Origin of the sequence: Reinekea blandensis MED297, assembly GCF_000153185.1 — a bacterium.
GTDB lineage: Bacteria > Pseudomonadota > Gammaproteobacteria > Pseudomonadales > Natronospirillaceae > Reinekea > Reinekea blandensis.
In genome coordinates this window covers 938,350-995,530 of sequence record NZ_CH724149.1, presented here as the reverse complement: position 1 = coordinate 995,530, position 57,181 = coordinate 938,350, and the positions used below count along the sequence as shown (strand labels likewise).

General features: G+C 52.0%; 56 protein-coding genes, 4 tRNA genes and 1 pseudogene (1 of these 61 cut by a window edge). 17 read left to right on the top strand and 44 right to left on the bottom strand.

From position 1 onward, the window contains the following. Together MED297_RS04640 and MED297_RS04635 are read left to right on the top strand one after the other, a co-directional pair. Positions 1–874, top strand: partial view of a phosphoserine transaminase gene (locus MED297_RS04640; RefSeq protein WP_008042770.1) — the 3' portion only. It extends 245 nt beyond the left edge of the window; only the last 874 of its 1,119 coding nucleotides appear in the window; the start codon falls outside the window, past its left edge; it ends in the stop codon at positions 872–874. A 289-nt stretch (positions 875–1,163) separates the two neighbouring features. Continuing rightward, complete coding sequence (locus tag MED297_RS04635; RefSeq protein ID WP_083779333.1) at positions 1,164–3,164, top strand: methyl-accepting chemotaxis protein; 2,001 nt, start codon at positions 1,164–1,166, stop codon at positions 3,162–3,164. Between the two features lie 45 nt (positions 3,165–3,209). Here the strand turns inward: MED297_RS04635 and MED297_RS04630 are convergent, their stop codons facing one another. From MED297_RS04630 to grxD, 4 genes are all read right to left on the bottom strand, one after another. Next, complete coding sequence (locus tag MED297_RS04630; RefSeq protein WP_050762862.1) at positions 3,210–3,767, bottom strand: YqgE/AlgH family protein; 558 nt, start codon at positions 3,765–3,767, stop codon at positions 3,210–3,212. 2 nt (positions 3,768–3,769) lie between these two features. Beyond that, complete coding sequence (locus tag MED297_RS04625; RefSeq protein WP_008042765.1) at positions 3,770–4,951, bottom strand: MFS transporter; 1,182 nt, start codon at positions 4,949–4,951, stop codon at positions 3,770–3,772. Next, complete coding sequence (locus MED297_RS04620) at positions 4,948–5,718, bottom strand: HesA/MoeB/ThiF family protein (RefSeq protein WP_008042763.1); 771 nt, start codon at positions 5,716–5,718, stop codon at positions 4,948–4,950. The genes MED297_RS04625 and MED297_RS04620 overlap by 4 nt, the downstream gene beginning before the upstream one ends. 110 nt (positions 5,719–5,828) lie before the next feature. After that, positions 5,829–6,152, bottom strand: coding sequence for a Grx4 family monothiol glutaredoxin (grxD, locus tag MED297_RS04615; RefSeq protein WP_008042761.1), 324 nt, complete (start codon positions 6,150–6,152; stop codon positions 5,829–5,831). 197 nt (positions 6,153–6,349) lie between these two features. Between grxD and argF the strand changes: the two genes are divergently transcribed. Together argF and MED297_RS04605 are read left to right on the top strand one after the other, a co-directional pair. After that, positions 6,350–7,252, top strand: a complete 903-nt coding sequence (gene argF / locus MED297_RS04610) for an ornithine carbamoyltransferase (protein WP_008042760.1) — start codon at positions 6,350–6,352, stop codon at positions 7,250–7,252. A gap of 130 nt (positions 7,253–7,382) precedes the next feature. Next, entirely contained in the window at positions 7,383–8,003 is a 621-nt protein-coding gene (locus MED297_RS04605) for a lysoplasmalogenase (RefSeq protein WP_008042758.1), read from the top strand. Here the strand turns inward: MED297_RS04605 and MED297_RS04600 are convergent. Further along, on the bottom strand, positions 7,983–8,654 hold the full coding sequence (locus tag MED297_RS04600; protein WP_008042756.1) for a DNA-3-methyladenine glycosylase I: 672 nt from the start codon (positions 8,652–8,654) through the stop codon (positions 7,983–7,985). The genes MED297_RS04605 and MED297_RS04600 overlap by 21 nt on opposite strands. Continuing rightward, entirely contained in the window at positions 8,651–9,052 is a 402-nt protein-coding gene (gene msrB / locus MED297_RS04595; protein WP_008042754.1) for a peptide-methionine (R)-S-oxide reductase MsrB, read from the bottom strand. The genes MED297_RS04600 and msrB overlap by 4 nt, the downstream gene beginning before the upstream one ends. Positions 9,053–9,189: 137 nt before the next feature. Between msrB and MED297_RS04590 the strand changes: the two genes are divergently transcribed. Both MED297_RS04590 and MED297_RS04585 read left to right on the top strand, forming a co-directional pair. Beyond that, entirely contained in the window at positions 9,190–10,407 is a 1,218-nt protein-coding gene (locus MED297_RS04590) for a pyridoxal phosphate-dependent aminotransferase (RefSeq protein WP_008042752.1), read from the top strand. Positions 10,408–10,414: 7 nt separating this feature from the next. Further along, complete coding sequence (locus MED297_RS04585; RefSeq protein WP_008042750.1) at positions 10,415–10,831, top strand: hypothetical protein; 417 nt, start codon at positions 10,415–10,417, stop codon at positions 10,829–10,831. A 19-nt stretch (positions 10,832–10,850) separates the two neighbouring features. Here the strand turns inward: MED297_RS04585 and MED297_RS04580 are convergent, their stop codons facing one another. Further along, on the bottom strand, positions 10,851–11,846 hold the full coding sequence (locus tag MED297_RS04580; protein WP_040556447.1) for an NADP-dependent oxidoreductase: 996 nt from the start codon (positions 11,844–11,846) through the stop codon (positions 10,851–10,853). Positions 11,847–11,899: 53 nt separating this feature from the next. Between MED297_RS04580 and MED297_RS04575 the strand changes: the two genes are divergently transcribed. Beyond that, the gene (locus MED297_RS04575; RefSeq protein ID WP_008042745.1) at positions 11,900–12,367 is read left to right on the top strand and encodes a helix-turn-helix domain-containing protein; all 468 of its coding nucleotides are present in this window, start codon (positions 11,900–11,902) and stop codon (positions 12,365–12,367) included. On the opposite strand, the gene MED297_RS04570 is transcribed toward MED297_RS04575, so the two are convergent. The 3 genes and pseudogenes from MED297_RS04570 to MED297_RS04560 all read right to left on the bottom strand — a co-directional run. After that, positions 12,352–13,491 (bottom strand): 4-phosphoerythronate dehydrogenase, encoded by a 1,140-nt coding sequence (locus tag MED297_RS04570; protein WP_008042743.1) that lies wholly within the window; start codon positions 13,489–13,491, stop codon positions 12,352–12,354. The two genes, MED297_RS04575 and MED297_RS04570, sit on opposite strands and share 16 nt — an antisense overlap. Positions 13,492–13,497: 6 nt before the next feature. After that, entirely contained in the window at positions 13,498–15,102 is a 1,605-nt protein-coding gene (rhlB, locus tag MED297_RS04565) for an ATP-dependent RNA helicase RhlB (protein WP_008042742.1), read from the bottom strand. A gap of 280 nt (positions 15,103–15,382) precedes the next feature. After that, positions 15,383–16,264 (bottom strand): annotated as a pseudogene (locus MED297_RS04560) (NAD(P)-dependent oxidoreductase); the annotation flags it as partial. Positions 16,265–16,472: 208 nt separating this feature from the next. Between MED297_RS04560 and MED297_RS22695 the strand changes: the two are divergent. After that, complete coding sequence (locus MED297_RS22695) at positions 16,473–16,973, top strand: YkvA family protein (protein WP_008042740.1); 501 nt, start codon at positions 16,473–16,475, stop codon at positions 16,971–16,973. Here the strand turns inward: MED297_RS22695 and MED297_RS04550 are convergent. Continuing rightward, positions 16,922–17,422: an elongation factor P hydroxylase gene (locus MED297_RS04550; protein ID WP_008042739.1), complete on the bottom strand. Its 501-nt coding sequence runs from the start codon at positions 17,420–17,422 to the stop codon at positions 16,922–16,924. The two genes, MED297_RS22695 and MED297_RS04550, sit on opposite strands and share 52 nt — an antisense overlap. A 235-nt stretch (positions 17,423–17,657) precedes the next feature. Here MED297_RS04550 and MED297_RS04545 point away from each other — a divergent pair, with 235 nt between their 5' ends. Then, entirely contained in the window at positions 17,658–19,067 is a 1,410-nt protein-coding gene (locus MED297_RS04545; protein WP_008042738.1) for an MATE family efflux transporter, read from the top strand. Here the strand turns inward: MED297_RS04545 and tusA are convergent. The 4 genes from tusA to MED297_RS04525 all read right to left on the bottom strand — a co-directional run bounded on the left by tusA (position 19,058) and on the right by MED297_RS04525 (position 22,095). Beyond that, positions 19,058–19,297: a sulfurtransferase TusA gene (tusA, locus tag MED297_RS04540; RefSeq protein ID WP_008042737.1), complete on the bottom strand. Its 240-nt coding sequence runs from the start codon at positions 19,295–19,297 to the stop codon at positions 19,058–19,060. The two genes, MED297_RS04545 and tusA, sit on opposite strands and share 10 nt — an antisense overlap. Positions 19,298–19,302: 5 nt before the next feature. Beyond that, positions 19,303–20,379 (bottom strand): 23S rRNA (cytidine(2498)-2'-O)-methyltransferase RlmM, encoded by a 1,077-nt coding sequence (rlmM, locus tag MED297_RS04535; protein ID WP_008042736.1) that lies wholly within the window; start codon positions 20,377–20,379, stop codon positions 19,303–19,305. Further along, positions 20,376–21,410 carry a YheT family hydrolase gene (locus tag MED297_RS04530; RefSeq protein WP_008042735.1) on the bottom strand — a complete coding sequence of 345 codons (1,035 nt, stop codon included), beginning with the start codon at positions 21,408–21,410 and terminating at the stop codon, positions 20,376–20,378. The genes rlmM and MED297_RS04530 overlap by 4 nt, the downstream gene beginning before the upstream one ends. A 136-nt stretch (positions 21,411–21,546) precedes the next feature. Next, positions 21,547–22,095, bottom strand: coding sequence for a hypothetical protein (locus tag MED297_RS04525; protein WP_008042734.1), 549 nt, complete (start codon positions 22,093–22,095; stop codon positions 21,547–21,549). A gap of 227 nt (positions 22,096–22,322) precedes the next feature. Here MED297_RS04525 and MED297_RS04520 point away from each other — a divergent pair. Then, positions 22,323–22,398, top strand: a tRNA-Asn gene (locus MED297_RS04520). Positions 22,399–22,441: 43 nt separating this feature from the next. Next, positions 22,442–22,517, top strand: a tRNA-Asn gene (locus MED297_RS04515). A 159-nt stretch (positions 22,518–22,676) separates the two neighbouring features. Here the strand turns inward: MED297_RS04515 and MED297_RS04510 are convergent. The 3 genes from MED297_RS04510 to MED297_RS04500 form a co-directional block, all read right to left on the bottom strand. Next, positions 22,677–23,393 (bottom strand): BamJ family beta-barrel-assembly machinery protein, encoded by a 717-nt coding sequence (locus MED297_RS04510; RefSeq protein WP_008042733.1) that lies wholly within the window; start codon positions 23,391–23,393, stop codon positions 22,677–22,679. Between the two features lie 137 nt (positions 23,394–23,530). Then, positions 23,531–24,178, bottom strand: a complete 648-nt coding sequence (locus MED297_RS04505; RefSeq protein ID WP_050762861.1) for a vWA domain-containing protein — start codon at positions 24,176–24,178, stop codon at positions 23,531–23,533. Next, positions 24,175–25,626, bottom strand: a complete 1,452-nt coding sequence (locus MED297_RS04500) for a hypothetical protein (protein ID WP_008042724.1) — start codon at positions 25,624–25,626, stop codon at positions 24,175–24,177. Before MED297_RS04500 ends, MED297_RS04505 begins: the two co-directional genes overlap by 4 nt. 321 nt (positions 25,627–25,947) lie before the next feature. Between MED297_RS04500 and MED297_RS04495 the strand changes: the two genes are divergently transcribed. Next, positions 25,948–27,342, top strand: coding sequence for a hypothetical protein (locus tag MED297_RS04495; protein ID WP_008042723.1), 1,395 nt, complete (start codon positions 25,948–25,950; stop codon positions 27,340–27,342). Between the two features lie 5 nt (positions 27,343–27,347). On the opposite strand, the gene MED297_RS04490 is transcribed toward MED297_RS04495, so the two are convergent. Continuing rightward, entirely contained in the window at positions 27,348–28,778 is a 1,431-nt protein-coding gene (locus tag MED297_RS04490) for an NAD(P)H-hydrate dehydratase (protein WP_161599270.1), read from the bottom strand. Between the two features lie 421 nt (positions 28,779–29,199). Between MED297_RS04490 and MED297_RS04485 the strand changes: the two genes are divergently transcribed. Continuing rightward, entirely contained in the window at positions 29,200–29,853 is a 654-nt protein-coding gene (locus MED297_RS04485; protein WP_008042720.1) for a LuxR C-terminal-related transcriptional regulator, read from the top strand. Positions 29,854–30,034: 181 nt separating this feature from the next. Here the strand turns inward: MED297_RS04485 and MED297_RS04480 are convergent, their stop codons facing one another. Continuing rightward, the gene (locus MED297_RS04480; RefSeq protein ID WP_008042719.1) at positions 30,035–32,704 is read right to left on the bottom strand and encodes a hypothetical protein; all 2,670 of its coding nucleotides are present in this window, start codon (positions 32,702–32,704) and stop codon (positions 30,035–30,037) included. 161 nt (positions 32,705–32,865) lie between these two features. After that, positions 32,866–34,404, bottom strand: a complete 1,539-nt coding sequence (locus MED297_RS04475) for a patatin-like phospholipase family protein (protein ID WP_083779329.1) — start codon at positions 34,402–34,404, stop codon at positions 32,866–32,868. Positions 34,405–34,642: 238 nt separating this feature from the next. On the opposite strand from MED297_RS04475, the gene MED297_RS04470 reads away from it, so the two are divergent. After that, entirely contained in the window at positions 34,643–36,544 is a 1,902-nt protein-coding gene (locus MED297_RS04470; RefSeq protein ID WP_008042717.1) for a sensor histidine kinase, read from the top strand. A 197-nt stretch (positions 36,545–36,741) separates the two neighbouring features. Further along, the gene (locus tag MED297_RS04465) at positions 36,742–37,371 is read left to right on the top strand and encodes a TetR/AcrR family transcriptional regulator (protein ID WP_008042716.1); all 630 of its coding nucleotides are present in this window, start codon (positions 36,742–36,744) and stop codon (positions 37,369–37,371) included. 49 nt (positions 37,372–37,420) lie between these two features. Here the strand turns inward: MED297_RS04465 and MED297_RS04460 are convergent, their stop codons facing one another. The 5 genes from MED297_RS04460 to dapA all read right to left on the bottom strand — a co-directional run bounded on the left by MED297_RS04460 (position 37,421) and on the right by dapA (position 41,326). Then, complete coding sequence (locus MED297_RS04460; RefSeq protein WP_008042715.1) at positions 37,421–38,254, bottom strand: TIGR04219 family outer membrane beta-barrel protein; 834 nt, start codon at positions 38,252–38,254, stop codon at positions 37,421–37,423. A gap of 108 nt (positions 38,255–38,362) precedes the next feature. Next, a complete protein-coding gene (purC, locus tag MED297_RS04455; RefSeq protein ID WP_008042714.1) occupies positions 38,363–39,073 on the bottom strand; it encodes a phosphoribosylaminoimidazolesuccinocarboxamide synthase in 711 nt (236 codons plus the stop codon). A gap of 38 nt (positions 39,074–39,111) precedes the next feature. Then, on the bottom strand, positions 39,112–39,879 hold the full coding sequence (locus MED297_RS04450) for an MBL fold metallo-hydrolase (RefSeq protein ID WP_008042713.1): 768 nt from the start codon (positions 39,877–39,879) through the stop codon (positions 39,112–39,114). Positions 39,880–39,881: 2 nt separating this feature from the next. Then, positions 39,882–40,451: a hypothetical protein gene (locus MED297_RS04445; protein WP_008042712.1), complete on the bottom strand. Its 570-nt coding sequence runs from the start codon at positions 40,449–40,451 to the stop codon at positions 39,882–39,884. Continuing rightward, complete coding sequence (gene dapA, locus MED297_RS04440) at positions 40,451–41,326, bottom strand: 4-hydroxy-tetrahydrodipicolinate synthase (RefSeq protein ID WP_008042711.1); 876 nt, start codon at positions 41,324–41,326, stop codon at positions 40,451–40,453. Before dapA ends, MED297_RS04445 begins: the two co-directional genes overlap by 1 nt. 150 nt (positions 41,327–41,476) lie before the next feature. Between dapA and MED297_RS04435 the strand changes: the two genes are divergently transcribed. Beyond that, the gene (locus MED297_RS04435) at positions 41,477–41,965 is read left to right on the top strand and encodes a peroxiredoxin (RefSeq protein ID WP_008042710.1); all 489 of its coding nucleotides are present in this window, start codon (positions 41,477–41,479) and stop codon (positions 41,963–41,965) included. Positions 41,966–41,981: 16 nt separating this feature from the next. On the opposite strand, the gene MED297_RS04430 is transcribed toward MED297_RS04435, so the two are convergent. Together MED297_RS04430 and MED297_RS04425 are read right to left on the bottom strand one after the other, a co-directional pair. Continuing rightward, positions 41,982–43,088, bottom strand: coding sequence for an AI-2E family transporter (locus MED297_RS04430; RefSeq protein ID WP_008042709.1), 1,107 nt, complete (start codon positions 43,086–43,088; stop codon positions 41,982–41,984). Then, the gene (locus MED297_RS04425; RefSeq protein WP_040556446.1) at positions 43,085–43,312 is read right to left on the bottom strand and encodes a sulfurtransferase TusA family protein; all 228 of its coding nucleotides are present in this window, start codon (positions 43,310–43,312) and stop codon (positions 43,085–43,087) included. Before MED297_RS04425 ends, MED297_RS04430 begins: the two co-directional genes overlap by 4 nt. 93 nt (positions 43,313–43,405) lie before the next feature. On the opposite strand from MED297_RS04425, the gene MED297_RS21060 reads away from it, so the two are divergent. Beyond that, positions 43,406–44,692, top strand: a complete 1,287-nt coding sequence (locus MED297_RS21060; RefSeq protein WP_008042707.1) for a M48 family metallopeptidase — start codon at positions 43,406–43,408, stop codon at positions 44,690–44,692. Here the strand turns inward: MED297_RS21060 and nadA are convergent. The 16 genes from nadA to aspS form a co-directional block, all read right to left on the bottom strand. Beyond that, positions 44,674–45,726, bottom strand: a complete 1,053-nt coding sequence (gene nadA / locus MED297_RS04415; protein ID WP_008042706.1) for a quinolinate synthase NadA — start codon at positions 45,724–45,726, stop codon at positions 44,674–44,676. The two genes, MED297_RS21060 and nadA, sit on opposite strands and share 19 nt — an antisense overlap. Before the next feature lie 129 nt (positions 45,727–45,855). After that, positions 45,856–45,931, bottom strand: a tRNA-Lys gene (locus tag MED297_RS04410). Positions 45,932–45,961: 30 nt separating this feature from the next. Beyond that, a tRNA-Lys gene (locus tag MED297_RS04405) sits at positions 45,962–46,037 on the bottom strand. A 172-nt stretch (positions 46,038–46,209) separates the two neighbouring features. Beyond that, positions 46,210–46,893, bottom strand: coding sequence for a 7-cyano-7-deazaguanine synthase QueC (gene queC / locus MED297_RS04400; protein ID WP_008042705.1), 684 nt, complete (start codon positions 46,891–46,893; stop codon positions 46,210–46,212). Positions 46,894–46,897: 4 nt separating this feature from the next. Further along, on the bottom strand, positions 46,898–47,644 hold the full coding sequence (ybgF, locus tag MED297_RS04395; protein ID WP_008042704.1) for a tol-pal system protein YbgF: 747 nt from the start codon (positions 47,642–47,644) through the stop codon (positions 46,898–46,900). Between the two features lie 40 nt (positions 47,645–47,684). Continuing rightward, positions 47,685–48,251 (bottom strand): peptidoglycan-associated lipoprotein Pal, encoded by a 567-nt coding sequence (gene pal, locus MED297_RS04390; protein ID WP_008042703.1) that lies wholly within the window; start codon positions 48,249–48,251, stop codon positions 47,685–47,687. 89 nt (positions 48,252–48,340) lie between these two features. Further along, positions 48,341–49,645, bottom strand: a complete 1,305-nt coding sequence (gene tolB, locus MED297_RS04385) for a Tol-Pal system beta propeller repeat protein TolB (RefSeq protein WP_008042701.1) — start codon at positions 49,643–49,645, stop codon at positions 48,341–48,343. Beyond that, positions 49,642–50,511 (bottom strand): cell envelope integrity protein TolA, encoded by an 870-nt coding sequence (tolA, locus tag MED297_RS22025; RefSeq protein ID WP_008042700.1) that lies wholly within the window; start codon positions 50,509–50,511, stop codon positions 49,642–49,644. The genes tolB and tolA overlap by 4 nt, the downstream gene beginning before the upstream one ends. After that, entirely contained in the window at positions 50,498–50,932 is a 435-nt protein-coding gene (gene tolR, locus MED297_RS04375) for a protein TolR (RefSeq protein ID WP_008042699.1), read from the bottom strand. Before tolR ends, tolA begins: the two co-directional genes overlap by 14 nt. After that, complete coding sequence (tolQ, locus tag MED297_RS04370; protein ID WP_040556445.1) at positions 50,929–51,633, bottom strand: protein TolQ; 705 nt, start codon at positions 51,631–51,633, stop codon at positions 50,929–50,931. The genes tolR and tolQ overlap by 4 nt, the downstream gene beginning before the upstream one ends. Positions 51,634–51,761: 128 nt before the next feature. After that, complete coding sequence (ruvB, locus tag MED297_RS04365) at positions 51,762–52,778, bottom strand: Holliday junction branch migration DNA helicase RuvB (RefSeq protein ID WP_008042697.1); 1,017 nt, start codon at positions 52,776–52,778, stop codon at positions 51,762–51,764. A 12-nt stretch (positions 52,779–52,790) separates the two neighbouring features. After that, positions 52,791–53,396 carry a Holliday junction branch migration protein RuvA gene (gene ruvA / locus MED297_RS04360; protein WP_008042696.1) on the bottom strand — a complete coding sequence of 202 codons (606 nt, stop codon included), beginning with the start codon at positions 53,394–53,396 and terminating at the stop codon, positions 52,791–52,793. Further along, positions 53,393–54,037: a trimeric intracellular cation channel family protein gene (locus MED297_RS04355; protein ID WP_008042695.1), complete on the bottom strand. Its 645-nt coding sequence runs from the start codon at positions 54,035–54,037 to the stop codon at positions 53,393–53,395. Before MED297_RS04355 ends, ruvA begins: the two co-directional genes overlap by 4 nt. Continuing rightward, positions 54,037–54,558 carry a crossover junction endodeoxyribonuclease RuvC gene (gene ruvC, locus MED297_RS04350; protein WP_040556444.1) on the bottom strand — a complete coding sequence of 174 codons (522 nt, stop codon included), beginning with the start codon at positions 54,556–54,558 and terminating at the stop codon, positions 54,037–54,039. The genes MED297_RS04355 and ruvC overlap by 1 nt, the downstream gene beginning before the upstream one ends. A 6-nt stretch (positions 54,559–54,564) precedes the next feature. Further along, entirely contained in the window at positions 54,565–55,287 is a 723-nt protein-coding gene (locus MED297_RS04345) for a YebC/PmpR family DNA-binding transcriptional regulator (RefSeq protein ID WP_008042689.1), read from the bottom strand. Between the two features lie 100 nt (positions 55,288–55,387). Further along, positions 55,388–57,160 carry an aspartate--tRNA ligase gene (gene aspS / locus MED297_RS04340; protein WP_008042678.1) on the bottom strand — a complete coding sequence of 591 codons (1,773 nt, stop codon included), beginning with the start codon at positions 57,158–57,160 and terminating at the stop codon, positions 55,388–55,390. Between the last annotated feature and the right edge of the window lie 21 nt (positions 57,161–57,181).

Below are 57,181 nucleotides of genomic sequence, written 5' to 3'. Positions count from 1 at the left end.
CCTGCTCGGTGAACGCCCGGTGGATGTCTTTGGCTGGGAATCGTTCGGTCTGACCTGGGTTAAAGACATCACCAACCAACTTAAGCTGGATCAGGTGACGACTTACTCAGCTGACTATGGCGACCTGCCAGACCTGTCTCAGGCCAACCCGAACCACGATCTGGTGTTCACCTGGAATGGCACGACTTCGGGGGTTCGAGTGCCGAACGCGGATTGGATTGATGCCCAGCGGACCGGACTGACGATCTGCGATGCGACTTCAGCCGTGTTTGCGATGGAAATGCCCTGGGAGAAGCTGGATGTGGTCACCTTCTCCTGGCAAAAAGTACTGGGTGGCGAAGGCGCACACGGAATGTTGATACTGTCTCCCCGAGCGGTTGAACGACTGGAAAACTATACACCGCCCTGGCCGATGCCTAAGATTTTCCGCCTGACCAGTGGTGGCAAACTCGATGAAGGCATTTTTCAGGGGTCAACCATTAACACACCGTCAATGCTTTGCGTTGCTGACTATCTGGATGCTCTGGACTGGGTTGAAAGCTCAGGGGGTGTCGCACAGACGATTGCCAAATCCCAGACGAACCTGGCGGTGCTGGAACGGTTTGTCGAACAACATGACTGGATTCACTTTTTGGCGTCCCGTCCGGACACCCGCTCAAACACCAGTGTCTGCCTGACACTGGATCTCACACCGGCGCAGGTCAAACAAATGACCACCCTACTCAATGACGAAGGTATTGCCTACGATGTCGGTTCCTATCGCGATGCACCGGCCGGGCTGAGAATCTGGTGCGGCGCCACCGTGGAAAAACAAGATCTCGAAGCCCTGATGCCCTGGTTGAGCTGGGCTTATCAACAAGTACAGGAAGGCTAGCCGGAGCGACGCGTCGCAAAACGGGACATCCCTGACTCATCAGAGGGGGAGTCCCTCACGCCAACCTGAATCACTGCAAATCGCACCATAACAGAGCAATAGCTGACTTCACCCCGCAGCATCGCACCAAGCTGGAGTGTACGACTTGCCGCTAACAACCCGGACGGCTTTTTACCATGTAAAAGAGGCATTTTCGCGTGGTAGAACCTAAAGTTATGGGAAAGAGTTCCGTTAACATAACTATCCCTATTATCGGCCCGAAAGCCTGCCACAGTCCCTGAGGTGCAGTATGAGACTTTCATTAGTAAATCGCGTGATCCTCGGCTTTGCCGTCGTCACCTTCTTGTTGTTGACAATCGCTGCCAGCGGCTACATTTCCCAAATTCGTATGGCACAACAACTTGAGCTAACAGCCTCAACGCTTACAGGGTTACTGGACCGGGCCAATACCACCCTCATGCATCTGCAAGACGCCAATCGGCACATGATGCAACATGCAAACACCGAGAATGCTGAAGATCGAGAGCGCTTACGAACAGAGTTTGAGAGTTCAAAAACCGATTATCAGACGGAGGCGGCACAGTTAATCGCTGAGCTGCAAAACTTCCCTGCCATCCTTGAAAGCGTCAATCAAGCCGGTCCAATCGCCCGAACCTTACTGACCCGCGCCGAAGAACATCTGAACATTCAGGATGAGCGCATCCAGGCCCGCAATCGCTCATTCAACGAGCTGGATAACTTTGAAGGTGAGTTTATCTTTTTCCAGGACGACATTGCCTATCTCGTGGAAAGTGCTGAGGATGCCGGCCAGCAGCAGACTATCTGGGATCTCGACTTCATATTAGACCAGGCTGCCGGCGCCCAGATTTACCTGCAACGCATGCTCGCGGTCACCGAACCGGAAGCCATTGAAAGTGCTCGCCAGGAGCTTTTCGGGTATCTGACTCGAATCAACGAAAAAGTCACCAATATTGAACGGGACATGCCCAGCCTGATCAGCGACATTCAGGTCTACCAGGACGTTTTGACTCAAGCCATTGCCGCACCGGAGGGCACCTTTCAACAGCATCTGCGATATGTTGAACTGAACCGTCAGTCCAATGAACTGCTCTCTGAAGCCGCCAGCCTGATGGAACAACTCAGTCACCAACTCGGGAGCAGTGTCAGCCTGGTACGTCAAACATCCGCTTCCGCCCGAGCGGACGCCGAAAACACCTTTGAAAACTCACTGACGATCAACATCGCCCTGGCCCTGGCTTCCATTGTTATCGCGGTGTTTATTGCCTTAACGGTCACCCGCGCCATCAAGGTGCCACTGTCGGAAATCATGGCCGCGTTGGCGCGCCTGTCGGACGGCAACCTCAGCCAACCGATCCAATCGCGCTTTCATTCGGAAATGGGCATGGTTGCAAACAATGTCAATGTATTAAGGGAACAGTTAGGTCAGCTGATCGCGGAAATTCAGCAATCGGCGCAAACCATCAGCGATGTCGCCGAAGAAAGTTATCAGATGAGCGATCAGACCAACCGGGATGTCGCCCTGCAGCGCGAACAGACCGATTCGGTCGCCACCGCGGTCACCGAAATGGAAGCGGCCATTCAGGAAGTCGCCACCCACGCGGCTGACGCCAGTGACGAAGTCTCAAAAGTGAGCGATGAAGCTCAGCAGAGCATGGAAAACATGGGTAAGAATCTACGTTTCGTCAGCCGGCTTAAAGAATCACTCGACAATGCGTCATCAGTCATTCAGCAACTGTCCGAAGAGTCCCAGCAAATCGGTGACATTCTGAATGTCATTCAGGGCATTGCGGAACAAACCAATCTGCTCGCGCTGAACGCCGCCATCGAAGCTGCTCGCGCGGGTGAGCAGGGTCGCGGTTTTGCGGTCGTTGCCGACGAAGTGCGTTCTTTAGCGAATCGCACACAACAGTCTGCCAATGAAATCCGAGACATGATCGAAAGCCTGCAAGGCAAAGCCAGCCAGGCGGTCACCATTGTTGAAGGCAACCTTGAGCATGCTGACCGCTCGGTACAGCAAACACAGGAAACCAATGAAGCTCTGAATCAGATGGTCACTCGGTTGGCGAATGTGAATGACATGAGTCGCAGTATTGCAACCGCTTCAGAGGAACAGAGCGCCGTGGCAAAAGACGTCGCACAGAACGTGGTGCAGATTTCTGACATGTCAGAAAACATAGCCAAACGAGCCGAAAGCTCAGCAGACAACAGTCAGTCACTGAATGATCTTTCAACCGATCAGAAGAACCTGATCAGCCGCTTCCGGTTGTAACCCCTAGCAAAAAGCGGAAGATCTTGTCTTCCGCTTTTTAAGTGTTCAGGCCAGACCACCATGGCCGGAGAGCGTGGCCAGATCGATCCCGAGGTCGGACAACGCATGTTGGTACTTGCCCACTTCGTCGTCCTGAAAAATAATGGCCTCATTGGCTTCGACCGTCAGCCAGGCATTTTCTTTCAACTCTTCTTCTAACTGCCCGGGTGACCAACCGGAGTACCCCAGACAAAACAAAAAACGCTCCGGCCCTTCATCCTGAGCAATGGCTTCGAGCATGTCCCGACTGGTCGTCAGAACCAGTTGCTCGTTACTCAATGAGCTGATCCAGGTCTGTTCTGTTGGCGGGTGCAGAATAAAGCCCTGCTCCTGAGCCACAGGTCCGCCATGATAGACCGGTTTACTCCCGGTTCGGGGGGAATATCCACTCAGCTCAGAGGATTCAAAGACCTCCTCCAGATTAAGATTCAATGGCCGGTTAACGATCAAACCAAGCGCGCCCTGTTCATCATGTTGCACCAGATAGGTCAGCGTTCCGGAAAAAACAGGGTCGCCCATTTGCGGCATCGCGATCAGAAAATGGTGATTCAGGTTCATAGACATCACTACCTCGTGGCCAGACTCGTACGCAGACTGACTTCCTGACCAGGGGCCGGCGCCAGTGGTATCCACTGACTGGCAATCAGGGAGACACCAGCCAATGCAGCCCCCAGATAGAAAACGGCAGCGGGCGACACCAGCCAGACCAATCCAAGTATGGCAGGCAATACCACGGCCGCAATGTGGTTTATTGTAAACGAGACCCCGGCGGTTGAGGCCATGTCCTGAGGATCCGCAATCTTCTGGAAATAGGTTTTAATAGCAATGGCAAACGCAAAGAAGAGATGATCAATAACATACAGGCTTGCCGCGACCCACGGACTGGTGGCAACGGCGTAACCACTGAACACCAGAATCAGCCCCAGATACTCAATCGTGAGCGCTTTTCGCTCGCCGATCACACCGATCCAGGCGCCGACTTTCCGGGCAAAGAACATATTGAAAAAATGATTCGCCAGTAACAGCAAAGCAATTTGACCCGCGCTGTAGCCAAACTTCTCAACCATCAGGAAGCCGGCGAAGACAACAAAGATCTGTCGGCGAGCGCCACTGAGAAACGTCAGAAAGTAAAACAACCAGTACCGGCGGCGCAGGATCAATTTTTTACTCTGAGGGGCTCGGGCGGCAAACTGCGGATAACGCAATGCCGCAAACAGCACCACCAGCAGCGTCAACCCGCCAAACAGGCTGTACACCCAGACATAGGGCCATTGCAGATAATCAATGGTGAACCAAACGCCACCGAATGACACAATCGCAGCAACGGCCTTGATCGATAAGGCTTTGCCCATGAACTCCGGAGCGTGTTCTTTCGGCAACCATTGTAAGGTCAAGGACTGGTTGATGGTTTCGAAATAGTGAAAGCCAATCGACATCAGAACCGTGGTCACGTAAAGCCCCAGAACCGTCGGAAAGAACCCGGTCAGCATCACACCGACGCCCAGCATGGCCAGAGACAGGATGGCAAAACGCTGCTCATGCACAATCCACAACACAAACACAGCGGTAAAGGCCAGAAACCCCGGCACTTCCCGAAGACTTTGTAATATCCCGATTTCACGCCCGGTAAAGTCAGCCGCTTCAATGGAAAAATTGTTCAGCAGAGCCATCCAGGTTGAGAACGCAATCGGCATGGCAAAAGCAAGCAACAGCAGAAACTGTTCTCGGTGTTTCTGGTCCGTCATCATAGGTTCGCTCCAATCCGGGTCTGACACACCGGGCAAGTGGGGTTCTGCTGGTATCGAAAACTCTGCCAGTCCATGGTCATGGCATCCCAAATCATCAGACGCCCGATTAATGGCTCGCCCTGATTCAGGATCAGTTTCAGCGTTTCCATCGCCATCATAGACCCGACGGCGCCAACGACCGGCCCAAGCACGCCCGCTGTTGCACAGGTAAGGGCATCGTCCTGTCCGTCTTCATAGATACATCGAAAACAAGGCTCTTCTGCCTGCGAAAAACGAAAACTGGTTAGTTGCCCGCTGGTCCCGATCGCAGCCCCGCTGACCAGCGGCGTCGAATGAGCGGCACACCACTGATTCACAGTATAGCGACTGCCGAAGTTGTCGGTACCGATCACCATCACATCAGCCCCGGACAGTAGTCCGGAGACGTTTGCATCGCTCAGCCGGACTGCTTTTTTGTGCACTCGGATATCAGGGTTCAGATCATGAATAGCCTGCTCGGCACTGTCGACTTTGAGTTGCCCGACGTTTGATCGACGATGAATAACCTGACGCTGCAGGTTCGTTTCATCCACGACATCATCGTCCACCAGTGTCAAAGTACCAACGCCAGCGGCTGCCAGATATTGCAACACCGGAGCACCCAGACCACCGGCCCCGATGACGACCACATGAGACGCCAACAACTGCTGTTGCCCGGTGATATCGACCTGAGGCAAAAGAATGTTCCTGGCATAGCGCAGCAGTTGATCGTCGTTCAGTTCGTTCATACCCGTTTTCCGGTGCTGATAAATAAAAAATGCCCCTTTCGGTGGACCCGAAAGAGGCTCGTTGTCAGGGTTGGCGGGCCTTCAAACTCAGGTTTAAACATCCCCGGAGATCAGGCCGAGGGTGCCGCCTCTTTAATGGCTTCCTGAAGTTCGCCGCTTTCAAACATTTCAGTGATGATATCGCATCCGCCAATCAGCTCCCCTTTGATCCACAATTGTGGAAAGGTTGGCCAGTTCGCATATTTCGGCAGTTCAGCACGGATATCCGGATGCTGCAGGATGTCGACGTAGGCAAACCGCTCACCACATGACATCACCGCCTGTACCGCACGGGCAGAAAAACCGCACATGGGCTGGTTCGGATTCCCTTTCATATACAGCAGAATATCATTTCCGGAAATCTGTTCTTTGATGTTTTCGAGGGTGTCGCTCATATAACCTACCAAATCGCTCAGATATTTAGCGCTATTGTACCCATTTCACGACCGGGTGCCAGCGTCCCACCCAAGTCATCGGGCGAAACCATCCATTGCAGGAAATGACGAGTAATATGCCGAATGTGACATTGATGGCCGCCCGAGCGCGTGATAGCCTGAATCTTTTCCTAAAATAAACCTTGGAGTGTCTGAACATGACGGTTCGCCACTTTCTGACGTTGAATGATCTGACGTCTGACGAAGCTCTTAAAATCATCAACCGTGCCGCCGAACTGAAGGCCCTGCACAAAGCCCGTACCGTTCACGAGCCGCTTAAAAACCGGGTACTGGGCATGATTTTCGAGAAATCGTCAACGCGGACGCGTGTTTCGTTCGAAGCCGGTATGACCCAGCTCGGTGGCAGCGCAATCTTCCTGTCGCCCCGTGACACTCAACTCGGTCGCGGTGAGCCGATCGAAGACAGCGCCCGGGTGTTATCTCAGATGGTCGATGCGGTGATGATCCGAACCTTCGAACATCACAAAATTCAGACCTTTGCCGACTACAGTACGGTGCCGGTCATCAACGCGCTGACCGATGACTACCATCCGTGTCAGTTGCTGGCGGATGTTCAGGCCTATACCGAAGCACGAGGCAGCATTCAGGGAAAAACCGTCACCTGGGTTGGCGATGGCAATAACATGTGCAACAGCTACATCAATGCCGCGAAGCTGTTTGATTTCCAGTTGAACATTGCCTGCCCGGAAGGTTATGAACCCATGTCTGAGCTGCTCGAGAGCGCTGGCGATCGTGTTCATATCATCCGCTCTGTCGAAGAGGCTACTGCCGGTGCCCATCTGGTTACCACGGACGTCTGGGCGAGCATGGGCCAGGAAGAAGAAGCTAAAGCACGCATGGCTGCCTTCCGCGACTATCAGGTGTCTCCGAAACTGATGGACATCGCTGACAAGGACGCCGTGTTCCTGCACTGCCTGCCTGCTCACCGCGGCGAAGAAGTCAGTGAAGACATGCTCGATGACCCTCGCTCGGTCGTCTTCGAACAAGCCGGTAACCGACTGCATGCTCAGAAGGCACTGCTGGAGTTCCTGATTCGCTGAATCAAGGCATCCGAAGCGGATCATAGCCAATCGTCGTGATCCGCTTCATTCGTTCACCCTTTCAGAAACCCACGCGGAGCAACCACGCTCTGGCAATCCAACCGGCACTGCTCACAGGAAAACAATAACAATGACGCGCGCCTATCACCTGACGTTTACCATCACCGCCCTGCTGTACCTGATCCTGCTGCCCTGGCCATTGCCTTTCGATGCCTTGCTGAAGATTCTGCCAATCGCCGTTCTTGCGCTGGCCGTTTTACGGCAAGCTACTGTTCAATATCGACCCTTGGTACTGCTGGCATTGGTATTCAGTGCCAGTGGCGATGTTCTGCTCGAGTTTGACTGGTTTGTTGCCGGTGTCGCTGCATTTCTGATCGCTCAGGTAGGCTACGCCGTCTTGTTTTTTAACTACCGAAAAAGCTGGACGAATCGCTGGCCCGCATCCCTGGCACTGGTGGTTTACATCGCTTTGATGGCCTGGGTATTACTGCCTAATCTGGGCGAAATGACAGCACCGGTCGTTGCCTATCTGACGGTGATCTCCGCCATGGGGTTGCTGGCGTTACAATCGCGATTGTCTCTGTTTCCGGCCGTCATCGGCGCACTGGTGTTCATCAGTTCCGATTCCATGATTGCCATCGACAGGTTTTTGGCCCCGCTGCCACTGCGCAGTTATTGGATCATGATCACTTACTACGGTGCGCAATGGCTGCTGATCCTCGGCTTTCTGTCAGTGCGGACCGATCGATAACGCCAGCACCATACTGATGGCCGACAGTGACAAACCTGACTCTTCCTGAAGGTCATTGAAGTAGGCTTGTACCGCTTTCAGGTCACGCTGAGAGGTTGGTTTTTTACTGACCACGCCAGCGTTAATTAAGGCACTCACCACATCGTCCGATAAGACAAAGGTGTCTTTTCCGGCCATTCGCAACAGCCGAGCACCGCCATCACCACCGAGATGGGCTCCCTGTTTTTTCAGCAGCTGCCAAAGTCCGACAATATCTGACACCGGCCACTGTGCTAAAAACTGCCCGAAACCACCATACTGGCGAGACAGATCCTGAACCATCATGGCGTTTACCGGGATGGTTTTCATTTTCTGCCAATGCCGAACCAGAGACTTATTCTGCATCAGTTCTTCAAAGCGGGCGTCATCGATTAACTGACAGGCAACCGGATTAAATGACCAGAACGCCTCTTCAAACGCCGGCCATTTACTGTCGATAACCGAATGCTTCATCCCCGCCCGAAACACGCGTCGACTGATGAGACTCAGGTACTCTGCATCCGATCGCGCAGCCAGTTCTTCGTCCGAGGCCACTGGTGGAAACCTCTGACGAATGGCGGTTTCCGACGGATGATGCATCCAGGCCTGTTGCCAAAAATCGTCAAAGGTCATTCGTCATCCCGATCCAGATTCAACGCGGCGGAGTTAATGCAGAAACGCATGCCTGTCGGTTCGGGTCCGTCAGGGAAAACATGACCTAAATGAGCATCGCAATTGGCACACAATACTTCAGTTCGTACCATACCGTGGGAACGGTCTTCCCGTTCAACGACGGCGGACTTATCTAACGAGTCATAAAAGCTCGGCCATCCGCAGCCAGCGTCAAACTTCGTTTCACTGCGGAACAGCGGTGTATTGCAACACACACATCGATACAACCCAGCCGCCGTTTCATCCCAGTAAATACCGCTGAAGGGTCGCTCTGTATGGGCTTGACGAGTCACCCGGTATTGTTCGTCGTCCAACTGTGCTCGCCACTGGTCGTCAGACTTGGTTATTTTTTCGCTCATGGTCAATCTCCGATAGGATTTAAACGATCAAATCCCTATACTTTAAAGTGATAAGAACGGATGAGTCTGCGCTGTTATGGAGGCGCAGACACAACATTCAACCACAAACGTCATCATCGCAATTATACGAGAGTCCAATGAAAGACATTATGAAATCCGACAAGCTGGCCAATATTTTCTACGAGATCCGCGGACCGGTCCTCGAAGAAGCCGCACGGATGGAAGATGAAGGCCATCGGATTCTCAAACTGAACATTGGTAACCCCAAGCCATTCGGATTCGACGCGCCCGATGAAATCATCACGGACGTCATCAAAAACCTGCCGCACTCTGAAGGTTACTCCGAGTCCAAGGGAATCTACTCGGCCCGTAAAGCCGTCATGCAGCATTACCAGCAGCAACGGGTTCGTAATGTGGAAGTGGATGATATCTACCTGGGCAATGGCGCCAGCGAACTGATTCACCTGGCCTGCACCGCCATGCTCAACACCGGCGATGAAGTCCTGGTACCGTCGCCAGACTACCCGCTTTGGACCGGTGCAGTCACCCTGTCCGGCGGCAAAGCCGTTCATTACCATTGCGATGAAGAAGCGGACTGGTTTCCGGATCTTGATGACATCCGTAGCAAAATCACGTCACGCACGCGGGCCATTGTCATCATCAACCCAAATAACCCCACTGGCGCCGTCTATTCAAAAGACTTGCTGCTGGACATCATTGAGCTGGCCCGACAACACAACCTGATTATTCTTGCCGATGAAATCTATGACAAAATTGTTTTCGACAATGTGCCGTTCCATTGTTTGTCATCTCTGTCGACGGATGTGTTAACGCTGACCTTTAACGGCTTATCGAAAGCTTACCGTCTGTGCGGATGGCGTTCAGGATGGATGTTGATTTCGGGGCCGAAACATCGGGCTGGCGATCTGATCGAAGGATTCAACATGCTGTCCAACATGCGACTGTGTCCGAATGTTCCGGCGCAGTATGCCATTCAGACATCATTGGGGGGATATCAGACCATTAACGATCTGGTTGCGCCCGGTGGCCGAATGTATGAACAGCGCAATATGGCGGTCGAGGCCATCAATAGCATCCCCGGACTCTCTGTCGTCAAACCCAAAGGCGCGCTCTATCTGTTTGTAAAAATGGACAAAGAAAAGTTTGGCCTGTCTGATGATGAACAGATGGCGCTGGATTTGTTGCGCGAAGAAAAAATTCTGGTGGTGCACGGGCGAGGATTTAACTATCCGGATGTCGATCATTTCAGGATGGTATTTCTGCCTTCGCATGAAGTATTGCAGGACGCGGTTGAGCGTATGACCCGGTTCTTTGCCGGTTATCGTCAGGACTGAGGCGTTAATGACGATGATCGACATTCATATCACCGAGTTTTATAACGATGTCGCCCGCATTCTGCTCAGCCTGTATCGGAGTTTTCCACGGCAGATTTCGCTTTATGTTGAGGATATCAGCGGGCCGGACACCCCCGATGAATACGGTTTACACAGTGAACGTCACCTGGCCTGTTTCAATACGTTTCTCTGGCTGAAAGAAGAAGGCCTGATTCGTTTTGAAGATATTGAGCGGCAAACCGCGTTTAACCACTGCGTTTTGACCTTGGACGCCTTTCGATGGCTCTCCAACTTCGATGCCGTTGAAGGCGGGCCCAAACTGGTTGATGAACTTCACCTGGCAATACGCGAAGGCACGTCGGATGACGTAGAGCAGCTAATCAAATCTCTGTTAAATGCCCAGGCGCGTCGCCACTTTCTTTAGCGCCTGTTTAATGACGAGGCTATAGAGTCAGAATAACTTTTCCGAAGGGTTTTTCAGTAGCCAGCCAGCGATAAGCCTCCTGAAACGTTTGCAATTGAAAGCTGCGGGCAACCTGAGGGCGCAGCTTTCCGGCCGTCACCAGTTCGCTGAGTTGATACAGGGCCGCAGCATCAGGCGTAACAAAGGTATATCGATGGCGAACCCCGCTAGGCGAACGCCCACCCATCAGTCGATGCCATCCCCCGCGCAGAGAGACCAGGTTATCAATGACTGACCCGCGTTGATGTATCCGGGCACATTTCTGCGCCCAACTCAGTCGATTGGCGACATCATAGACGGCGTCCAGACCCGTTGGCGACTGCGAGACCGGGAGCTGGTGATAGTCAATAACGCGGTGCACGCCCAGTCGTTTCAGTGTTGCGTGATGTTGAGGGCTGGACGTTGCATAGACGATCAACCCTCGGCTCACCGCCAATTGCACCGCCAGGCTGCCAACGCCGCCGCTGGCTCCATTGATGAGAATGGTATGACCTGCTGACAAGGCAGCCCGATTCAACCCTTGCAGGGCGGTCAAACCGGCGACAGGAACAGCGGCTGCCTCTTCAAAGGATAGTGTGTCCGGTTTTCGGGTTAACGTCTCAGCACGGGTCACGGCATACTCAGCCCAGGCACCGCTTTGTGTAAAGCCATGCCACTGACGCTTCGGCGCGGCATCCAGAAAACCATAGACGTCATCCCCCACCTGCCAATCCAAAACGCCGGGACCTGTCTGATCAATCACACCGGACACGTCGCTTCCGGGAATCAGCGGTGGTCGCCGCACCCGCAAGGCTTTGAGCCGCCCTTCCCAGGTCGCCTGATCAAGCGGATTTAAGGACGACGCCATCACCCGAACCCGAACCTGTCCTGACGCCGGCTCAGGTTTTGGCAGGTCTTGCCGAAACATCAGCGCATCCACCCTACCAAACCGAGACATCTGAACGCCATTCATAAGCTTTTTTGAAGTGATGACCATGTCTTTATCTCTATGTACACTAGGTTGACACGATACTATGTTGAGCTCTTTTTATGTCAACAAGGTTTACATACGACAGTCTGAGTTTACCGATCGCACAGACCGCCACGGAACTGACCGATCGCATCATGGCTCGTCTGTGCCGGGAGCTGTCGGCATTGGGTTATCCGGCGATTACGCCTTCTTCTTTGATGTTTCTGAGCAAATTGGATTGTGGCAACGGCATCGCCTCCGAACTGGCCAGAGATCTCGGCGTTTCCCGACAACGGGTTGCCAAAACCGTCAGTGACATGAAAACAGCCGGTTATGTTCGTCAGCAAGAGGGCATCGGTAAACGCAAGGTTTTGAGTCTCACGGCAAAAGGTGCCGAGGTCACGAAGCATGCAAGACGACTGTGTGCAGAGCTTGATCAGAAAATCGCGTCCACCGATTCTGCGCTTCGTCTGACTGATATTCTACTCAGCCAACAGGCCTTGCTGGCTGCGCTTAAGGCAGTGGAAGTTAATCAGTCCGGTACCTGAAAACCACAGGCACGCAACCGGTCGATAATGTCAGCGGGATAGGCCGACAGCCGAACGGATCGGATTTCGCGCCGGGTAGGATACTCTTTACGCAGTTGATCAAAACGTTCAGGTGACACCTCACCGTCCGTAACCGAGGCCTTCATGGCGACGGTATCCCGGGCCGGGTCGTAGACCGCCAGAATGAGTTCGCTGACCCAACGATGAAGATCGGACTGTCGATACAGCTCCGGATCAAGCCTCGGCCCCGGCGGTAGCACAGGTCCCACTAAGGATGACCACCCATGCTGAGCTTGCAGCGCCCGGGCTAGCATTTCAGTCCCACGGAACTTACCCTCCAACGAGTAACCAGCCACATGGGGCGACGCCAGCGCGGCGCAATCTAAAAGCGACTCTGAGACCTGAGGCTCTTGAGGCCATACATCCAATACGACACCGACCTGCTGAGTCTGAGTTGCTCGCTCAACGGCCTCGGCGGTAAACACCGGTCCCCGGCCAGCGTTAATGAGCCAGGAAACCGGTCGCATCCGAGACACCATTGCTGAAGACACCAAACCCTCGGTCGCATGCTCACCGTGCCGCGTATGGGGTGTATGAAAGCATACGATGTCCGCGTTACTCATCAACGTCGCCAATGGCGTATGCTCAGGCAGTTCACCGCGTTCGAACCTGGGCGGATCACAGAGCAACAGTCGGCAACCGTGCGCTTCCAGGGTTGCCCGTACAGCGCTACCGACATTGCCAACACCTACGATGCCAATGGTTTTATCCCACCAGTGCAGATCGTGATCCAGATGCAGACGGGAAAGTACCGATAAAAGCCAGTCGGCGACCGACGCGGCATTACAGCCAGGGGCATAGTGAAAAGGGATATTTTGTTGGCTCAGGTAATCCTGATCAACGTGGTCGGTGCCAATGGTGGCCGAGCCAACAAACGAAACCGGTGTACCGTTAAGAAGGGCTTCGTCCACCCGGGTGACGGATCGAACCAGTAGCACATCGGCTTCGAGTAAATCAGCCCGGGTCATTTGTCGCCCGGGCAGACGGGTTATTTCAGTGGCGACCGATGAAAACCAAGCCTCAACATTCGGCATGTTTTCATCGGCGACAATACGCAAGGTCATGACCAATCAGGCTTTGTCTGAATCCGTCTTGGTTGCTTCGCTGTCAGCGGTACCTTCATCCGTGTCGTCGCTTTCCTGAACGAACACTTCAACAGTGATTTCCGGTCCGTCTTCGGATTCTGCCACGTCAATGGCGGTGACTTCTCCGACCGGTGCTTCGGGTTCTGCCGCAGTTGCGTCTTCAACCGGAGTCTCGGCTGCAGCATTGTCGACGGCCTTCACAGGTTCAGAGGTCTCGGTCTCAGAAGCGTCAGCAACAACCGGTTCTGACGTTTCAGAAGGTTGCTCCGCTTCCGCGGCAGTCTGTGCAGCGGCAGCCTGATCAGCTTCCGCTTTGGCTGCTTTTTCGGCGGCTTTTTCAACCACCATCGCAGCGGCAGATTCATCGTCCAGCATGTGCTCCGGTACCTGCTCAAGATCGATTTTACGCTTAATGTACTCTTCAATCGCCGGGATCTGGAACGAATCGTCTTCACAGGCAAAGCTGATTGAAACACCTTTTTTACCAGCACGACCGGTACGACCAATCCGGTGTACGTAGTCTTCCGGATCTTCAGGAAGGGTAAAGTTAATAACGTGCGATACCCCATCCACATGAATACCACGACCGGCAACATCCGTTGCAACCAATACTTCGAACTTGCCTTCTTTAAAGCCGTCCAAAGTGCGAATGCGTTTGTTCTGAGGCACATCGCCAGAAAGCACCTGGCATGGAATACCGTCTTTTTTCAGGTTTTCGGCCAGATCTCGAACAATGTCACGACGATTGGCGAACACCATGACCCGGTCGGCTTCGTCCTGACGAACAATTCGGCGCAAGACCGGATATTTTTCTTCCGATGACACCAGATAAACGTGCTGCTCAACGTCTTCCGCAGTTTTAACTTTCGGCTCAACCTCTACCCGCACAGGATCGTTAGTCCAACGCTGCGCCAGATTCAGAATGTCCTGTGAAAAGGTCGCGGAAAACAGCAGGGTCTGACGGTTTTCAGTGCGAGGCGTTGCTCGGACAATCGTTTTAATATCCGGAATGAAGCCCATATCCAGCATGCGATCGGCTTCGTCAATGATCAGCATTTCAATCTGATCCAGGAAAACCGCCTTACGGTTCATAAAGTCGATCAACCGACCCGGTGTTGCCACCAGAATATCAGTACGCTGTTCATGCAACTGCTGTTTCTGTTTGTCGAAATCCATACCACCGACGACGGCAGCCACCTTCAAGCGGCTGTACTTGGTCAGCGCTTTGGCATCTTCGGCGATTTGCAGAGCCAGTTCACGTGTCGGTGCCAGAATCAGAGCACGCGGCTCACCGACATACTGCTCTTCCAGGCGATGCTCGAGCAGATCCGTGATGGCGGTAATCAGAAAGGCGGCAGTTTTACCGGTACCGGTTTGCGCCTTGCCAATGCAATCGTGCCCGGCCAGAGCATAGGGTAAGGTCATAGCCTGAATCGGACTGCAATACTCGTAGCCAACTTCCTGAATCGCCCGCATCAGTGCAATCGGCAGAAAGAGGTCATGAAAACGGACCTTGCCGGGAACTTCTTCAACTTTGAACTGGGAGATATGCCAACGGGGACGACGGTAACGTTTGTTTTGTTTGGTCACGTAATTTCACTTCTTCTTTGGTTTCGGACCGGGCGAGTCGGAAATCGACTGCAAGCACCGGACACCGGGTTCAGTTAAGATCTGATTGACTCAGATCCGCGTGGCTCTGGAAATGATCATCAGAGCATAAAAAACCAGACGAGGTAGAAATGGTCCGCTCGCCGGGTTCAGCAGGGGCGCGATTGTAGCTCATTTTTTATCACTTCTCGACCATTTAGAGAGGCCAGTTTCACCACTGCAATCGAACATCGATTGAGAGGACTGACCCGCCCCTCTCAGGTCACTTGATCAGGCGTCTCAGCAGCACTGAGGTATCACAACGATTCATCCCCTGAGCCTGCAGTTCCTGATAAAAGGACCGGACCTGGCTGGCGACCGGCAGTGTCAGCCCCCGACGCTCCGCTTCCTCGAGCGAGTACCCCAAGTCTTTGACCATCCAATCGATGGCAAAACCAAAATCATACTCATCGCGTGCCATCGTGTGAGCCCGGTTCTCGAGCTGCCAGGATTGTGCGGCACCACCCGACAGAATCTTCTGAACCTTTTCGACATCCAACCCAGACGACATGGCCAATGCCAATCCCTCGGAAAGCCCCTGTAAAATTCCGGCAATGCAGATCTGATTCACCATCTTGCATTGCTGGCCGGATCCGGCCGGCCCCAGCAGATCCCAGGCTTTGCCATAAGCGGCAAACACAGGTTCCGCGCGCGCAAATGCCGAGGCTTCGCCACCCGCCATAATAGCCAATTGACCGTTTTCTGCTCCAGCCTGACCACCGGAAACCGGGGCATCCAGAAACTCAGCGCCAGCGGCATGAGCTGCTTCATTTAACTCCCGAGCCAGTTCGGCGGAGGTAGTGGTATGGTCGATGACGATCGAGCCCTGACCAATCCCCGCCAGTACGCCGTCGTCGCCCATCATGACCGACCGGACATCCTCATCATTTCCGACACACACCAGAACAAAGTCGGCCTGCTCGGCAGCCTCCCTGGGGGTTGCTGCGAAATCGCCACCAAACTCCTGAGACCATTGCTCTGCCTTTACGGTCGTTCGGTTGTAAACGGTCACCGGGAAACCGGCTTTCTGGCAATGACCGGCCATGGGGTACCCCATCACCCCCAAGCCAATAAAGGCTACGCGAATCTGACTCATACTCTGTCCTCTCTTTTTAGACCCAGCAACGCTTAAGTCATTTTTTAACTCTCATCTTAAGGGGTTTTAAAAAACCTGTAACCAAACTCCCTAAATTTTTTAACCGTTTTAGCCAACTTAACGCACCTTTCGCGTCGCCAGAGCGCATTCCACCGTCCGGCACGCTCTATGCAATAGTCCCGATAACATCCTCGACTCGGTATCAAAGGAGACAACCATGAGCGAACGAATCAATGAAGAAAAACTGAAAGCCCATTATGAAAAAGCCAAACAACAGGCTGAAGACATTATCGAAGACCCGGATCGGGTGAAAAAAATTGCCGAGCGCGCCTGGGAAAAAGCCAAAGATCTGAAAGGACCATTAGCCGAAGTCTGGGACCAGCTGAAACTGATGATTCAGATGATACGCGCCTGGGTCAGTGGCGAGTACCGGGAGGTGCCAACCACCAGCCTGATCGCCATTATTGCGGGACTCATCTATCTGCTGTCACCAATTGACCTGATTCCGGACATGATTCCGGTACTGGGTTATTTGGATGATATTTTTGTCTTAGGCGTGGTGTTTACTCAGGTCGCCAAAGACCTTCGCGCCTTTGAGGCCTGGCAACAAGCCCATTCCGAGAAGACGCCAGATACTGACGACTCATCATCGGAAGCAACGACCGCTCACGAGTCCGAAGCACCCGTCGCAGACGAACCAAACGAAAAGGACGTTTGATCGGTTCCAAACGCCTGAGAAATCAGCCCGACCAGCGTCTGTGCCCGGTCGGGCAGTCCGTTCTCCTGAAACTGCCAAGCCTGCCGCCGAACCGATTCGCGAAAGGGAGCTGCATCGGTCGGTTCGCCGCTTAGATTATCCACACTCACCTGAAAACGTCGGTTACTGGCCAACGTCAGATGCCATTCAATAGCCTGAGGACGGACCTCCACCCGTTCGAACTCTCGTTGCTGCTCAGCAGTGCGCCCATCCGGTTCATACCAGTAGCCATAATCCGTTAACTGACGTCGCTCGAACCCGGCAACACACCAGTGCGCCAGCTCATGCAATGCACTGTTAAAATAGCCATGGGCAAACTGAATCTCATGCCAGCGTTGGGTATCCGACATGGGAAGATACAACGGCTCGTCAACCGCGGCGACCAAACAGGTTTGGAACTGCGTTTGCAACCACGGATTGACTGCTTCAAGCAGTTGGGTAACGCCGGCCTCCCAATGACATGACGATAACGGATGCTGAATCAGGAGCCTCTCCTAAGATCAGTTGATGAACGACGGCCGCGCATTATACGCACGCCTGCGGATACAACCAACTCAGCGCGGATTCTCAAAAGTTCATGACCTTATTCTGGATGCATTCAGCAAGCGCAAGCTTTAAGATTGCGCGCCCGAATGGAGAGTCCCTATGGCCGAAATACAGATTGATGAAACCCACCAGCCTACCGCTCTGAAAAATGCTTCGCTCCGAGAACGGGTTCAGCAGGAGTGGCGAACCCTGCTTGCACTGGGCTCGCCCATTCTGATCGGGCAGCTCGCGCAGATGGCCAATGGCGTTATCGACACGGTCATGGCCGGACGAGCCAGTGCGGAAGACCTGACGGGCGTCGCCATTGGCAACAGTCTGTGGGTGCCATTATTTCTGTTCATGATGGGACTGCTGAACGCGACCCAGCCACTGATATCCGGTCACCGGGGTGGTCAACGTGATGATCAGGTTATGCCGGTAACCTGGAATGCCCTGTACATTGCCCTGGCGGCCGCCGCACTTGCCATCATGTTACTGATCAATGTTGACCCGGTTCTGAACCTTGTTGGTATGGACGACACCAGTGCTGCTATTGCGGATGGCTACCTTGAAGCCTTTGTCTGGGGCCTGCCCGCCATTCTCATTCTGGTGACACTTCGAGGGTTAACGGATGGCTTGGGACACACCCGTATTTTTATGGTGTTTTCAATTCTGACCGCTCTGTTTAATGCCCCCCTGAACTACGTGCTGATTTTCGGTAAGTTCGGTCTACCGGAACTGGGCGGCATTGGCTGTGGCTATGCAACGGCGATTTCTCAGTGGCTGACGTTGTTTTGCCTGCTCGTCTATTTCAATGTCAGCCGGTCGTTTCGCCACCTTCATTTGTGGGCGCATCGTCAGTGGCCGCAATGGGTGCGTGTCAAAGAAATTCTTTTACTCGGCATCCCCATCGGGTTCACCATTTTCGTTGAGTCCGTCATGTTTGCCGTGGTGGCCTTACTGTTGGCATCGTTTGGTGCCGATGTGATCGCCGGTCACCAGATTGCGCTGAACGTCGTCAGCGTTCTGTTTATGGTGCCATTGAGTCTCGGGCTGGCACTGACCATCCGGATATCGTTTTTAATCGGCGCCAACAACCCGGCCACCGCCCGCCTGGCCAGTCGAAGTTCGCTGATTCTGACGCTGCTGATCGCTGTTGTGTATGCCTTATTGCTGGTCTTTTTTGCCGAACCGATTGCCGGCCTATACAGCCGCGAACCGGCAGTTATTGAGGTTGCGGTTGAGCTGCTTTGGTACGGGGCTTTGTTCCAACTGGCGGACGTATTGCAGGTCGTCGCCATCAGTGCGTTACGCGGCTACAAAGACACCCGTATACCGATGTTTATCATGGTGGCGTCTTTCTGGGTGGTGGGTATCCCGCTTGGGTTTATCCTCGCTCACACCGATTGGATTGTGCAGCCAATGGGTGCGCCAGGGTTCTGGATCGGGTTGATTGCCGGCCTGACGCACGCAGCGGCCTGGTTGATACCGCGACTGTTCTGGTACAGCGATCAGGCTGTTCAGCGCTGACCTTTTCGAACCCAAAATAAAAATTCATCCCCGTCTTCGTTCTGTTGACGGGCCACCAGTTCATGCGGCAGAAACTCACAGAACTGCGGGATATCCCGTTCAGTTGCCGGATCGGTTGCCAGCACCCGAACGACCTCACCGACCTGCATTTTGCGGATCTGCCGATGCAGCATCATCACCGGTTCCGGACAGCGCAGTCCGCGCGTGTCGAGTTCATGGTCAGCGTTCATCGTCCTCATCCATTCTGATTTTTAAGATCAAGGTACACGGTAATTTCTTCACGGTCGTGATACAGGTGTTTGGCTCGCAACTCGGCTTTCGGATGCTCCTGAGCAATCCGGCTCTCAAGAAACTCGCGAATCTCCTGCCACTGCGCAAACCGTTTGCGCATGGGAAGTTTCAGATTAAACATGGCATAACGGGCATGCCGTTCATGCAGCCACTCATACATCAGAAAGGCCACACGAGCCGGCTTTTCCACCATGTCACAAACAACCCAGTCGACATAGCGATCCGGCTTCCAGATAAAGCCATCGGCCTGCTGATGATCGACCTGAGTGGTCGCCATCAGCGTTTCATCCATCGGTCCGTTATCAATGGCGTAAACATGCATTCCCTGATTCACCAGCTGCCAGGTCCAACCACCCGGCGATGCGCCGAGATCGACCCCGGTGTGAGAGTTCTGCAGCCGGTCTCGCCACTGTGGACCTAAAAACACAGAAAACGCTTCTTCCAGTTTCAGTGTGCTGCGGCTCGGCGCCCCGGCCGGAAACTTCAGCCGGGCAATCCCCATTGGCCAGGCTGCCCGACCATCCGGACGATCCACACCAATCAGCACTTGCGAGGAGTCTTTAAAAAACAGCCGCAATGCGGGCAGATCGGGACGGGTTTTCGGCGTCAACGAACCGGAGCGTCTCAGAGCCTGTCGCACCGGATGCACGAACTTACCGGCAAAACGAGCCGTTGGCCGGTATTGCTCGCCTTCGGCATATTCACAGCTGACGTCCCCAACCTGTCGAATGCCAGCGTCTTTCAGAATACGAGCAACCGTCTCGATAATCGGCGTCAGGCGGTCCCGTTCATCCAGATCCGCCAAACGCGCTGAGATTGCCCAGGCATCACGAGCAAACACCAGCTCAGGTAATCGCTCAATCACCTTTGGGGTTGGTGTCGTTTCGAAGACAACAAAGCCAGAGTTCATATCCGGGTTCGCCCAGCCAAAACAGCCGGACTCGGCCGCCGTCTCAACGACTTCGGCCAAACACTCTTTTTCAAACCCTGGTCGACAATACAGCAGAATGCCGTCACTCATGATCGAACCTCCCGAAGATGCTCAGCAAAGGCCAGCGCCCGCTTTTCGGACCACAAGGCGCCGTTTAAACGCCAACGGGCAAAGCCGACATGGCCGCCACTGCCGGGTGTTTCCAAAAACAGGTTGCCACTGCGACGATCACGCCTGCAGTGATAACAGCCTGCAGATAAAAACGGGTCATCGACAGCATTCACCACCAGTGTCGGCCGCTGCAGACGCGCCAGGGCCTGACTTGAGGAACATCGCTCCCAATAGTCCTGCGCCGACGCAAAGCCATGCAAGGGCGCGGTATAGCGGTCATCAAACTGATGGAATGTCAAAATGCTGTCATAGCCCTCAAGGCTGACCTGATCAGGAAACTGCTCAGCTTTATATGCAATCTTGGGCTTCAAATCACGGAGAAATCGACGCATGTATATCGATTGAGCAGGCTTGGCTAGCGCATCGGCACACCCCGCCAGGTCCAGGGGCACACTGAAGCCGGCACCACCCATAACAGCCGACGGCAAGTCGGCCTCGCCAAGGGTCAAAACCGTTTGATTTCCGCCCATACTGAAGCCCACCAGGAATATCTGCCCGGCCTGATGCTGCTCGCAGACATGATCAATCACGGCTCGGAGATCATCGATTGCACCACTGTGGTAAAAACGCGGCAAACGATTCATTTCCCCACCACACGAGCGAAAGTTCCAGGCCTGCACATTCCAACCGGACTGATAAAACTGTCGGGCCATACCCTGCACGTAGTGCCGGCGGCTCGAGCCTTCCAGACCATGACTGATGATCACCCAGGGGGCTTGCTCAGGTGATGGCTGTTTTAACGTATCAAGCAGCAGAAAATCGCCATCTTTCAGCTCGAGACGCTCTCGTACGAAAGGCACAGCGACACGACGGAACAACGTCGGCAGTATCGATTGAACGTGACCATTGCCAAGCGCAAAGCCGGGAGAGTAGGAAGGAAAGTCAAACAACGCCTGAGACAAAGCGGTAAACCCATGCCATGGAAAATGCGCGGCATCATACCCTGTCACTTCTTATCTGTTAACTGCCGATTGACTCAGCCACCCTCTGTCGTCAACAGGGCGTAACCAATGAGCATCATAATCGCCATCAGTAAGCCGAACCAGCGTACCTGGCGACATCGCTGACAAGGAGCCTTATCAGTCATCAAGCCCCCTTACTGGCGATCTTCCGTGGCATATAGCGCACACTGAGCGCATCGAAAAAGCTCTCTTTCAGCTGAGCGATTTCTTTTTTTACATCATCCAGCAAATGAATTTCTTCACCGGTCAATGTCTGTTTTTCGGCATAAATCTGCCGACGCAGGTTTACAATCTTCGCCCCATAGATTCGCAAAGACCGCTCCAGTCGCTTTTCGCCCAACAGCAGCAACGTGCTTTCGGCCTCAGTCAAGGCGTGAAACACATCGGCTAACTGCTCTCCGACACGCGCCAGCTCATCCCGACGGGATTTCGGCCAATGCTGACCATAGCGGGTAAACTCGGTCGCCAACGCCAGATATTGCTGATACACAAAATGCACCCGACCGACCTGAGCGGCAACCTGCTCGAGCAGCTCCCGACGCCGGTTAATCTCCGCTTCTTTGCGTGAATCCAGAGTCTGGTGGCGTTTCAGGTATACCAGGAAGATCAGACCACTGACCAGCATACCTGTCGCAATTTTGACGACTGAATCCATCAGTTCCAGAGTCAACATGGGTTTACCTCACCGTTTTTTGACGAAAATAGACATGTTTTAAGTCAAAGCAAAAACAGTGCCTGAAGAACAACTGTCCAGAATCCGAAGTCTGAGTCATGGAATGACATCTCCGGCGGAATGAACAATCACTATTCAATTACCGTGTCATTCTCAAAAAACCTAAAAAAAACAATCAATTAGGTATTGACTCCTGAGCGTTGGTCTCTAAAATACGCCTCCGTTGTTCCCCGATAGCTCAGTTGGTAGAGCAGTAGACTGTTAATCTATTGGTCACTGGTTCGAGTCCAGTTCGGGGAGCCACCTAATTTTAATGCAGCGTTAACCAAGCGATGCATCGAGTTTTTCCCCGATAGCTCAGTTGGTAGAGCAGTAGACTGTTAATCTATTGGTCACTGGTTCGAGTCCAGTTCGGGGAGCCAAACAAAAAGCGAACCAATCGGTTCGCTTTTTTTATGCCTGAAGCATAACTCTCACCTCAATTGACACTGCCGACGAAGCAATGACCGCCCTTGATTGACTGGCAGGCACAAAAAAGCCTCCACAGGGGAGGCTTCGTATCGTCACGCGCTCAACCTGACTTAGATAATGTCGAGCAGTTCAACTTCAAAAATCAGCGTTGAACCGGCTGGAATCAATGGAGATGCCTGACGATCTCCATAGGCCAGATCGGCCGGGATGAAGAAACGATACTTATCACCAACATTCATCAGCTGTACGCCTTCTGTCCAACCGGCAATCACACCGTTCAGTGGGAACTCAACCGGCTCGCCACGCTCAACAGAGCTGTCGAAGACCGTACCGTTGATCAGCGTACCGTGGTAGTGAACACGAACAGTCGACTCTGCCGTTGGGCTGGCGTCGGAATCGCCCTCTTCCAGAATTTCATACTGCAGACCCGATTCTGTGGTCATGACATTGTCTTTTTCGGCATTTTCAGCCAGAAACGCTTCACCTTCTTCTCGTGCGGCAGCCGATTGCTCAGCGGCAGCGGCTTGTTGCGCTTCCATTTGTTTTTCCTGCAATGAAGCGATCGCCGTCTGGATTTCTTCATCCGTTAACGCCATTTCTGATTCGTTCATGGCGTCCTGGATACCCAGTACAATCGCTTCAACGCTCAGGTCGAGCCCTTGAGTCTGTGCTTTCAGGTTCTGTGCGAAGCCATAGCCAATACCATAAGACGCTTTCTGCTCGTCAGATTCCAGTGAGACGTCCGCATCGACCGCTTGCGCACAACCAGAGATAGCCACGACCAACCCTGCTGCGTAAGCCAGACTTTTCATTTTAATCAATTTCATTCCTTACCCTTATAAAAAAACAGGGCAACGCCCTGCTATGTATTTACTGACAAGTCTCCGAGATTCTACTGATTGTCCGGGCCCGCCTCCAGTGCGTTTACCGGACACTGACGGCTACGGCAGCAGAATCTTTCAACTTACGGTTCTAAAGCCAGCGCATCTGTCCGGTCCAGATCATTCACAACGATCCATTCACCGCCGCCCGATTCGACTTTCTGTTGCCAGTTCGTCAACCGGTTCATATACAAGTTGGGATCAACATTGTCTTCACGAAGTTTGGTTACGTTCAGAGCGTACACCTGAAAGCCGTCCAGTTCGTAATCAAAGTCTCGCTGATAGCCTTCAGGCAACTCTTCTCTGAGATCGGAGTAGATCAGCACCACCTTTTGCCCGGCTCCGGTTTCGTTAAGAAACTCGACCGCCTGCAGCAAGCCACCGGATATGTCGGTGTACTGTGCGCTTTCGACCGATTCAACAAACTCGTTGATGGCCAGTGCAAACTCCCGCTTCTGCGCGTTCATCTGACTGGGGCGACCATCAAAGGTAACCTTCGCAATAATGTCTTTTTCACTGAAACTGCCGCTGTCGATACGAGCCACTGCAAAGGAATCGCCGGCTGTCAGTGTGCCCAGATAGTAATTAATAATCTGCTGGGCTTTTTTCAATTCTTCGGTGTAAGTGCCTGACGTGTCCAGCAACAGATAGACGCCACGATAGGGGTCCGGCTGTTCACCACAACTCATTAGCGTCAAGCTGAGCAGTGCAATGCAACCGAGTCTTTTCATGACGGATCCTTAAGCAATTTTGATTTGCTTTCATCCGACGATTCAGTAGGCGCACGATGACTCAGACGATGCTCAATCCACAACGGGATACTGACCAGGATGTCATACAACGCCAGCAAAATATCAGTCAGATACCGAATCGCGGTGGCCACCAGTCTCATGATCACAATCAACAGGTGCAAAATCTGTATCAACAGATCCGCCAGCAAAACCCGGCCGCTTTCGACAAAGGACTCAAACGGGATAGCCACAAAAATCAGGACAAAAGGCAACAGGAACCCCAACAGCATTTGCGCGGCCTGAGGAATCACCTGCGAGATTGCGCTGCTGCCCTCAAGGGCCACCGCCTCACCGCCGACCAACAAACTGCGCAAAGCCGCATTATCGGACGCGATTTGATCGCGCATGAATGCCAAACCCGACTCGATGGAGGCAAACAAAAAGACAAAGCCCAATAACGTCCAGAACAGAATCCGGCGCTTACGCTCATCCAGCGTACCAAACGCTGGGAACATTCGCGTGATGTGCAAGACTTCCATCAGCAACATCCCGATCGCGATCTCAATCAACACAATCATCAGAGCAGACACTTCGGCCACGGTAAAAGCGCCTATGCGGGTACCGGCACCAACCATTTCTGACATCGGTAACGCAATCAGATGGAAGTTAAAAAATGCGCCACCAGCGAAGACAGCCATCCAAAAGAGCGCAACTGAAAACTCCCTCAACGACGACACACGCAACATCCGCTCGGCCTTATCGGAACCGGCATGAATTTCCCGATAGCGATCCATGTTCTTATCAATTTCTTCAGCCTGGATCACCAGGTTTTTCATCGAACCGCCCACACGCTCTACCGCATTATTCAATTTTCGCCAATGCGGCATCATGGCATGCAGCAACTTGTGCCGGGTATTGACGCCCTCACGATAGCTGTCCAAGGTTTTCTTCTGCTGCTGCTGAAGACTGCTGTACAGATCTTCCAGGACCTTAACGATCACAGGATTACCTTTCTGCGCTTCCTTGAGGTTCACAATCGCTTCGATGGCTTCAATCCAGTCCGGCGATGGCGGCGGCGTCTCAGCTGAGTTGTGATAATCTTCTTCCAACTGAGTCACCAGACGTGAAATGGTCTTCTGCAGTTCCGGGTAATTGCCCAGATCGTTTGAGACAATTTCATTCACCCGATGAAAATCACGGTCCAGACGTCGCTCCATCTGACCTTTACCCATTTCCAACAACACTTCACGGTTTCGGGCTTTCAGATTACTGATCACCCGATGCAGTGCTCGGGCCTGCAAACGTAATAATGCGGATGCCAGACGCGATATCCGGTATAACGCGGCATGCACAGCCGGGCGCGCAAAATAGAGCACCGCCACGGCGAGGACAATCCAGATTGCCACTGACAACTCTGGCTGACCTTCGATGAAAATCCACCAATTCATATATTTCTCCTGAATACTAATTTCTGCGCACGCGGGCGCTGAAACCCGGTCACCATAACGGATGACGCTGAAGATACAGACCAGATGACCGATGCTGAGGGTCTGCGGTTCCCGGGTTTCTCTAGGGGGCGCTCAGTATTGCAGGCCCCCCCGGTTGGGACTGTTACTGAGTTCAAAGAATGGCAAAAAAAGTCTCTTTTTCCCAGAGTTCAGCAATCATTGAGTCAAAAACGTGGAGATCTGATCTCGCATGCGCCATGGCTGTTGGCCACAGGACAACGGTTTTAGAGCTTCAGGCCCGTTTCTTGCTATCGCTCTGGCATGAAACCTGACTTTACACTCATTTTCGCGTTCACTCTGGCCCTTTTTACGGTCGGCTGTGCCAATGACGACGACGCCAACGGCAATAACGGGGAAAACGCGGACAGCGTTCTCCGGCAAATTGCCGGCAACGCGGCCATTGGGCGCCCCGCCCGCTGGTCTAACAACTGCCTGGACGTTGCTTGCGCCCGAGCGGACGATCTGGGCAATTACCTGCTGACGACCGAAGCCGACGGGTCATCTCTGATGTGGAGCGATGTTCCCATTGGCCCAGGTGAACCTCAACGTCTTTACAGCCGCTACCGGTGGAATGATGCCATTACCACCTCGTTGGTGAACATCAACCCCAGTACTCATGCCGTGCTTGATATCTGGTCGAACGTCAGTCAGGGCGTGTCGATCGACGCCTGTGCAGCATCAGCTTCATGCCAGACTGCGCTGATGGCCAGCCTGACAGAAACACAGGAAAACGCGATTATTGATCAGCTAGACACGCTGATGGGGGAGGCCTGGCCAGCCGGTCGAAACCCATTTGATGACGTCTATGTCGCTGACCCGAATGAGGATGCGCTGGACCAAATGCACGATCATTTTCTGTTTCATGTTGATGGTGCCGCCGGACGGTTTCAGGTCTATGACAATGAGGGCGAAGAACCGATCATTGACGTCAACCTCGTCAGCTTAACCAATGGCGCCAACCTTACCGACTCTGTGCTGAGCGACACACAGTTCGAAACCGCCCTGTCCATGGAGCCACCGGCCGAGCCCGGCAATCCGATTCAGCTGCAGATCAACGTCTCACCGGGACAACCCACGCAGGTCCCTTACCAGGTCATAGTGGATACCATAGGCAGCACCAGTCCAAACACACCATTAAGTTTTTCGCATGAACTCACATTGCCGGATGGCACGACTCAGTCATTGACCGGCGAGGAAGTGATCACGGATCTCACTCAGGGGGGGCGCCATGTCTGGGTCGTTACCGCGACGGACGATGCCGGTAATCAGATCTCTGACGGAGTCGTTCTGGAAGCCTTGGCGGGCGAAGTCGAACCCACCTTCGGCGGCGAAGGTAGCTGCGTTACCCCTGAAGCCACGATGACCGCAAACAGCTGGAACCTTTGTGAAGAACCGCAGAACGGTGGAGAGTATCAATGCGATACGCTGTCATCGTCGTCGATCACGCTGACCCAATCACCCGCACCCTGCCCGCAGCAAACCCAGAATGGCGGTGATCTGCTTGGACTCTGTACCATTCTCGTGAACGAGGTCCGGGTATTGTTTTACGAAAACCCATTGCGACCCAACAACACTGAAACGTTTGCAGACAAGCAAGCGCGTGTTGCCGACTATTGCGTCGCTAACTTTGGAGGAGACTGGTCAACTACGCCGTAACGGGTTCATTCATCGCGCTGAGGTAGAGCCCGGATGATATCGCTTGCCAGCACCAGCCGTTGTCGCTGCGCCAATCGATATCCCGTCTGCGCGTGCCAGTTCACACCGACGATAGCGGCGTCTTTCGGTGCAAGCCTTTGAGCCAACAAAGCAGCAATGATTCCCGCGAGACAATCACCCATGCCCGGAGTCGCCATCGCCGGACTGCCCGGGTGGCAAAAGGTCAGCCCTGAGGTGGTGGCCACTAACGTGCCCGCACCCTTCAGTACAACTACCGCTTGGTACCGTGATGCCAACGCCTGGGCCGCTACCGGACGGTTGTTACGAACCTTGTCACTGCGCCAGCCCAATAATCGGGCGGCTTCACCCTCATGAGGTGTCAGCACCCAGTTCGTACATGGCACATCCAACGACGCCAGATGAAACAACCCATCCGCATCCAACACACCTCTGGATCCTGGAGAATGCAGATGCCTCCGGACCTGCTCGTACGCCGCGTCGTCCCGACCTAAGCCTGGCCCAACCAACCAGACCGAGTCATCATTCACCACTTCAGGCAAACCCGGTTGGGTCATGACTTCGGGGTGATGAACCAGCGCTGCCGTCACAAAGGCCGGATCACAATGGCTAATAACACGCCCCGCCCCGGCCGCCAATGCCGAGCCTGCTGCAATAATTGACGCGCCCCCCATCCCCAACCGACCACCAACCACATTCACATTTCCATGCTGAGCTTTATGCGTCTGACCACTGCGGGCTGGTAAGGCCTGGGTTTCCTGTTGCCAGCACCAATCGCTGTCGACATCGACCCCCAAGGTATCCAACGACAACTGCCCGCAACACTGCGGCCCTTCAGCCGTTAAGGTTCCCGGCTTCCAGGCAATAAAGCTGTGAGTCGCACGAGCCCGGATAGCGACAGGCATTGGCTGCCCGGTATCCGCATTTAACCCGGACGGTACATCCACGGCCAGAACTTCCGCCGGGTATTGATTCATCCGTTCAATAATCTCGATGACGGTTGGGTCGAGCGGACGATTCAGGCCACTGCCAAACAACGCATCAATCACCGTATCAACGGATGTCGATGGCCATTCAGCGAACACCGGCAGTCCGGTCTGCTGAAGCTCGGTCAACGCGCGATGGGCATCAATCCCCGGAGAAGGTTCGCCGAAAGGCGCAAAGACCGTTACCGGCACTCCCGCTTCATACAAACGCCTGGCAATGCAGTAACCATCTCCACCATTATTGCCCTTGCCCACCACAACCAATACCGAGCCATGCCGCACACGCTCGAAAGTTTGCCGCACAAAACTCTGCGCGGCCGCATTCATCAAAGGCCAGGTGTCACCGCCATGATTCTCAGCCCAGTGCTGTTCTGCATACCGGACCTGTTCTGAAGTCAGTACAAGATCGCTTTGCTGTCTCGGAGAAGGCATCGTCTGATCCTCCATTCGATTGAATCTAAGACCATAATAAACCCTGTGTTTGACTTTAACAGGGCTGTATGGGGTTGGTATGCGCTCGAACTGCCAATGCATGTGTTCGAAACCGCGTTTTCACTGCTCGCCCGCAGGTTCCTGAACACTATTATGACCATGCGATGACAACTAAAGATCAGCCGCGAAATGTTCCGTTAAATGCGAAAGAGCCGATTGCTATCGATGTTGGGATCATTTGAGCAGGTAATACTGAGCGCACAGGCATTGACGTTAATTTAGAGGGTTCAGTTGGTATGGAAAACCGTAAAACGTGCCTTTAAATCTCGCCTTTCATTAACGTTATCACACTACCTAACTTTAGGTAGGCTGCCACCGTTAAAGCTGTAGTAAACTGAGGTAGTCTAATAAAGGAATGCAAATGGAACAGACTCTGTACAGTGTAATGTTAGTCGAAGATGATGCAGAGATCCGCGAGCGACTGGCGGCGATCATCTTTTCTTCCGATTTGTTTCAGTTGGTGTATCAGGGAGAAGATGCGACCGGGAGCATTGCTGCGTTAAAACGGCATAAACCCGATATTCTTCTGACAGACCTTTGCCTGAGTAAAGACGAAAGCGGCATTGATATTATTCAGGCAATTGACAAACTGAACCTGGACACTCAGGCGATGGTCATTACCGGCTTTCAGGATGAGCATCTTGTTTTTTCAGCACTGCAGGCGGGAGCTAAAGGCTATTTGCTGAAACATGACCCGGAGCAGAACATCTTAGAAGCCATTAATACAATGTTGAACGGCGGCGCGCCTATCAGCCCTATCATCGCTCGTTTGATGTTGCAGAAATTCCACCGCAATACACCAACGCCGAAAACTCCGGAAACCCTCACTGAACGACAAGTAAAAATTTTAACCTACGTTAGCCAGGGCTTTTCCTCCAAAGAAATCGCTGAAAAACTCTCCTTAAGTTATCACACCGTCACCACGCATATTAAAAACATCTACGCCAAACTCCAGGTAAACAGCCGCACTGAAGCCCTGCACGAAGCGGCAAAGCTCGGCATCCTCGATCGATAGTTATTACTAGTTGAATTTTGAGTCTCGCATCGGACATACGAGCATCAGCCAGTGTTTTCTGCTTAGATACAAGGGAAACCGGAATCAGAACCTCCAATACTCCTAGATACCTAAACAGAAAACCCCGGCCAATATGCTCATACACTTAACTTTCTACATTGGAACAGTATCTGGCATTTATTTAAGGTGCCTCGATCTGTCCTAGCGCTTCCAGTGCATCCAGATAGGCTTGCTGCGATTGAATCTGGCTAAGCCCTGCGTTACTAAAATGGGTCAACGGCATTAACTCATTGGCAAGCGATTCAGCAACGTTGAGTATGTTTTCAAAAATAGCGGCTGTGTAGGCGGTCACCATTGGATCACTGCCTCCATCATCGGTGCCTCCACCGGCATTCAGTTCGTCATCGACCCGGCCTCGAATCGCAGATACATTCGCTAAAACAGTTGGCTCGAAGGCCTCTTGAATGCCTGCAATCAAATTGCCATTCACGGCTTCGTAATTTACTGAAGATAACGCAGCAATAAGGGTCCAGCCACAATCGACGTATTCTTTCAGGCTGTCGTCCACGGCGTAAATATATAAAGGTTCAAAATCAATGTACTCTTCAGCCACCTGTTCAAGCAGAGGCTTTAACAGTTCAGGTATGCTGTAATCTTCACCGCCCATGGCCAAATAAGCGCTCAGGTTTTGATTCAGCTCTTCTTTATAGGCCTCCATCAAGCCCGACATGCAGCCCAAATCATTAATGGAGCTACCGGCTAAATCGGCCAAAGCAGCATTGTTGTTTTCAAAAAACGCTTCAGCATATTCCAGTACGATATCGCGGGAATCGTCCAACAACTCTTCACCACGCTCATCTTCAGCGTTAGTTAAGGAAACAGAAACGTTATGAACCGCCTGCAATGCACCAACATGGCTTGCGATACCCTCTTCCTTTTCGGGAGCCGATGCTGATGACAGTGCGTCGAGCTTTTCCCTGGCTTCTTCATAGCCATAAGAATCGTCAGTATCGATTAACACCTCGTAGGTTTCCCCGCTGCATACATCAGCTATTTCTTTATAGCCAACCAGGGCTCCGGCTTTGTTATAAACACTGAATATGTAGGTGAACGCTCCCCAGCCTTGGATAAAAAAGTGAGACGATTCTTTAGTCGTTCCTGGTGGTGGCGAATGAGAAACACCATAAAAACTCTTGTGGTCTGCTAAATATATAGATGGACGTGATGCATGTACCGATAAAACGGAAACCTCATAGTTAGGGAAAATGGACACGTAACCTGTGCCCTCATACACGTCCCACATTTTCACATAGTCACCTGAATATTTATCCTTGTAGTGCACAATAGTGCCAGGATGTTCGCAGGTTTGGAGATGATCGTCATACCACTGTGCCACACCGTAGGCTGTCAGGTGATTGGTTTGTACGCGCACATCATACATACCATCTGAAGGGTTTAAGTCTTCCACAACGGCTTGCTGTTCGTACTGTATTTTTCCGCTGCTTTCGTCATAACTAAAAATGGGTAACAGGTCGCCTGGTTGAAAAACATTACCGGCCACATCACCAGACCCGACCGCCAGTTGGAGCGTTATTTCTATGTCACTTGAAAAGCGCTTAACTTTGTCACCTTGATTGTCTGTAATGTTAACGGTCGTATAGGTAAGCGGCACAACATCCAAACTCTCTGCTTCGCTAATTATACCGTCGCTAATCAAATCACCCAGATTATCTATAGAGTTGTTGAAATCCGGCAATGAAGTCCGGGCTTCATCCTGACGCAAGTTGAGGGTCGCAAAGGTAATTTCTGCACCATCGATAGCATTGCCGTCGGCATCGGTCATATAAACCCCAGCAGGAATTTCTACACTGCCACCGGGCTGACCAAAGTAAGGGGTCGCGGTTGCAGTAATGTCGCTGGTGACAGTTCCAGCAGCAACCTTGGCTGACACATCCTCCTTAGAAACCATCACGCCATTTGCGACATAACCGGCCTGATCTTTCAGCATATTAAGTTCCAGCTCGTACCCACCAGTAGCGGCATTCAACAGTGCAGTGGTGCCGGTATCTATATAGCCTTCAGCTTTTGCCTGCACTTTAAGGACTTGCCCTTCCTGTGGTGGGTTGCGCAGAAAAAAAGTCTCTCTTTTCAGCGTATCGGATAGCTGAATACTTTTTACCGCCTCGCCAGTGCTATCTATGATTTCTGCCCCAAAAAAGGTTAGCTCAATGGCGGCGGGAATCAGTAACGTACCAGCGTCTGCGTCGTCCACCACAATGGTGATCTGGTAAAAGCTAGCATCCTCACCACCTTCGTAGCTGCGCTTAAGGTGAGCGATGGCAAAGGGCTCGGAAACTAAATCGACATTGGCTATTTCAGCCAATGCCTTAAGCCCGTCATCCAGGCTATCACTGGCTATAAATTCGACGGCCGTGTCCACAGGGATATCGATCACCTCAGCGATCACTCCATCGTCATCCAGTGACTGCAGTAATCGCCCTAAGTTAACCACATCGTCGTGGTCGTATTGCTCACGCGGTACACCGATTAAATCTTGTAGGTAGACGTTTAAGTCTTCTGGAAACTCAGCCAATGTGCCTATAGCCATCTCACCAAGAAAAAAACCGATCGGAGCCTTTTCACAGTAGAGTTTACCACCCTGCTCAGTCATGCCTTCACGACCATCACAGTGATAGCGGATGCCATTAACCGGAGAATCTATCAGGGTTAAGGTTTTGGCATCTGGGTTACTTTTTTCTCCGCCTGTTGAACTGACGCAAGACAATAGACCCATTGAAATACCAACGGTCACAAGTACCAGCGGCTTCAACAGATTGCTGAAAAAGGGCATACAAACTCTCCTTAGTAAATTGCCACACAGCAGGCTGGGAGTGCTGTTGCAGCACTCACTCTGAAGGTATCGTGTAGTTTAATAAAGCAGTCTAATAAGCCGTACAGCTTGCGTCGTACCCAGTTTTAGGTAGGCGGCAACCGGCATTGCTATCGGCTGAGCTAACCGGTTGTGTCCAGGGCATCATTCGTAACACGTTCAGCTCGCTGCCACATGCCGATCAATGCGTCCTGATCACTATTGATGTTGAAATCCATCCAATGATATCCCGCGAGTGGTATTTCCACTTCTTTAAAGTCAAACCCATTCATCAATGCGGCATTAATTTTCGGTTTCAGCGTATTTTCTTTATCGGCGCGACTCAGCATACCAATCATTTCAAATAACTTTCCCGGGTTATCAGATTCAAAAAACTCTTCAATTGCCCTCAGTGCCGCGCGTCGTACAGACGTATTGGCCGCGGATGTTCGGTAGGCATCTTCAACTGCCGTTTTTAAACTAAGGGAAATAACATTGACATCCGTCGCTTCAGCATCAGAAAAGCGAGGCGCATTGTAGTTTCCACGGGGAGGTCTGAGCTGTTCATTCAGGGTAAAACCAATGACTTTAGTTTTTTGCTGATGCGTGTCCGGCCAATAATTCCGGGCACTCTCCGTAAAGAGCCAGGTTGGGAAATTAGAAGCCAAACCACCATCAACGATATGGTTTTGATTTCCTCTGGCTTGAAATACAACCGGAACGCTTATCGACCGGCGAACCGCCTCTGCGACCGTGATTTCCCGATTGTCAGTGCCATTACCTGAGTCTTCATAGATGTCATCTGACGTTTCACTGTATATTTCGAGAATATTGTCTCGAATATTCAAAGCGGTGACCGCCAACGGGTATTTTAAGTCTTTAAAGTAGACGGGTGTGTTTTCATCATTATGTATTTTCAGCGATAGTATTCTTTCAAAGGCTTTCAGGGCGTAATCCCCTTTAAACATAAAGCCCCGGTGAACCAACATTGAAAAGAAAATGAGAGGCGGGTGGAACTCCTCCAGATAATCCCATATCGCCTGGGTAATGTTCTCGGTTTGACCCTGTAGCGCAGTGATTATGCTACCAATTGGGCCATGTCCTGCTGGAATGAAGACGCTAATCGCGCCTTCAATAACCGCTTGAAGCTCATCCCGCTTCCCTACAAGTTCACTAGCGAGTCCCAAAATAGTCGAGTCGGTAATCGCCGTAGCGATGTCTACCGACATTTCCTGAGGTGTCGGTACATCAACCGTTGAAATGCGACTGATAAAAATATCGACGGCTTCATATAGAAATTTCCAGAGCAGTACACCTTCCCTTTCTTCATCGCTCAGATTCTCAATGCCTTCCAAGTCCATAAACTTACGGAAAGACAGCGGTTCATTCAGCCCTATGCTTCTTAACGAAATGGGCGCTGGGCCTGCATTCGGAAAATCCGAAACCAGCCACTTAATTTCATTCGCCTTAAAACCCGCAGCGACCATCGCCGCGATCATTGAACCTGCAGATGTACCAGCAACTCGATAAGGGAAAATCTTGTGTTCTTCCAGTGCTGAAATGGCACCAGGGTAAGCAGCGCCTAATGCACCACCGCCTTCAAACACAAGATCGGCGCCCAATAAACGTCGCATAGGTGGGGCAATATTTGATACAGAAAATCTGTTGCGTAGAGTTGGCATTGTGAGTCTCCTTACAGTGCCACTCCTTGGGTTACAGTAGCACTGTCTGCCGGGTTAACGAATCCATTCACAGGCAATTACAACAGGCTGTGTAAACAGTTATGGAAACGAAAGTGTATGCAGACTGGCTATTTCCTTCTTACCCAGTTCTAGGTACCTTTAGCCTGGAAAACTGTTTAGTTTTTCTGGGTTTATTTTCTACCTGTTTTGTAATCAGGCTCAGCCGAACGGACTCACCATGCTGGTTAAACAAACTTTTAAAGCACCCCTATTGTTAATGCTTGCCGTCTATTGGGCATGCATCAGCGCCGTTATCCTGCATGGCAAAGGCAACTTGTTTGCCGTAAAGCTCGACAACGCCATCGATCAGGTCGATGTTCTGATCGACAGCACCCCGGGCTACTCTGCGGAAGAGTTCGACCTCCGCCAAACCCAAGCGAAATTACCTCACGACTGGCATACAGATGGCATCAACAGTACGGTTGTCTGGTACCGCACCAGCTTTAACACCGATGGGGAAACGAAGCAGCCTTGGGCAATCTTTATCCCTTCCGTCACTCACAACGCCGAGATTTATATCAACGGTACCTGGGTGGGCCATGGCAGCGCACCGACTGAACCGGTACCAAGACACCATCATCGGCCACTCTATTTTGAGTTTTCCTCAAGCTTGCTGAAACCATTCAACGAAGTAGCCATTCGGGTAGAAGCAGCACATGCACGGCAAGGCCTTCTTGCGCCCTTTTACATTGCACCGTCACAGCAACTCATCGCGACCTATGAGCAACACAATCTCTGGAAAGTTGAGCTGATAAAGTGGATGACAGCCGTGATGCTGTTAACAGCCTTTATAATATTCTGGTTTTGGCTAGCACGGCCAAAGGACAAAATTTACGGTTTGTTCGCTGCCATGCTGTTCATTTGGGCCGTGCATAACCTCAACCTGATGCTGGTGCATATTCCATTTTCTGTTCAGATTTGGGAGTCGTTGACCATGGCTACACTGGGGTGGACTGTCGTACTGATGATTTACTTTAACCATAATTATGTGGGTAACCCTGTTATCTTAGTTGAGCGTGCAGCGCTATTGTTTGCTGTTGCGGGTTTGGGAATCTTCTTTCTGCCGGACTTAAATCAGGTACTGCAAATCGGCTATCTTATCTGGGATAGTTTTCTGATCATCTTTGGCAGCTATGCGCTGTGTCACCTAGGTTACGTTTTTTGGCATAGACGAGACTTAGACGTGTATCTGATGATGCTGGCCGGCATTCCAATGCTCATTTTCGGTTTGCACGACATTCTGATCGTTAATCATCTGCGCGACCGCTCTGAAGGGTTGATTATTCAATACTCCGCAATACCTGCGATGGCGCTATTTACCTGGTTTCTAATCCGCCGCTTCGTATCTTCGATAAACGAGTTCGAGCAATTGAACAGCCAGTTGGAAACAAGGGTTCAAAACCGGGAGCAGCAACTGGAGCACCAGTATCAAAAACTTAGAACTCTGGAGAACAAACAGATTCTCTCCAAAGAGCGTGAGCGGATAATGCGCGATATGCACGATGGCATTGGTGGCCAATTGCTCAGTCTGCACACATTCGCCGCCAGCCATGAACACGAACATTCCCAGCTTTTTCGCCAGAAAATAAGCGTCTGTTTAAGTGATTTAAGGATGGTTATCGACTCTCTAGACCCTACTTTAGCTAATGTTGCCACCTTGCTGGGTAACCTGCGTAACAGGCTGGAATCTCAGCTTCAGGGTACGGGAGTAAAACTGTTGTGGAACATTAAAAATTTACCCGAAGACATGCATCACTCGCCCCGGCAAAGTCTTCACTTTATGCGAATCATTCAGGAGGCTGTAAACAATGCCATTAAACACTCGGCGACCGAAAGCTTAGAGTTTGAAGCCGATATAGACCCTCATCAGCAACTTTTTTATGTTGCGATTAAAGACCAGGGCGGCAAAGATCCAAGTAAAAACACCACGGGTCGAGGGCTCGCGAACATGTCTTATCGTGCCGGGCAAATTGGTGCTCGTTGCCAGGTAACATTGTCGCCCGCGGGTTCCTGTGTTCGGCTGGAGTTTCCTTTATCAGAGCAGAAACCTGTTATCACTCAGATCGCTGGTCAGCCATAAGTGATTCACTATTGAATAAGGCGGTTAAACTAACCATTAAATAGACTTCACTTAACAAGTCACGGAGACGACTATCAGGCTCTTGGCACCAATCCACCCGGCTGGCTGTCATCTGCAGTCATTTGCTCAAAGTCGGCGCGAAAGACGTTTTTTAGCATGATAAACTGACGATTTGATTTAGACAGGATCTCATTGATTTGAAACGTGCCCGTGCTCCCGAACAGAAAACAGCCCGAAGATCACACATCCTGACGGTTGCTACCCAATGTTTTCTGGAAAATCCAACACGATTGCCGTCTGTGGCTCAGGTCGCGGATGCCTCCGGTATCGCGAAAGGTACGGTTTATCTCTATTTTAAAACCAAAGAAGAGATATTTCTGGAAGTCTTTATTGTTCAATTGCAGACGTTACTTTCCGACCTACCACAACGGCCGATCGCTGCAGACATTGAGTTTTCCAGCCAACTCACCGAAAGACTGTTAAACACGCAAAAAGAACAGCCTGTTTTCTTACCACTGGCCTCTCGACTGCACACAATTTTGGAGCAGAACCTCCCGGTCGACAGCCTGAAGACATTCAAACGGAACTTGTGCCAGTTGCTTGCTGAATCCGGCAAGGTCATTGATTCCGCCTACCACTATCCTGCTGGCTTCAGTGAACGCGCTCTGTTACACAGCTATGCAGCCTTGATCGGTTTATGGCAGATGCTACAGTGGCCGGAGGTGCTCCACCCGGTAAGAAACCGGCCCGAGTATGCTCCGCTGCAGAGAGACTTCGATCAGGAGCTACACCATATACTGACTTTAGTTTGGCACCATCCGGCATAAAAAAGCCTGCACGATGGCAGGCTTTTGAGCTTTATTTGGTCAGTTCAGATCAGAATGACAAAGCCGCGCCAAGGAAGAAACCACCCACGCTGACTTCGGACGCCAGGTCACTGGTGTCGGCACCTAGGGTTTTATCCCCCACGGTCATATTGAACGACCGGTAACCGCCTTCAACGCCCAGCTTAACCAACAAGTTGGTCGGCAGAGGTGCGTACCAGGTTCCCTTAATGTTCCAGTCGGTGAAATTGGTATCACCCAGTGGCAGCGTACTCAGTTCACCACCAATTTTCACACCGGCACCCGGAATGGTTGCCGCTGCGCTGACGTAACCCATTGGGATAATCAGTGGTGCGCCACTGTCACTAACACTAAACGGCGCATCAATTGTTTCCGTTTCGCCAGAGACTTGGCCGGTTGCACTGAAGCCGCCCAGCATCGCGCGAGCGTTAATGCCGAAATCGATATCAACCACGGGTAATGGCAGCCCATAGGTCAGCGCCATATCAACATGTGACAGGTCCAGCTCTGATGTCACGTCACCAGAGATGTTAAAGGTTTCCCCGAAAATCTCTTCGTTAATAGTAACGTTTCGTTCCCCTTCGAGAACCATAGACTCATATTTAACTTTTACATCTGGCAAAACCGGCACAGATATTTTCGCCCAACCGTAGAACCCCGGGTTAGCTTCCATTCCCAGATTATACGGCGCACTTCCATCATTGGCTTCGGTGCTGTCCAGATCGAATTGACCGTTCGCAATTGACGCGTCATCACCCAGGCTGTTCAGACTGCCACCCAGTCCACCATCAATCGAAATTAATACCTTGGCCGAAGCCATCGGTACCGCCAGCGTCATCGCAGCGGCCGCAATCCATTTATTCATGTTTATACCCTCTCATGATTAGTCTGAGTCAAAGACTCTTAAAATGTAGAAGTAAACCGAGCTCGATGCAATGAGCGTACCGATTCTATACTAAACGACAAAACTGAATCAGAACTGAACCCCGATCCGGCGCCCGACTTCCATGTAACTTTCAACGACGCTTCCCAGCCCCTGACGGAACCGGTCTTTATCCATCTTTTCCATGGTTTTGGCGTCCCACAGACGGCAACCATCCGGTGAAAACTCGTCACCCAGGACGACGCGGCCATCAAACACACCAAACTCAAGCTTATAGTCCACCAGAATCAAATCACCATCGGCAAACAAGGATTTCAAGACGTCGTTCACGCGGAAGGTCAGAGATTTCATCTCAGCAATCTGCGCTTCCGTCGCCCAACCGAAGCTGAGAATGTGGAAATCGTTGATCATCGGATCGTGCAGTTGGTCATTTTTGAGGAAGAACTCAAAGACCGGCGGCGTCAGTTCCTGACCTTCTTCAACACCCAGACGGCGAACCAAACTGCCAGCGGCGCGGTTACGAACCACACATTCGACAGGCATCATCTTCAGGTTGCGAACCAACGACTCATGATCCGACAGCGTTTTCACGTAATGAGTCTCGATGCCTGCGTCCTGAAGTTTCTGCATAACAAAGGCGTTGAACAGGTTGTTCACCCGGCCCTTATCCGCCAACGCTTCCGTCTTTTCTCCATCAAACGCTGTTGTGTCGTCCCGGAACTCCAACACCATCAGATCACGGTCTGCGGTGGTGTGTACCGTCTTTGCTTTACCTGCATACAGAATGCCAGTCTTTTCCATCGTGATTCCTCGCTGTGTCACGAATTACGGACGCAATTTTAACCGCCATGCCGAAGCACGTGCCAGTCGCATCCATCCTGTTGAGTCAATATTTCTGTGTCTGTTTCAGTGCCGTCCAACACCGGTGCCAACGTATCCAACGCCAATGCTGTATCGTTGTTCTGTTCGCTGATATGGGACACCAGTACTCGTTCTAACACCGACCGATTCACACAAGTCAGCAGTTCGGCGGCCTGGTCGTTGCTGAGATGACCGAAATTGCCGCCCACCCGGCGTTTCAAACTGGGTGGATAGGGGCCATTCTGCAGCATATTGGGGTCATGATTACACTCAAGCATCAGCAACTGACATTCATGGTACGCGTGACGAACCCGGGGTGTGATAGAGCCTAAATCGGTCAACAACCCAAAGGTCAGTCCCTGATGTCGAAATAAGAATTGGCTGGGCTCTGCACTGTCATGTGGCACCGTCACCGTTTCGACTTCAAGCTGCCCGAGCGACAAGCGGGTGTTTGGCATAAAGCGGTGCAACGTTGGCACTTCTCGCTTCAGATGTCGCGCGGTGCCATAGGTTGTCCAGAGCGGTATCTGATATCGATTAGCCAACATCGGTGCGCCTTTGATGTGATCACCGTGTTCATGGGTCACCAGTATGCCTTTGAGCTCATCGGGGTGAACCCCGCGATTCCTTAGCCGGGCCTCGATCTCTTTCAAACCAAAACCGCAATCGACCAGAAAATAGTCACCGGCTGCTTCCAGCAACGTGGCATTGCCCTTACTTCCGCTGCCCAATGATGCAACGCGCATAATCAGCCTGTCGTCTGGAAATGTTTCAACAATCGGTCAATGATGTCGCTCGCGGCGTCGGACTCCGGAACCTCGTCGTTTTCACCTTCAATGGCGACGATGGTCTCGACGCCCTGAGGAATCAGAACGATGTTCAGACGCTCCGCCTGCTGAAAAAAGGAGAACAGACCGGTACGGTCCTCACCAAGCGTGATTTCAAAGCGGTATTCTTCCCGGTTCCGATCAGAGACCGTCAAGTCCAACGCCGTCAGCGCGGTGTTCATTACTTCCCAGGCCGTGCCAGGACGACGATTCATGAGCAATGTTTCATTGCCGAGACTGTCTGAACGACGAACCACGCTCAGTGCACCGGCCTCGGTTTGAGTGTCGGTATCGAGAGGTTCACTCAATGTAACTCTTGGCACCTCTGGGTCAGAAACTTCTACCTGGGAAGGGGCATCCGCCGGAATGGGGTACCAATCGCGGTCGCTGTTTTCCGGATGGGTGTAGCTGACATAGACAGGGTCAGACGCGCACCCGGCGAGCCACAACGCGCTCACCGTAATAGCGGTTAAGAATCGACGATTGCTCATTATAGGATTCCAGACTCCATCATCGCCTTGGTCACCGCTTCATGATGTTTTTCGTCCAACCAAACCAATGGCAGTCGGATACCATTCGGGATTAATCCCATCAGGTTCAATGCCCACTTCACCGGCACCGGATTGGCTTCAACAAAAAGCTTGGTGTGCAGCGGCATTAACGAGTCGTTTAATCGTCGGGCCAGCTCTTCATTTTTTTCAAGCGCAGCTTTGCACATGCTGGCCATCGCCTTCGGTGAGACGTTTGCGGTCACGGATATGTCCCCGTGACCACCCAGTAAAATCAGTTCCAACGCAGTGGCGTCGTCGCCACTGTATACAGCGAAATCATCCGGCACCTGCTCAATCAGAGTACGTGCCCGGTCAAGATCGCCCGTGGCTTCTTTAATGCCGATGATGTTAGGAACATCAACCAGACGCAAAACAGTCTCAGGTAAAAGGTCGCAGGCCGTCCGGCCGGGAACATTGTATAGAATCTGAGGAATATCGACGGCTTCTGCGATGGCCCGGAAATGCTGATACAACCCTTCCTGAGAAGGCTTGTTGTAATAAGGTGTGACAATCAGCGCTGCGTCGGCACCGACCCGTTTGGCAGCCGTGGTCAGATGAATGGCCTCGGCCGTAGAATTACCACCGGTCCCGGCAATGACAGGAATGCGTCCGGCTGACTTCTCAACACCAAACTTAATGACCGCTTCATGCTCGTTCATATCCAGCGTGGCGGACTCACCGGTCGTACCAACGATAACGATCGCTGCGGTGTCGTTTTCTACATGAAATTCAATTAGATTTTCCAGACTCTGCCAATCGACTGAACCATCAGCATTCATCGGAGTAACAAGGGCAACCAAACTGCCGGTGATCATAACTTCAACTCTCCATCGCGATGCCTGCAATGGTACTGACGGGCTCTGGCTTGCACAAGCGTATTACTGGCGAAAATCAGGATTTGGGCCATACTGAACTGCTGAGCGTTTAAAAAACAACCAGAAAAACCCACACTCAGGAGGCAAACTATGATCCAGGTAGGCGATTCAGTTCCAGACTTTATCGTTCCGGCCACGAGTCATAAAAACGTCCAACTCAGGGCCTTACAGGGTCATAAGATTCTGCTGTACTTTTACCCGAAAGATCACACCCCCGCCTGCACAATCGAAAACCAGGATTTTGCCGCTAACTATCAGCGATTCCGGCGACAAAATACGCTGGTTTTCGGAGTCAGTCGCGACTCATTGGAAGACCATGAATCCTTTAAAGAAGCCCAGGCCTTACCCTTTGAGCTCATTTCCGACGAAGATGGTCGGTTATGCGAGTTATTTGGCGTTCTGAGAGAAAAGCTGCTGTTTGGCAAACCCATCACCAGCTTGTGTCGATCCAGTTTTTTATTGGACGAACGGGGTCACCTGATTCGAGAGTGGCGTAACGTGGAAGTACGCAATCACGTACACGACGTCATCGACATTCTGGAATCGGGCGAGGCTGCAGACTCTCAAAAAACCGGCTGACCGGGTCGGTCAGCCCTCAGGGGTCGGCGGGTTCCGTCGGATCTGAAATCACCGACGACGGCCAGGCATTAACGATGGCTTTGACCAACGTCGCCAGCGGTATGGCAAAAAAGATACCCCAGAACCCCCACAAACCGCCAAAGACAAGCACCGCGGCGATAATTGAGACCGGGTGCAGGTTGACCGCCTCAGAAAACAGCAGCGGCACCAGTACGTTGCCATCCAGCACCTGAATCACCAGGTAGGCAATCAGAACCCAGTACAGCTCCGGAGCGAAGCCCCATTGGAACACCCCGATGGCAAATACCGGGATGGTCACCACAGTGGCACCGATATAGGGGATGAGTACCGAAAAACCCACCAGAACACTTAACAGCGCCGCATAGTTCAGCCCTAATAGCGTGAAGGTAATAAAGGTCACGCCACCAACAATGATTATCTCGATGGCTTTACCGCGTATGTAGTTAGCAATCTGCTGGTTCATTTCGATGGCAATTTCGTTCATCAGTCGTCGCTGATCCGGCAGCATCGATTTAAACCCGGACCAAAGCTCGTCACGGTCTTTCAAAATGAAAAACACCATCAGCGGGACGACAATCACATAGATCAGCACACTGATAATGGCAGGTAAGGTATTCAACGAAAAACTCACTACGTTCGGCAACCACGCCGATAGCTGCTGACCGATCTGGCTCAGATCGAGACTGCCACTCCAATGCCCGACCAGCTCCTGAGAAAGCAGGTCCGGATACTTTTCAGGTAACAACTCCAGCTGGCTTTGAAAGGTTCGCATCATTCCGGGGACATCAGACACCAAAGCCGATATCTGTTTAATCAGTGCTGGCACCATGGTCAGCAAACTGACCAGAAGCACACCGAAGAACACTAAAAACACGATGATCACCGACAGCCCATGCGGCACCCTATAGGACTGCAGCTTGTCGACCAACGGTGACAGCAGGTACGACAAAATTACAGCGGCCAGCAGTGGCGTCAGAATGCCGCCAAACATGTAAATAAGAATGAAGCAGATGAGAAACAGCAGGAATACGATGACGGCTTCTTCGTCGGAAAAATACCGATGGAAAAAGTCCGAAACGACCCGATAAATTTTCAATGTCATTCTCCTTTCTGCACAGCGAAACGGTACTGACCATCCGTTTCCTGTTGCGATATAAGCTGATGGGCGGTCAAAGCGACGAATGCCGGCACATCCCGGCAGGAACCAGCGTCGGTCGCCAACAACACGACTTCATCGCCGATTTGCACTTGCGCCAACGCCTGCTTCAGTTTCAATAAGGGCAATGGGCAACGCAACTCGCTTGCGTCCACTAAGATTTGGGTCATTGTTTTACAAGTCAATTACAAGGGGTTGATATTTACTGTCTGCTAACAGGATAAGATGGTATCTGAGAATCCGTGAGTCGACTATCCCGTTGTATGAAATTCCTGATCCACACCTTGCTGACAACCCTCCTGCTCATCCCAACCACGACACTGGCCGATTTCGGCGATCAGAGTTTTGGCTGGTCTTCGACCGAATCAGCGGATTTTCGCGATTACGCCGTTCGAGCGCTCAATCGACAGGGGCAGCTAATCAATGATCATCACCTGGCCTATTGGTTGGAGCAGGCTTATCTGGACCTGAACCTGAGCAGTCAGGACCCAATCGGACCAACGATCATACTTCCCATTCGAGACCGTCGCATCAATGCCTTTGCGATGCCCGGCAACCTGATCGGCATCAACTCCGGACTGTTCCTCTCCGCCGAAGATCAGGCTGAACTGGCATCGGTTATCGCGCATGAAATGGCCCATATCGGGCTTGATCACTTCTCGCGCATTCAGCAGGACAATAAGCAACAGCTACTGACCATTGCCGGCGGTGTTCTGCTTACCATCCTGTTGGCCGGCGAAAACCCTGAAGCCGCAAATGCTACCCTGCTCAGCTCGCTCGCCATCAGCCGACAAGATCAACTGAGTTTCAGTCGTGCGATGGAAACGGAAGCGGATCAGCTCGCGCAGGAAATCCTGATCAATGCCGATCTGGACCCGGAAGCCGGACGTCGATTTTTTCGCCGACTGGATGAACTCAGCGCTTCAGGCGGACAACTTGAGTTTCTGCGTTCTCACCCTTTAGGCAGAAACCGTGCGTCCAACCTCAGTGGTCGGAGTTATCAGCCAGCACCGTCAGCAATAGCACTGAATGCTGAGTTTGAATTGCTCGGACTGAGCTTGCAGAAAAATCTGAGTCCACGGGAGACTCAAGAGCGTCAAAAAAGCATCCTATCCAGGCTGGAGAGCACCATGGTCAACACTCGTCCCAGCTTGCGCTTGATACAAGCTCGATTGACCGACTCAGCAGAAACATACCGGGACGAACTAACCCGTATGATTCAACTGTATCCAGACTTTTTTCCAGCCTACGTTGACCTGCTGGCAGTAGCGGATTCAGATCGTTGTGAAACCCTTGCAGAAGCCTTAAAAATCAAAGATCGACAACTGATGACGCTGGACGCGCTGGATGTACTCACTCAATCGGCACAAGAGTGTGCGCACCCTCAATGGTCGCAGCTGCACGCTCAGATGCTTTGGCAATCGGGTCGCGAAGAGGCCGCCCTGCAGTTTCTGAAAGATGAAACAAAAACGACTAAAGACACGGCTCAATCCGCACGCCTGTCTAATCAGCTCAAGCTGTACAGCCGCCGTTATGCCCGTTTCAACTGATCAGCAAAGTCCAGCATTCGGTTCAATGGTACCCGAGCCCGATTAATGAGGTCGTCCGCGACGTGAATTTCATTGGCCGGGCGCTCCAGTTCAGCCTTAATCCGTTGCAGGTCGTTCATTGCCATCCAGGGGCAATGCGCACAGGAACGACAATGGGCACCCTGCCCTGCGGTGGGCGCTTCAATGAAGGATTTATGCGGCGATCGCTGCTGCATCTTGTAAAAAATGCCTCGATCCGTTGCAACGATGAACTGGGGATTGTCCATCGTTTCAGAGGCATTGATCAGTTGCGTCGTCGATCCAACAACATCGGCTAATGCAACCACAGCTTCAGGCGACTCCGGATGGACCAAGACGGCCGCTTCTGGGTACATGGCCTTCATATCGGCAAGCCCTTTGGCTCGGAACTCTTCATGCACGATACAGCTGCCGTTCCAGAGCAACATATCAGCACCGGTCTGCTTTTGAATGTAAGCCCCTAAATGCTGATCCGGCGCCCAGAGAATTTTTTCACCTTGGCGATCCAGGTGATCGACCACATCCAGGGCGATACTCGAGGTAACCACCCAGTCGGCCCGTGCTTTAACTGCGGCCGAGGTATTTGCGTAGACAACCACCGTTCGGTCTGGATGTTCATCGCAGAACTTCGAAAACTCGTCTTCCGGACAGCCTAGGTCCAATGAACAGGTCGCTTCCAGAGTTGGCATCAGTACGCGCTTGTCCGGACTTAAGATTTTTGCGGTTTCGCCCATGAATCGCACGCCTGCTACAACGACAGTAGAAGCATCAACATCCCGTCCATAACGTGCCATTTCGAGCGAATCACCAATAAAGCCGCCTGATGCCTCCGCCATCGCCTGCACCAGCGGATCACAGTAATAATGCGCAACCAAGGTAGCGTCATTATCTTTTAATAGCTGCTTAATCTGCGACTGATAGGCGTCAACTTCAGACGGAGACAACTCACTGGTACGCTCTGCTATCGGAATTTCAAAATTAACTTTCAGATCTGCAAGCGTTACTTTGTTTGTCATCGGGGTACCAACTCTGTATTAAGACGTCTATCTTAGCGTTCTAAATGCGGGTGGCAATGAACAGAATCAAGACTCAGGGTTTGTTATCGCCATAAAAAAAGGAGAGCCTCGGCTCTCCTTTTCAAAATTTGGTGGGTCGTGCAGGATTCGAACCTGCGACCAATTGGTTAAAAGCCAACTGCTCTACCAACTGAGCTAACGACCCTTAGTGCCCTTCAGAAAACCCAACAAAAATTGGTGGGTCGTGCAGGATTCGAACCTGCGACCAATTGGTTAAAAGCCAACTGCTCTACCAACTGAGCTAACGACCCTGAAGGAGGCGCATATAATATGGAAATTTTGTGACTTGGCAACCCTTATTTCAAAAAAAATTTCGCCAAGTCATTGTTTTTGAACAGAAATCCGCCAAGAACCGGCGCTGACACCATTTCACGCCCATCCAAACCGGCTTTCGAATGCCTCAACACCGGTAGACGAACATCGTTAAACAGCGTAACGGGTCGGATCTGTCATGCCTGCATCGGCAAACCCTTTCTTACGAAGACGACAAGAATCACAAACACCACAGGCTTCACCATTTGCATTCGCCTGGTAGCAGGATACGGTCTCGGCATAATCCACACCCAAAGACTGACCCAGTTTCACCGTGTCCGCTTTGGTCAGATTGATCAGCGGCGTTCGGATTTCAACGCGACGCCCTTCAACTCCGCGCTTTGTCGCCAGGTTTGCAAGCGTCTCATAAGCTTCAATGTACTCAGGCCGACAGTCCGGATAACCGGAATAATCAACGGCACTGACACCGATATAGATAGCGTCCGCATCAATCACTTCCGCCCAACCCAGCGCAATCGACAAAAACACGGTGTTACGCGCTGGCACATAAGTCGCTGGAATGCCTTCGGACTCCTGTTCAGGCACATCAATGGCGTCGTCCGTCAGTGCAGAACCGCCGATACTGCGCAGATTCATCGGAACAATCTTATGCTCCGCTACCTGAGCGTTTGCCGCGATTTTACGGGCCGCATCCAGCTCCGAATCATGACGCTGCCCATAGTCAAAGCTTAAGGCGTACACCTCGCAACCATCGGCTTTGGCTTTAGCCAACACTGTCGTTGAATCCAGGCCGCCGCTTAACAGCACCACCGCTTTCGATTTGTTTTCAGACATCGGATTAATTACTTTCCAGTCGGGCTTTCGCCAGTTTTGCAGATTGTGTATTGGGGTAATTTTGAATCACGCGCTCGAAATAGGCTGACGCCTGCTGAGTCTGTGACGACTGTTGCGCAATGACACCCAGTTTATAGAGAGAATCGGGCACTTTGTCGTGCTCGCTATAATCGCTCACGATGCGCTGAAAGGCATTTTGCGCCTCTTCATTGTTCCGCTGCACCAAATAAATCTCACCGATCCAGTACCAGGCATTAGGCGTTAAGGGGTGGTCTGGATGCTTCTTAGCAAAAATCGCCAGTTTAGAGATTGATTCATCAAACTTCTTATCGAGCATTAACGCTTTAGCAGCATTGTACTCAGCCAGAATCTCTTCATCGGTCATGGCCGCCTGCTGGCTTTCATCCAAACTTTCAGACGGAGATGACACCGCTGGGGCGTTCGCAACCTGCTCCTGCAATTGCTGAATACGCTTGTCGAGATCGACGTAACGCTGTTTCTGCTCCTGCTGAAGGATCTGAACCTGATAGCTCAGTTCATCGATGATGCCACGCTGTTCAGCGACCTGGGACTGTAAATCCTGTATCTGAAACAACAGAGACTCAATCAGCGCAGAATCAGCGGAGTTACCTGGTTGCTGCCGGTTAAGTGGCACCGCATTGTCAGAGGTCGCAACATGGTCAGCCTGCGACTGTTCGATTGGGACTCCGGCAGAAAATACCGGTCCGGTAAACGCAAAAGTGCCGCCCATAAGGGCAGCACTTATCAAAAGCTTCGTATTCATCGGAACCTTATTTGTAGACAATTTCCACACGACGGTTCTGAGAGTATTCTGCTTCAGTTTTACCAATTGCCAATGGCTTTTCTTCGCCATAGCTTACGGTATCGATCTGAGCGGCAGATACGCCTTGAACCATCAGGTAAGTAGCAACCTGCTTAGCACGACGCTCACCCAGAGCCAGGTTGTACTCACGAGTACCACGCTCATCCGCGTGACCTTCCAGTACGACCATTTGAGTTGGGTTCGCAACCAGGAACTCAGAATGTGCGTTCAGCATGTCGATGAACTCAGGACGAATCACTGATTTATCGAAATCAAAGTAAACCAGTGTCAGGTCCAGCAGTTCGTTATAAACGTCTTCTGCTGCATCTTCAATCACTGCGACTGGTTCAACATCTTCAACCACCAGCTCGATAGACTCGTCGTCTGTTTCCAGTTCCAGAGTGTCTACTTCTTCAACGGCAGGTTCCGTTGTCGTTGTAGAACCCTGATCTGTATCATCAGTGTTACCACCACAGGCAACTAACACCAACGCCGAAGACATCACAGCAGCTGTTAACAGTTTGGATTTAGCCATATTCCTATCCCATTTATTCAGGTTTATTGTTTGTTCCGTAACTTTATTCTAAGTCCGGCTCTGCTGTCCATCCTGAACTGTATTTAAATTCAGTTCAAGTACGGAGACCACGCCGGCTCAAGCACATCGCCAAAATCAGACTTCATCTGGTTGGTGACCTGCCCATCAAGAGAAACCCATGCCAGCACCCCCTGGTTTCCGCGTTGTGTCGCATAAACCAGCATTGTTCCGTTTGGCGCAATGGACGGTGACTCGTCCAGATTCGTCTCGGTCAGCACCCTGATGTCCCGGGTTGCCAGATCCATCGACGCGATGTGAAAGCGTCCGTCAATCTGGTGCACAAAAACCAGGTATTTGCCGTCCGAACTGTACCGGGCTCTCAGATTCTGCGTACCCTCAAAGGTTAAGCGTTCTGTGCGCTTGGTCGCAAGATCATATCGGTAAATTTGTGGGCTACCTCCCTTTTCCGATGTGAAAACGATCGATTTTGAATCGGCGGAAAAGCTCGGCTCGGTATCAATGTAGCTGTTTCGGGTCAATCGCTCCGACTTTCCTGTCTGAAATTCATACAGGTATATCTCAGGACTGTTGCGATAACTGGATACATACGCCAGATAACGACCGTCCGGTGAGAAGCTCGGTGCACTGGTGTAGCCACGAACATCTGAAATGGAGTTCACCTGCCCACTGCGTAGATCCTGAATAAATATCTTCCAGCGATCGCCGACCTTGTTAGCAAAGGCAACACGATCACCCTTCTGCGACCAGGCCACCGAGATAATCGGTTCATTCGAGCGATAAATCGTACGCGCCCGCTGCCCATCGGCGTCAGCGATCTGAAGCCGATAATCGTACTGCTGCTGAGAGACGATCTTGCGGGTTACAAATGCAATACGGGTTGAAAAAATACCCCGAACCCCGGTCATCCGCTCGTAAAACAGATCCGACAATGAATGAGCAAAGTCTCTCAGCTGATGCACTCCCACAACCTGCGTGACACGAACGACCCGACGGTTTTTGACCACATCGTATAAAGCAATTTCAGCTTCAACCTTTGCATCACCATAAGGCTTGAGATGCCCGATAATCAGAAACTCCTGATTCAACAAGCGCCAGTCACGAAAGAAGACTCCGTCTTCCGAATAAGGCTGGCTCAGCATTTTAGCAGGCGCCAATGGGTCAAAACGACCGGTTCTGACCAGATTATTCGTAATCAGGTTGTCGACACGCTCAGGTAACGCCTGCGAGCCTTCCCAGAAAAACGGTACAACCGCAATCTTGGTTTGGGTGTCATACCCTTTGGTGACCACGATATCGAGGTCTGCATGCGAAAGCAGCGGCCAGCACAATGCCAGCACTGCCGTCATCAGTCGGACAGATCGTAACAATGTCATAACTTATCTAAATCCTCGGGTCTGAAGGTCACATTTAAACGACGGAACTCACCGGCTTCAAATACGGCAGCATCGTCAGGAACGGAAAATCGACGCACACGCTCAATGGCCCTGAGCACCGACTGGTCGTAGTTGCTGTTCCCACTGGACCGGGTAAGTGTCACATTCAACAGCTCTCCGGTTGGTAACAACTCAACCAAAACCGACGCTTCCAGCTGTGAAACATCCATCAGTCTCAACTCAACCGGTCTCGACCAACGTTGAGCAATTTGCTCTGTAATCGCCGCCTGGTAGTTATTTACCTGCTGTCGAACTTCAGCCTGCCGCTGCTGTGCCTGTTCGATCTCGGCGATCTGTTGATTGATTTGTTCATCTTCTTCAGCCAGCCCTTCTAACAGCGATTCAAACAAATCTTCCTGACTCGGTTCCGCTGGCTGTTCAGGGGCGGTTTCCGCTGGAGGCTCTTGCACAGGTTCCTGAGGTGTCTCAGGTTCGGTTGCTTCTGACAAATCAACCGTATCTTCAACGGGTGCCGGCTCTGGTTTCGGCTCAGGTACCGGCTCTGGCTTCGGTTGGGGCGCAGGCTCCGGCTTGGGCTCAGGTTTCGGAGCCGGTTCGGGCTTAGGTTCCGGCTTGGGTGTTGGTTTTGGGGCTGGCTGCTCAACAACGGGTTGCGGCTCCGGCTGCACCTCGTCAACGCGGACGATCTCTGCCCGGATATGATCAGGGATCTCAAAATCGACCGTTCGCTGAAACGACAGTGACCAACTGCCCAGCAAAAGACCAACCACCACCAAATGAACAACAACGGCAGCTAAAATCGGTACGGTAAAGTGCTGAGTCAGGGTAACGTCAGGACTGCTCATCCGGGGCCTCGGTGATCAAGCCGACAGAGTCAATGCCGCCCGCCTGCAAACGGGACATTACCGCCATCACACGACCGTACGGCACGCTCTGATCAGCCCGTAACAATACTCTCAGTTGAGGTTGTGCTTCGAGAACTCCGGCGACATAGCCGGTAATCTCCGGGTCATCAACCGTTGCGGCCTGTTCATTTCCCCGTTCAATCAGTGCCTGTCCATCCGACCTCAAGGCGACAACCACGTACTGCTCGCGCTCATCAATGTTCAACGGCGCATTGGCAACCTTGGGTACGTCCACATCGACGCCTTGCACCATCATCGGCGCCGTCACCATGAAAATAATCAGCAATACCAGCATCACGTCGATATAGGGCACGACGTTCATTTCCGCGACCGGTTTACGACGCTGACGAGTAGTGATCATGATGGTTGCTTAACCTGTTGAGTGGCGAGCAGGTGCGCCTGGCGATGCAATATCGCGGAGAACTCCTCAGCAAACATTTCCATACCTGTCAGGATCTTATCGCTGCGGGCGGAGAATCGGTTGTAAGCGATCACCGCCGGAATGGCAGCAAACAGGCCCATTGCCGTTGCAATCAACGCCTCGGCAATACCTGGCGCGACGGTCGACAAGGAGACTTGAGTCACGGTCGCCAGACCCAGAAAAGAATGCATGATGCCCCATACAGTCCCGAACAGACCGATGTAAGGACTGGTTGAACCCACCGTGGCCATAAACGACAGGTGCGAATCCAGCCGGTCATTTTCTTTGCTGACGGCGACCCGCATCGCGCGCTGACAGCCCGCCATGATGCCATCGGCATCGGTCACGTTCTGCTGTCGCATACGACTGAACTCTTTAAACCCTGCGCGGAAGATCGACTCGCCACAGTTGGCTTCATCCGGATTTGCATTCACCTGACGATAGAGATGGGCCAAGTCAATGCCAGACCAGAATCGCTCCTCAAAGGCAGCCAACTTACTGGCCGCTTGATTCATCACGTTTCTGCGCTCAAAAATAAATACCCATGTAGCGACAGACAGCGCAACAAGGGTCAGCATAACTAGCTTTACGACTAAAGAGGCATCGGCAATGAGTTGCCAATATGACAGCTGCTCGGGCACAGAAAAGGTTCCTACTCGTAATTATAATCCGCCCTAGGCTAAAGAATTCCCCCATCAATTACCAGATGGAAGATGACAGCGTTAACCGCTATTTTCGAAGCCTTTGCACTGCCCGAATCCTTCTCACCTCAGCTTTTCGTTGATGATGGGGAAAGATCAAAGTGCAGATAGGCCAGATCGGTCACAATACGGCCACGTGGGGTTCTGATCAGATAGCCTTGCTGAATCAGGTACGGCTCCACGACATCCTCGAGCGTATCGCGCTCTTCGCTGATAGCTGCTGCAATGTTTTCAACACCGGCAGGACCACCGCCAAACTTTTCGATTAACGCCAACAACACCCGACGATCCAGATGATCAAAACCGGCTCTGTCGACATGCAACATGTTCAACGCGGCATCGGCGACGGCAGCAGTGACCTGACCGTCATGTTTAACGTCCGCGTAATCACGAACGCGTCTCAACAACCGATTTGCAATACGTGGGGTGCCCCGTGAGCGACGTGCAATTTCTGCGGCGCCTTCCGGATCAATTTCAATACTGAGTTTGCGCGAAGAGCGCTCAACAATCTCAGCAAGATCGGCGGTTGAGTAGAATTCAAGCCGCTCTACGATGCCAAAGCGGTCTCGCAGTGGTGAGGTCAGCAAGCCGGCCCGGGTCGTTGCCCCAACCAGGGTAAAGGGTGGTAACTCCAACTTGATACTGCGAGCTGCCGGCCCTTCGCCAATCATGATGTCCAGTTGATAGTCCTCCATCGCTGGATAAAGCACCTCTTCAACATTGGGTGCCAAGCGATGAATTTCGTCGATAAAGAGCACATCCCCTTCTTCCAGATTGGTCAGCATGGCCGCAAGATCACCCGCCTTTTCCAACACCGGACCGGACGTTGTTTTGATGTTTACTCCCATTTCATTGGCAATGATGTTCGCCAGCGTTGTCTTACCTAAGCCCGGCGGGCCAAAAATCAGAGTGTGATCCAAGGGTTCTTCACGTTTACGCGCGGCACCGAGGAAGATCTCCATTTTTTCTTTAACCACCGGCTGACCGATATACTCCGCCAGAGTATCCGGTCGAATCGCCCGGTCGTGCTGAACTTCACGAGGCGATTCCACTTCCGGTGTAATAAAACGATCCGTTTCGATCATGTTCAGACCCTCTTACATCGCTTTCAGAGCAGCACGAATAATATCTTCCGACGACATACCATCCGCCGCCACATTAGATACCGCCTTACTGGCCTGTGTTGGCTTATAGCCCAGCGCAATCAGCGCCCCTTCCGCGTCCTGAAGCGCATCCGTCCGGCTGTTCTTCTCAACCAGTGCTTCCATCGGGGTGATCAGCTCCGCACCCTGACTGCCCAGCTGCGCTAACTTATCTTTCATTTCAACGATCAATCGCTCAGCCGTTTTCTTACCAACACCCGGAATCTTAACTAAAGCCCCGGGGTCTTGATCCTGAATCGATTGAATAAAGCGATTGGTTTCCATCCCGCTGAGTATGGCCAAAGCCAGCTTTGGGCCAACCCCGCTGATTTTAATCAGCGTCCGAAAGAGCGTTCTTTCTTTCTGAGTCGCAAAACCGTATAGAACATGCGCATCCTCGCGAATCGCCAGATGCGTGTGAAGCGTCACTATCTCACCCGTCGCTGGTAATGCAAAAATGGTCGACAGCGGGCATTGAATTTCGTAACCCAGGCCGTGCACATCGACGAGCAACTCCGGTGCTTTGTTTTCCAGCAACGTGCCCTGTATTCGACCAATCATAAATCCTCCGGATGATTTTCACGTCGATAAGACGCTGTATTCAGAAAGCCAGGCAACGAGAGCTGCCAGCGAATGGCGGCAAAACGAACCAACACGACCAGTATAAATCCGCTAGTCAGTGAAGCGGTATCGTTAAGCCCGAACATTTGACTCCAATATATCCATAATGCGCCGCTCAAGGAGGCCGTCGCATAGACGTCCCGGCGAAAAATCAAGGGGATTTCATTCGCCATAATGTCCCGAATGACACCACCAAAGATCCCTGAGGCCATTCCCATCAGTACCGCCACCAGCCCTGGCATGGATTGATTCATGGCAATGAGTGTTCCACTCACGGTAAAGGCGGCCAACCCGACGGCATCGGCGTACAGCAGTGCCCGGAATGGAATCCGTACAAACTTGGCCAGTAAGAACATGGCAAACCCGGAACCCAGTGCCACATAAGCTAAGCGTGTGTCTGCAATCCAAGACAAGGGCGAACGGTCCAAAAGCAGATCTCTGAGCGTTCCGCCGCCAAGTGCTGAGACGAAGGCCAACACCAGCACACCAAACAGGTCAAAACGGTTCCTGGCGGCTTCGATGGCACCGGCCATGGCAAAGACCGCGACGCCAAACAGCTCAATGGCATAGAGTAACGACATCAGAGAACCCGTCCACGACGTGAATGGGTAGCACCGGCGATGTTGACTAAACCGGTATGGTTGTAGGCATGACACAACGCGATGGCAAGGGCATCGGCGGCATCTTCCTGAGGAACGCCCGGCAATTTCAGGATTGACTTAACCATATAACCGATCTGATCTTTGTCTGCATTACCATTACCGGCGACGGACTGCTTAACTTTTCTTGCCGCATACTCGTAGACATCGATGCGGGCCTGGGTACCAGCAATGATGGCAGCACCGCGGGCTTGCCCCAGTTTAAGGGCTGAGTCAGGCCCTCGCCCCATAAACACCTGTTCAATGGCCATACAGGCGGGTGAAAACTGCTCGATGATTTCACTGACGCTGGTGTAGATCAGATCCAGCCGGTCAGCCAGCGTAGGCTCTTTGTGCACGCGAATGACGCCGCTGGAGACATACTCCATACGCGTACCGTGCTGATTGATCAGCCCGAAACCGGTTTTACGCGAACCCGGGTCAATCCCCAGTATCAATGCCAAAACGTTTTACTCATCCTGAAAAGACGCATTGGTATAGACTGCCTGTACATCATCCAGGTCTTCCAACATGTCGATCAGCCGCTGCACGGTTTCTACGGCGTCACCACTGACGTCGGTTTCCGTTGATGGAATCATGGTTACCTCGCCTTCGGGCTCATAGCCCGCCTCAACAAGCGCATTACGCACTGAGGTAAAATCATCGGGCTGGGTTCGGATCTCAAAACTGCCATCATCATTGGCGATTACATCCTCTGCCCCGGCTTCCAGGGCCACTTCCATCAGCGCGTTTTCTTCGGCTTTTTCTACAAACAACTGTCCTGCTGTCGAAAACAAATAGGCCACTGAACCATCAGTACCCAGATTACCACCGGTTTTGGTAAAGCAGTGACGGATTTCACTCACAGTGCGATTGCGGTTGTCGGACAGGCATTTTACGTAAACCGCAACGCCACCGGCACTGTAGCCTTCATAGGTCATCGCTTCGTAGTTATCACCATCGGCATTACCCGCACCACGAGCAATCGCTTTATCGATGGTATCCCGCTTCATGTTAGCGCCCAGTGCCTTATCGATAACACTGCGTAACGTGGGGTTGTCTTCCGGGTTTGGACCTCCGGTTTTTGCCGCAACCACCAGTTCACGGATGATTTTAGTGAAAATCTTTCCCCGTTTGGCGTCTTGGGCCGCTTTACGGTGTTTAATGTTTGCCCATTTACTGTGACCGGCCATGCATGCTTCTCCTGAATCTATGAATCATGGTTATGACAAGTGTCGTTTAAAAAAAATCGGGAGCCTGACAGCTCCCGTTTTTCGAATCCGAACCTGGTAATCAGGCGTCGGACTGGGGTTTACGAACCCGAATATTCAGCTCTTTCAACTGCTCAGGCTCAACCTGACCTGGTGCGTGTGTCATGACACAAGCCGCTGTCTGCGTTTTCGGAAAGGCAATGACTTCCCGAATCGAGTCAGATCCGGTCATCAACATAACCAAACGATCCAGACCGAAAGCCAGACCACCATGCGGAGGTGCACCGTAGCGCAGAGCCGAGAGCAGGAATCCAAACTTCTCTTCCTGTTCTTCTTTATCAATCTTCAGCACATCAAAGACAGCGTTCTGCATTTCTTCCTGATGAATACGGATCGAGCCACCACCCAGCTCCATACCATTCAGAACCATGTCATAAGCTTTAGACAAAGCCGCTGCCGGGTTAGCCTTCAGCTCTTCAATAGAACAAGATGGCATGGTAAACGGATGGTGAAGCGCCGTCAGTCGCACGTCGCCGTTGTCTTCGAACATCGGGAAGTCCACAACCCAAAGCGGTGCCCACTCTTTGGTGTACAGGTTCATATCCTCGCCAATCTTGCAGCGCAATGCACCCAGTGCATCGTTCACAACGGAGGCTTTATCAGCACCAAAGAAGATCAGATCGCCATCCTGGGCATCCAAACGCTCAAGCAAGGATTGACGGACGTCGGTCGGCAGGAACTTAACGATCGGTGATTGCAGACCCTCTTCGAGATCCGTTTTGTCATTCACCTTAATATAAGCCAACCCTTTTGCGCCAAAGATGCTGACGTACTTGGTGTAGTCGTCGATCTGTTTACGGGTCAGGCTGTTACCACCCGGCACCTTCAGGGCCGCTACGCGACCTTTTGGATCCTTCGCCGGACCAGAGAAAACTTTAAACTCAACTTCGGTCATTAAGTCACCAACGGTGACCAGCTCCAGCGGGATACGCAAATCGGGTTTGTCACTGCCAAAACGCTCCATGGCTTCAGAGAAGGGCATGCGCTCGAAATCATCGAACTCGACATTCAACACTTCTTTGAAGATATCCCGGATCATGGTTTCGGTAATCGCCATGATGCCTTCTTCATCCATAAAGGAGGTCTCGAGGTCAATCTGGGTAAACTCAGGCTGTCGGTCTGCACGCAGATCTTCATCCCGGAAACACTTGGCAATCTGGTAATACCGATCAAAGCCAGAGACCATCAACAGCTGTTTGAACAACTGAGGGGACTGTGGCAAGGAGAAAAACGACCCCGGATGCGTACGCGATGGCACCAGATAGTCCCGTGCACCCTCTGGAGTGGCACGGTTCAGAATCGGAGTTTCAATATCAATAAAGCCCTGATCTTCCAGCGAACGGCGAATACTCGAGGTGATTTTTGAACGCAGAATCAACTTTTGCTGCATTTCCGGGCGACGCAAATCCATATAGCGGTATTTCAGGCGAACGTCTTCACCAACACCGGAGTACTCATCCAACGGGAATGGCGGTGTTGCCGCCTTGTTAAGAACCTGGATCTCTTTGCCCAGCAACTCAACTTCACCGGTACGCATATTGGAGTTGACGGTACCTTCGGGTCGGGCACGTACGCGGCCAGTTACCTGAATAACGTATTCAGAGCGAACGCGATCTGCAATTTCGAAACTGTCTGCCGCATCCGGGTCGAAAACCACCTGCATAACCCCTTCGCGGTCACGCACGTCCAGAAATATGACGCCACCGTGGTCCCGGCGCCGGTGAACCCAACCGCAGATCGTCACGGTCTGATCAATAAATGAGCTGTCTAACTCTCCACAATACTGGCTTCGCATGCTTTATCCCGATCCAAGTAA

Bases quoted from the DNA above. Each gene is read 5' to 3' on its own strand.
- MED297_RS04635 (WP_083779333.1), top strand. From the start codon at position 1,164: ATGAGACTTTCATTAGTAAATCGCGTGATCCTCGGCTTTGCCGTCGTC.
- MED297_RS04630 (WP_050762862.1), bottom strand. From the start codon at position 3,767: ATGTCTATGAACCTGAATCACCATTTTCTGATCGCGATGCCGCAAATG.
- MED297_RS04625 (WP_008042765.1), bottom strand. From the start codon at position 4,951: ATGATGACGGACCAGAAACACCGAGAACAGTTTCTGCTGTTGCTTGCT.
- MED297_RS04620 (WP_008042763.1), bottom strand. From the start codon at position 5,718: ATGAACGAACTGAACGACGATCAACTGCTGCGCTATGCCAGGAACATT.
- grxD (WP_008042761.1), bottom strand. From the start codon at position 6,152: ATGAGCGACACCCTCGAAAACATCAAAGAACAGATTTCCGGAAATGAT.
- argF (WP_008042760.1), top strand. From the start codon at position 6,350: ATGACGGTTCGCCACTTTCTGACGTTGAATGATCTGACGTCTGACGAA.
- MED297_RS04605 (WP_008042758.1), top strand. From the start codon at position 7,383: ATGACGCGCGCCTATCACCTGACGTTTACCATCACCGCCCTGCTGTAC.
- MED297_RS04600 (WP_008042756.1), bottom strand. From the start codon at position 8,654: ATGACCTTTGACGATTTTTGGCAACAGGCCTGGATGCATCATCCGTCG.
- msrB (WP_008042754.1), bottom strand. From the start codon at position 9,052: ATGAGCGAAAAAATAACCAAGTCTGACGACCAGTGGCGAGCACAGTTG.
- MED297_RS04590 (WP_008042752.1), top strand. From the start codon at position 9,190: ATGAAAGACATTATGAAATCCGACAAGCTGGCCAATATTTTCTACGAG.
- MED297_RS04585 (WP_008042750.1), top strand. From the start codon at position 10,415: ATGACGATGATCGACATTCATATCACCGAGTTTTATAACGATGTCGCC.
- MED297_RS04580 (WP_040556447.1), bottom strand. From the start codon at position 11,846: ATGGTCATCACTTCAAAAAAGCTTATGAATGGCGTTCAGATGTCTCGG.
- MED297_RS04575 (WP_008042745.1), top strand. From the start codon at position 11,900: ATGTCAACAAGGTTTACATACGACAGTCTGAGTTTACCGATCGCACAG.
- MED297_RS04570 (WP_008042743.1), bottom strand. From the start codon at position 13,491: ATGACCTTGCGTATTGTCGCCGATGAAAACATGCCGAATGTTGAGGCT.
- MED297_RS22695 (WP_008042740.1), top strand. From the start codon at position 16,473: ATGAGCGAACGAATCAATGAAGAAAAACTGAAAGCCCATTATGAAAAA.
- MED297_RS04545 (WP_008042738.1), top strand. From the start codon at position 17,658: ATGGCCGAAATACAGATTGATGAAACCCACCAGCCTACCGCTCTGAAA.
- tusA (WP_008042737.1), bottom strand. From the start codon at position 19,297: ATGAACGCTGACCATGAACTCGACACGCGCGGACTGCGCTGTCCGGAA.
- rlmM (WP_008042736.1), bottom strand. From the start codon at position 20,379: ATGAGTGACGGCATTCTGCTGTATTGTCGACCAGGGTTTGAAAAAGAG.
- MED297_RS04525 (WP_008042734.1), bottom strand. From the start codon at position 22,095: ATGTTGACTCTGGAACTGATGGATTCAGTCGTCAAAATTGCGACAGGT.
- MED297_RS04510 (WP_008042733.1), bottom strand. From the start codon at position 23,393: ATGAAATTGATTAAAATGAAAAGTCTGGCTTACGCAGCAGGGTTGGTC.
- MED297_RS04505 (WP_050762861.1), bottom strand. From the start codon at position 24,178: ATGAAAAGACTCGGTTGCATTGCACTGCTCAGCTTGACGCTAATGAGT.
- MED297_RS04500 (WP_008042724.1), bottom strand. From the start codon at position 25,626: ATGAATTGGTGGATTTTCATCGAAGGTCAGCCAGAGTTGTCAGTGGCA.
- MED297_RS04495 (WP_008042723.1), top strand. From the start codon at position 25,948: ATGAAACCTGACTTTACACTCATTTTCGCGTTCACTCTGGCCCTTTTT.
- MED297_RS04490 (WP_161599270.1), bottom strand. From the start codon at position 28,778: ATGCCTTCTCCGAGACAGCAAAGCGATCTTGTACTGACTTCAGAACAG.
- MED297_RS04485 (WP_008042720.1), top strand. From the start codon at position 29,200: ATGGAACAGACTCTGTACAGTGTAATGTTAGTCGAAGATGATGCAGAG.
- MED297_RS04480 (WP_008042719.1), bottom strand. From the start codon at position 32,704: ATGCCCTTTTTCAGCAATCTGTTGAAGCCGCTGGTACTTGTGACCGTT.
- MED297_RS04475 (WP_083779329.1), bottom strand. From the start codon at position 34,404: ATGCCAACTCTACGCAACAGATTTTCTGTATCAAATATTGCCCCACCT.
- MED297_RS04470 (WP_008042717.1), top strand. From the start codon at position 34,643: ATGCTGGTTAAACAAACTTTTAAAGCACCCCTATTGTTAATGCTTGCC.
- MED297_RS04460 (WP_008042715.1), bottom strand. From the start codon at position 38,254: ATGAATAAATGGATTGCGGCCGCTGCGATGACGCTGGCGGTACCGATG.
- purC (WP_008042714.1), bottom strand. From the start codon at position 39,073: ATGGAAAAGACTGGCATTCTGTATGCAGGTAAAGCAAAGACGGTACAC.
- MED297_RS04450 (WP_008042713.1), bottom strand. From the start codon at position 39,879: ATGCGCGTTGCATCATTGGGCAGCGGAAGTAAGGGCAATGCCACGTTG.
- MED297_RS04445 (WP_008042712.1), bottom strand. From the start codon at position 40,451: ATGAGCAATCGTCGATTCTTAACCGCTATTACGGTGAGCGCGTTGTGG.
- dapA (WP_008042711.1), bottom strand. From the start codon at position 41,326: ATGATCACCGGCAGTTTGGTTGCCCTTGTTACTCCGATGAATGCTGAT.
- MED297_RS04435 (WP_008042710.1), top strand. From the start codon at position 41,477: ATGATCCAGGTAGGCGATTCAGTTCCAGACTTTATCGTTCCGGCCACG.
- MED297_RS04430 (WP_008042709.1), bottom strand. From the start codon at position 43,088: ATGACATTGAAAATTTATCGGGTCGTTTCGGACTTTTTCCATCGGTAT.
- MED297_RS04425 (WP_040556446.1), bottom strand. From the start codon at position 43,312: ATGACCCAAATCTTAGTGGACGCAAGCGAGTTGCGTTGCCCATTGCCC.
- MED297_RS21060 (WP_008042707.1), top strand. From the start codon at position 43,406: ATGAAATTCCTGATCCACACCTTGCTGACAACCCTCCTGCTCATCCCA.
- nadA (WP_008042706.1), bottom strand. From the start codon at position 45,726: ATGACAAACAAAGTAACGCTTGCAGATCTGAAAGTTAATTTTGAAATT.
- queC (WP_008042705.1), bottom strand. From the start codon at position 46,893: ATGTCTGAAAACAAATCGAAAGCGGTGGTGCTGTTAAGCGGCGGCCTG.
- ybgF (WP_008042704.1), bottom strand. From the start codon at position 47,644: ATGGGCGGCACTTTTGCGTTTACCGGACCGGTATTTTCTGCCGGAGTC.
- pal (WP_008042703.1), bottom strand. From the start codon at position 48,251: ATGGCTAAATCCAAACTGTTAACAGCTGCTGTGATGTCTTCGGCGTTG.
- tolB (WP_008042701.1), bottom strand. From the start codon at position 49,645: ATGACATTGTTACGATCTGTCCGACTGATGACGGCAGTGCTGGCATTG.
- tolA (WP_008042700.1), bottom strand. From the start codon at position 50,511: ATGAGCAGTCCTGACGTTACCCTGACTCAGCACTTTACCGTACCGATT.
- tolR (WP_008042699.1), bottom strand. From the start codon at position 50,932: ATGATCACTACTCGTCAGCGTCGTAAACCGGTCGCGGAAATGAACGTC.
- ruvB (WP_008042697.1), bottom strand. From the start codon at position 52,778: ATGATCGAAACGGATCGTTTTATTACACCGGAAGTGGAATCGCCTCGT.
- ruvA (WP_008042696.1), bottom strand. From the start codon at position 53,396: ATGATTGGTCGAATACAGGGCACGTTGCTGGAAAACAAAGCACCGGAG.
- MED297_RS04355 (WP_008042695.1), bottom strand. From the start codon at position 54,037: ATGTCGTTACTCTATGCCATTGAGCTGTTTGGCGTCGCGGTCTTTGCC.
- MED297_RS04345 (WP_008042689.1), bottom strand. From the start codon at position 55,287: ATGGCCGGTCACAGTAAATGGGCAAACATTAAACACCGTAAAGCGGCC.
- aspS (WP_008042678.1), bottom strand. From the start codon at position 57,160: ATGCGAAGCCAGTATTGTGGAGAGTTAGACAGCTCATTTATTGATCAG.